Source organism: Oceanobacillus sp. CAU 1775, from assembly GCF_054482815.1.
The window spans coordinates 1-57,671 of record NZ_JBTLRO010000005.1 but is presented as its reverse complement, the minus strand read 5'-3'; the positions used below and the strand labels follow the sequence as shown (position 1 = coordinate 57,671).

The following is a 57,671-nucleotide window of genomic DNA, read 5'->3' as shown; positions in this document are numbered from 1 at the left end:
AGAGATAAGTTCCGGGCACATGAGCATAGTGTTGCACAATTATCCCAATCAAGTGTTAAGATAGTAACGCCATGGGTACCTCTACATTTAATTGGGGAAAACAATCTAGAGCATATTATCTTAGAGGAAACTAATGGAGAGAAAACCCTAGCAATCGAAACGGATGCATTATTAGTGAACTATGGTTTTGTATCATCACTTGGTCCAATTAGAGAATGGGGACTTGAACTAGAAAAAAACTCCATTAAAGTCGATACAAAAATGGAGACAAATATAAAAGGGATATATGCTGCAGGCGACATTAACACTTATCCTGGTAAGGTAAAATTGCTAGCAACTGGTTTTGGTGAAGCACCAACAGCAATCAATAATGCAAAAGCTAGTTTAGATCCTAAAATGAGAGTACAACCAATTCATAGTACAACAAATATGGAAAAGGTACTAAAAGAACAAGAAAATGAGCCAAATCGGATTGTTTAATTTTTTTCAAAAAGAGCATTCATATCATATTTAATAAGGAGTGTATATCATGTATTGTATTGTTGACAGAGAAACTTGTATTTCATGTGGTGCATGTGGCGCATCGGCTCCAGATGTTTTTGAATACTGTGATGAAGGACTTTCATTTGTTCACTTGGATGATAATGAAGGGACAGAAGAAATTCCAGACGAACTAATTGATGACGTGGAAGATGCAAGAGATGGCTGTCCAACCAATTCCATAAAAACTTCCGAGACCCCTTTTAACGGAAACCCTAATAAACTAGAAGAGTCTGTTTACTAACAAAGAACTACATTGAAAGTCGATTCATAAAACGAATTATCTTTAATCCAATATATTATAAAATTCATGTTTACCTCATGAAAATCATATGACGGAAAATTCTAATATCTAGTTGACACGCTAACACCCTGGTGATAAAATGACGTATAAATAACGTCATGTTTTTTTTAGTTATATCATGGGAAAGGTATTCTTTAAAAACATGAATGACATCTAGAGCGGTATACATTACGGTAAGGTTTTGAAGAGCAAAGAGCGCGCATTCGAAATCTTTTTTAGTAAAAGTTGGACAGGAATACAAGCAAAATTATCATCAAACATTTTGTAATAGGGATGTGATAAATGATAGGCAGAAGTGAGCTTGTGAGTAGACGAAAAAGGTATACCTGCGACTAAAATTATCGCAATATTTAAAACATAGTAAATGAGGGGGAATATTCATGAAAAGATGGCTACAGTTCGCTTTAATTATATTGATGAGCAGTATCGTACTAGCTGCTTGTGGTGATGGAGATGGTGAGGCAGAAGAGGCAGTTGCTTCGAGCGGGGAAACCTATATCGTAGGAGCGACACAAATTGTTGAGCACCCTTCACTTGACCAAGCTTATAAAGGGTTCCAGAAAGCACTTGAAGATGCTGGATTAAAGATTGAATATGATTTTCAAAGTGCACAGGGCGATCAGAATAATGTGAGTACGATTGCTCAAAAGTTTGTTGCTGATGATGTTGACTTAATTTTTGCAAACTCTACCCCGAGTGCAATGGGAGCTCTACAAGCGACAAGTGATATTCCAATTGTTTTCACCTCTGTAACCGATGCGGTAGAAGCAGGTCTTATCGAATCGATGGATGAAGGAGAAGACAATATAACTGGTGTAGTTGATTTACACCCAGATTCCATTGGATCAACCATTGACTTTATTGATACGTATTTTGAAGGAGCAACGATTGGTTTGATTTACAATGCAGGTGAAGCGAACTCTGTAGTTCAGATTGATGCAGTAGAAGAAGCTGTTCAAGGAACGAGTTTAAGTACGATTGAACGAACAGTAGCAAATTCATCTGAAGTTCAACAAGCAGCTACAACCCTTGTAGGAGAGGCAGATGTATTTTTCATTGTAACGGATAATACGGTTGTTTCTGCATTAGAAAGTGTTGTTGGCGTAGCTAGAGATCAGAGTATTCCTCTTATTGTTGGTGAACCAGATTCATTAGGAAAAGGCGGTTTTGCTACATTTGGAATTGATTACTTTTCTATAGGCTATCGTTCAGGAGAAATGGCCGCAGAAATTTTAATTGGGGATAAAACTACGAAAGATTTCCCAGCAGAATACCCGAAGGAAACTCAATTATTTATTAATAAACAAGCTGCAGAGGAACAAGCAATTGAGTGGAATGATGAATGGGATGACATTGCAGAATTTGTAGATCCATCATAATTAGAATAATGATTAAGTTAATCTGAATGAGATAAAAACTGTAGTTCAAGAAATGCAATTGCTTTTCTATCATATGCATAGAACAAGGCGGTCGTTAGGAAGGATTCGGTTCAGAAGAAAGAATTCGAATCCTTTTAACGAGTGTCGAATGATTTCATTCCAAACTTTCAATGGGAATAGGAGGGCATCATGTTTATTTCATTATTTGGCGCGTTTGAATCAGGAATTATTTATGCAATTATGGCATTGGGGGTTTACTTAAGTTTTCGTGTACTGGACTTTCCTGATTTAACAGTTGATGGAAGCTTTGTTACAGGAGCTGCTGTTGCCTCGATTTCAATAATTAGTGGGGTTCCACCAATACTGGCAACAATAATGGCCGCTGGAGCAGGTTTTCTCGCTGGTTGTATTACGGGAATTTTGCATACAAAAGGAAAGATCAATGCATTGCTCTCTGGAATTCTTATGATGATTGCTCTTTATTCTATAAATTTACGAATAATGGGACAGCCTACATTACCATTATTGAACGAATCAACGATTTTCAGGCAACTGGAAACGGTCTGGGCAAGTACCGGGATTAATACATTTTTAAATGGAATTTTAACATCTATTGGAATTGATAGAATGCCAGGAACATGGGCCATTCTTTTAATTATGATTATTGTAACCGTTATCATTAAGCTACTTACAGACTTCTTTTTAAAAACAGAAGTTGGACTCGCACTCCGAGCTACAGGTGATAACAAAAGAATGATTCGAAGTCTCTCAGCAAATACAGACTCCTTAATTATCTTGGGTGTAGGATTCTCTAATGCCCTTGTTGCATTTTCTGGTGCATTGATTGCTCAATATGGCGGATTTGCAGATGTAGGGATGGGGATTGGGTTAATTGTTATAGGACTTGCTTCAGTAATAATCGGAGAGGCATTATTCGGTACGAAGACGATTGCTAGAACCACGCTAGCAGTAATTGGTGGAGCGATAGTGTATCGTATTGTCGTTACAATGGCACTCCGTGTTGAATTTTTAGAAACAGGAGATATGAAAGTGATTACCGCAGTACTCGTAATTGCAGCTTTAGTAGCACCAAAAGTAATGCTTATGCAGAAGGACAGAAAGCGACGTATAAAAAAGCAGGAACTTCTTCATCAACAGAAAGTCAAGGAGGCGGCGTCTTAGTATGCTTCAATTACAAGATATTTCAGTAACCTTTAATGAAGGGACACCTGATGAAAAGCGAGCATTACAGTCGATTAATCTAACCTTGGAAAAAGGTGATTTTGTAACGGTAATTGGTAGTAATGGTGCGGGAAAATCAACCTTAATGAATGTTATTTCAGGTAATCAAATTCCAGACGTTGGGGAAGTAATGATTAATCATAAAGCCGTTACTCATCTTCCAGAGTATAAACGTTCAGCATATATTGGCAGGGTGTTTCAAGATCCAATGGCTGGAACGGCACCATCGATGACGATTGAAGAAAATCTAGCAATGGCATATGCTCGTGACAAAAAAAGAAAAATGCGATATGGAGTTACAGCAAAGCGTAAAAAGTTATTTAGAGACTATCTAGAAACGCTTAATTTAGGTTTAGAAGATCGTCTTACAGCCAAAGTTGGCCTCCTTTCAGGTGGAGAACGACAAGCGCTTTCGCTACTTATGGCAACTTTTACAGAACCAGATATTTTATTGTTAGATGAACATACTGCAGCACTTGATCCCGCAAGAGCGAAGTTAATTACAGAACTGACCTATGATGTAGTTGAGAAATTTGAACTGACAACACTTATGGTTACCCATAATATGCAGCAGGCACTCGATTTAGGGAACAGATTGTTTATGATGGATAAAGGTCAGGTTATTTTTGATGTAAAGGGAGAAGAAAAGCAATCTCTAACCATTGAAAAATTATTGCATGCGTTCCAAGAAATACGTGGAGAACAATTTGAAAGTGATCGAGCAGTATTAGGCTAATATTGTCACTCATTGGAGTGGTTATCGGAGTTAAGGCGGTTATTCTTGTATCTTTGTGTTAGTGGAAGCATATATATCAAAAGATGGCTTTGACATTCTAATCATCGGTGCCTAGGAGGGGATCGGATGAGCATTATAAAATCGGAATCGTTTCACCTGCAAGCTTATCATATTTTAAAAAAATCAATCATGGAAGGTGAGCGAAAGCCTTCGGAACGTATTGTTGAAGCGAAAGTAGCGAGTCAGCTAGGGATTAGTCGAGGTCCAGTGAGAGAGGCAATCCGAATGCTAATTCAGGACGGATTACTTATTTATAATAATGGCTTTGTTCGTGTCTATCAACCTACTGTCCAAGACATCATCGAGATATTTCAGTGCCGAGAAAGTTTAGAAACATTGGCTATCAAACTAGCTATTAAAAATATCACTGATAAAGAGCGCGAGCAATTAAGAAACAATATTAGTGAGACAAAAAATACGTTAGAGCATAGCATGCTTCTTGGGGAACTGGATCAACAATTTCATACGATTATTTTTCATGCATCAAAAAATAATCAATTAATCGAATTACTAGAAGTTATTAAAATGAAAGTTCATTATATGCGTAATAGCATGGTTGGTGGACAATTTTATCCCTCTTTCATTGAAGAGCATGAACGTCTCTACGAATTAATAATAAAGGGGGACGAAACGGAAGCGGTAAAAATGATCCGTATGCATATTAAAAATGGATTAGAAGGAGTCTTGCTACATATTGAAAACAACTAAAAAACTTCTTCGTCCATAAGTATTTAATTTTTTTTACTACAAGACGGTTAACCGTTAACAGATAACAAACTAGTAGCTTATTCAATACCAATTGAATAGTTTCCTAGGCTTTGCTAAAAACACCAAAATGAAAGCGCTGTCACTTAGAAAATAACGTTACGTTCTAATTATGGAGGGATTTATATTGAAACAGCTTGAAAAAGTAGAAACAACTGAACAGGATATGTTTCAAAAGATAGCTGGGCATGAACAAGTCGTGTTTTGTAACGACCCTGAAACAGGACTGCAAGCAATTATCGCAATCCACGATACGACACTTGGACCTGCCTTGGGTGGAACGAGAATGTATCCCTATGCCAGTGTGAATGATGCACTTGATGATGTACTCCGTTTGTCAGAAGGCATGACTTACAAATGTGCTGCCGCTGGAATTGATTTCGGCGGTGGAAAAGCAGTTATTATTGGAGATCCAAAGAAGGATAAAACACCTGCAATGTTTCGGGTTTTCGGTCAATATGTTGATTCCTTAAATGGTCGCTTTTACACAGGAACGGACATGGGAACAACCATGGATGATTTTGTTCAAGCTTTAAAAGAAACCAACTTCATTAACGGGGTTCCTGAAGAACATGGTGGTGGTGGAGATACCTCTATCCCTACAGCCCAAGGTGTTATTTATGCTTTAAAGGCAACAAATCAATATTTATTTGGAACGGACAGTCTAGCAGGTAAAAAATATGCAATCCAAGGATTAGGGAAAGTTGGCTTCAAAGTTGCGGAACATTTGCTACAAGAAGAAGCGATTTTATATGTCACAGATATTAATGAAGATAGCATAGAAAATATTTTAACCAGGGCTAAAGAGCTTGGGGGCACAGTCCAAGTAGTGAAAAGTGAAGAAATATATCGTACAGATGCAGATGTTTTCGTGCCATGTGCAATGGGTGCGGTCATCAACGATGAAACAATCGAGCATTTAAAAGTAAAAGCAATTGTTGGATCCGCGAATAATCAACTTCATAAGGAAAGTCATGGAAGAAGACTAGATGAGAAGGGGATTCTATTTGCACCAGATTATATCGTGAACGCAGGTGGTTTAATCCAAATTGCAGATGAGTTATACGGCCCGAATAAACAAAGAGTTCTTTTAAAGACGAAAGAAATCTATCATTCTCTTATAGAAATCTATGAGCGTGCCAAGCTGGATTGCATTCCAACAAGTGAAGCAGCAAAAATAAAATGTCAGCAGAAACTTACAGAACAACGCCACTTGAATAATTTCTATACCCGCACAAATAGACCGAAGTGGGTTTTTTCAAATAATAATCGTTAAGAAAGGAATGTGTGAGTAGAATGAAAAATAAGTACCCCCTTCTTCAAATCGTTGACCAGACAGGTAAAGTTGTCTCCAATGAACATGAAGCAGAAGTCACGGAAGAAAAGGCCAAACAATTTTATTACCATATGCTCAGGTTAAGAACCTATGATAAAAAAGGTAGGGCCTTACAACGACAAGGTAGAATCGGGACCTATGTTCCATTCGAAGGGCAAGAAGGTGCGCAAGTTGGAAGTTCACTCGCTTTAAGGGATGAGGACTGGTTATTTCCGACATACCGAGATCACGGAGCAACATTAACATTTGGGGCGGATATGGTAAAAAATTTACTTTATTGGAACGGACGTGTCGAAGGGAATGTGCCCTCTAAGGAAAAAAGAATCTTTCCTGCAGCAGTTCCGATTGCAACACAGCTTCCACATGCAACAGGAGCGGCGATGGCTGAACAATATAAAGGAACGGATAATGCTGTGATTGTTTACTTCGGGGATGGGGCTACTTCAGAAGGCGATTTTCATGAAGGGATAAATATAGCGAGTGTCTACCAAGCACCAGTAGTATTTTTTAACCAAAACAATGGATATGCAATATCCCTTCCAATAGAAAAACAAATGAATTCAGAAACCATTGCACAAAAAGCAGAAGCGTATGGCATTCCAGGTGTGCGTGTGGATGGAGCAGATGTTTTTGCTGTGCATTTTGCTGTGAAAGAAGCACTTGAAAGAGCAAGAAACGGAGAAGGACCAACATTGATTGAAGCAGTAACATGGCGATTCGGCGCACATACGACTGCTGACGATCCATCGAAATATCGCGACCAAGAAAAAAGTGATTCAATGCGTGACGCGCTTGATCCATTATTACGTCTGGAAAAAATGATGAAGAACAAAGACATGTGGGATGACGCGTGGTCGACTGATAAACAACAAGAGATTGATACTGAAATTGAAAATGCTGTTTCTGAAATGGAAACGTACGAGAAACCAAATGTATCGGATATGTTCGATTATGTTTTTGCCGAGCCAACATGGACAATTAGTGAGCAAAAGAAAATGCTGATGGGGGACTGAAAACGATGGTCATATCTATGAAAGAAAGTATCGAACAGCAAAAAGAAAAGACAAAATCATTGACGCTGATCCAAGCAATAAACGATGCCCTTCAGACAATGCTAGAAATGGATAAGAATACATTATTATTAGGGGAAGACATTGGGGTCAATGGCGGCGTATTCCGAGCGACGGATGGATTGCAAAAGCAATTCGGTGAAAAAAGGGTGATTGATACACCACTTAGTGAGGCAGGATTTGTCGGTACAGCTGTCGGAATGGCATTGAACGGATTAAAACCAATTGTTGAAATTCAGTTTCTTGGGTTTATTTACCCTGCATATGAACAAATCGCAACACATGTCACAAGAACTCGCGCCCGAACAATGGGACATTATCATTTACCAATTGTTATCCGTGCCCCGTATGGTGCAGGTGTAAGATCGCCGGAAATCCATTCAGATAGTGTCGAAGCATTGTTTACCCATTTACCAGGAATCAAAGTAGTTTGTCCTTCAAATGCTTACGATGCAAAAGGCTTACTAATCGCAGCTATCGAAGATCCGGATCCAGTTTTATTTTTAGAACCAATGCGACTATATCGTGGCGAACGAGGCGATGTGCCAACTGGAAAATATACAGTGAATCTCGGTGAGGGAAAACAGCTTGAAACAGGCGAAGATGTCACCGTGATTGGTTGGGGAGCGATGATGCCGATTATTCAGAAGGCAACGGAAAACCTAAAGAAAACGCAAGGTATCTCTTGCGATGTGATTGATATGAGAACCTTATACCCGCTTGATAAAGACATCATTGCGGAATCTGTTCAAAAAACAGGTCGAGTCGTCATTGTGCATGAAGCTCATTCTACAGGTGGTGTCAGTAGTGAAATCACCTCAATCATCAATGATACTTCCTTTCTTTATTTAAAAGCGCCAATTGAACGTGTCACTGGATTTGATGTTCCGGTTCCAATGTTCGCGCTTGAAAATGAATATTTACCAACGCCAGTACGAGTCGAAGCGGCAATTGAAAAAGTTGTGCATTTTTAGGAGGTGAATAATAAATGGAAGTAAAATTTCACGATATTGGTGAGGGAATGAGTGAAGGAGAAATTTTAAATTACTTTGTCAATGTGGGAGACGAAGTAAAGGTGGACCAACCATTAGTTGAGATGCAAACCGATAAAATGGTTGCTGAAATTCCTTCACCAACAGCTGGAACAATACAGGAAATTTATTTTAAAACAGGAGAAACGATTCATGTAGGAACAGTCATTATGAAAATTTCAAGTGGTAAGGAAGCCCCCATTGAAGAAGAGAAAGACGAAGAGGATGTTTTAAAAAAATCATCCATTCTTCAGCCTGGTGAAAAAACGGTGTCCGTTAACAGGTCTCAGCGTATTTTAGCTGCACCATATACTCGGAAAATCGCAAGGGAAAATGGAGTAGACATCGAACAAATTAAAGGGACAGGACCAACTAATAGAGTAACGGATGATGATGTATATCAGTTTATTAACAAAGGCTCCGCCGTGATAGAAGATGATAAAACTTCCAAAGAGTCGCATGTTGAGAGAGTTACAGAAGATATCGAGGAAGAGACGATTCCTTTTACAGGTATCCGAAGACAAATAGCTAAGAAAATGAGTCATTCCCTGCAAACAATTCCACATGTCACACATTTTGAAGAAGTGGACTTGACGAATATTATGGAATGGCGAAAAGAGCTTAAAGAAATGGGAGAAAACATCTCCGTTGTCGCATTTTTTATTAAAGCTGTCGCAATTGCATTAAAAGATTATCCTGTCTTTAATGCAAAGCTTGATGAAGAAAATGAAGTGATTCGTTTGTCAAAAGCATATAATATTGGCCTTGCTACAGACACCAAAGCAGGCTTATTGGTGCCGGTGATGCATCATGTTGAGAAAAAGTCTATACGAGAAGTGCACAATGAAATGAAGGCACTAACAAAGAAAGCGCAGGACGGGAAATTAGAAGCGCGAGATATGAAAAATGGAACCTTTACAATTAGTAACGTCGGTCCGCTTGGTGGAATGGCCGCGACACCGATTATCAATCACCCAGAAACAGGCATTATCTCCTTCCATAAAACCAAAAAGGTACCAGTTGTCATGGAAAACGACGAAATTGCGATTCGCTCGATGATGAATCTATCTTTCTCTTTCGACCACAGGGTTGCAGATGGTGTGTTATCCGTTAATTTCATCAATAGATTTGTCGCGTTAATCGAAGAACCGAAAAATCTATTATTGGAGTTGGTATAAATGGTTGTAGGAGAATTTGTGGAAACCCGTGATCTAGTGATTATTGGTGGAGGACCTGGCGGGTATACTGCTGCTATCCGAGCAGCACAGCTGGGCCTCCAAGTTACTTTAATAGAAAAAGAGAAACTTGGTGGCGTCTGTTTGAATAAAGGTTGTATTCCTTCCAAGGTTTTTGCTCATGCAGCGAAAGAGTTGGCATCGATTTCTAACCTAGCCAATTTAGGAATATCAACAAAAGAAGTGTCCTTTGACTATAAGGAATTGTTAAACTACAAAGAAAAAACCATCACCCAACTACGAAAAGGGATTGAGGCATTATGTGCAGCAAATAAAATTGAAATCATATACGGCGAAGCTAATTTCACTGCCGAAAACCGGATAGGTGTTGAAGTTGGGCATCAATTTGATATCTATGAATTCAATCATGCGATCATTGCGACAGGCAGTAAAGCTATATATCCAGAGTTTTTACCGGATGATAGAAAATATATTTATTTGAATGATGAGATTTATAATTTATCCACCATCCCAAAAGAGCTAATCGTTTACGGAAGTGATTACATTTCGCTTGAAGTTGCTTTTAGTTATCGCAATCTTGGTGCTGACGTAACAATACTTCTAGATGAGGGGAAAAATGACTTTCCATTTGATGCAACGATAAATCGTGAATTTAAACGAATCTTAAAGAAAGAAAAAATAAAAGTTCATCATGGTATTCAGATTGACGAAGTAACCTCAAGTGAAAATGAAGTAGCAGTAAAAATGTCAAAGGACGGTAACACGTTTACAGAAGTAGGAACCGAACTTTATGTATCTATGAAAAGTAGTGCGAATGTGGCGACTTTGGGTTTGGAGCGACTTCATCTCGAGATGACAAACAATAATTTCATTCAGACAGATAACCAAATGCGAACGACACTTCCAAATGTATTCGCAATTGGAGATGCGACAAGTGGACCTCTATCAGCTGTAAAAGCAATGAAACAAGGAAAAGTTGCTGCAGAAACAATCGCTGGAATAAATATTGAGGTTGATTTGACATTTCTACCGACGATTGTACATAGCATCCCACCAATTGCTTCTGTCGGTTTAACGGAAGAGGAAGCGATAGAACAAGGATATAAAGTAAAAACAAGTCAATTTGCATATAGTGGTAACGGCATGGCAATGATTACGAATGAAAAAAGTGGCGTCTCGAAAGTTATTAAAGATGAGGAAACAGACTTGCTTTTAGGTTTTCATACCATTGGTGCAGGAGCTATTGAATTGATTGGTACAGGGACAGTGGCGCTTGAAATGGTAGGAAGAGATGAGGATGTAGCATTTCCTTTATACCCACACCCAAGTTTTAACGAAACATTGTTGGAAGCAGTGGAAGGATTATCAGATAAGGCGGTGCATATGGCACCTACGAGACAAAAAGTGTGAAAATGGAATTTAGTAATAGAATATCGTATAAACATAAGAAAAAATAGATAGAAACAAATGTTCTGTTATGGTATAATTTAATATACAATAGAACGGCTTCACATGAGGGGTTAGGCACAGTTTCCTTTTTGATGTTTTTCTCAAGGAGGGAGGTGTAGCCTATGGATATGGATCAAGTATTAGCGCTGATGATTTCTTTCGGCATGTTAATAGCTTTTATCGCAGATTAACTGTCTGTAAGATCCCCGCTGCAAGAACTCGGAGGCTTTAAGAATTGTAAGTGGGGATCAACAGCCAGTAAAGGCCCGAATGGTTCAACTAACAATCAGTGGGGGTGAAGAACCCCCCCACTGATTGAAGTTTCACTTTTTCATGTCCAATTCCAATAAAAAATAATCCCTCCTGTGCTTAGCCAGGCCTGTGAGGGATTATTTTTTCCTTAACTGTGACTTCCCCTCTTGTTGGGGTTGGTCTATTGTAACCGTTCCATGTTAGAGCATGGGACGGTTTTTAATATTGTATGGACTTCTTTAATTATTATACCAAGATTTACTGTTATTTACACGTTTTCTATATGAAAACATGGTTGTGTGTCAAGCGTTAGCACTGCTAAGTCTATTTCTTCTCGCCCACATACTTCACAGCTGCCATATGTGTTTTCGATAACTTAATAATCTCATCAATAAACGCTTCTTGAGAAGTCTCAAAATTGGTATTAATCCAATGTGATAATAGACCATAAAAGCCATAAGCTGTATAACGCGTGAAGTAATCCATATTTACAGGTATATCATTAATTGTTTTAAATAAAAAATGCTCCTGATAAATTTCTAAAATCGTTTGTGGGAACATCGTATGTAGGTCGGGAATGGTATCTTTATATTTTATCAGTTCAAAAAAATTGCGATTATCATAGATATAGCCAATGAACTGAAAGGATCTTGCTTTTAGATTATCAGTATGAATTGTACGAACCAAATTATACTGCTTACTAATAGCTTGTTTTATCCCGTCAAGTTTACTATGAAGCAAATCCTCAGCTAAATCATATTTATCGTGGTAATGGGTGTAGAAAGTACTTCGATTGTATTGCGCTTGCTCAACAATGTCTAACACAGTGACAGCGTGAAAGCCTTTCTCTTTAATTAAATCAATCAATGCAAGTTGGAAATGTTCTTTTGTTCTGTTTCTTCTTGGAGTCGTCATCTTTTTCCCCCTAAAAACAATATTATCATTTAATCAACCAGACAAAGAGACACTATCTGTCTATTTAATCGTCAAAACGAAATATATTGTGGATTGGTTTGTGACAAATTAAGCACTATACTAAGAGTTGTAAGCCCTTCCAAACAGAAGGGTACATCAAAAATATTATACAGGGGGAATAAATAATGGGCAAATTACAAGATAAAGTAGCAGTCATTACAGGTGGGGTTTCTGGAATTGGTGCTGCAACAGCAAAACTATTTGGTACAGAAGGTGCTAAATTAGTTTTAGTAGATATGAACGAAGAAAAAGGCGCTGCATTTATAGAAGAATTGAAATCTGAGGGTACAGAAGCTATTTTCGTAAAAGCTGACGTAACAAATGAAGAAGAAGTAAAAAACATCTTCGATACAACAATAAAAACATTCGGTAAAGTTGATGTGTTATTCAATAACGCTGGAATTGGTGCAGTAAAACCAACAGAAGAATTAACGTACGCAGAGTGGAGAAGAACAGTGGAAGTTGACTTGGACGGCGTATTCCTAGTTGCACAAGCTGCAATTAGAGAATTCTTAAAAGCAGGTAGCGGGAATATCGTTAATACAGCTTCTATGTATGGTTGGGTAGGATCACCTGGAAGTGCAGCATATAACGCAGCAAAAGCTGGTGTAGTTAACTTAACTCGTTCACTAGCTTTAGAATATGCAGAACGTAATATTCGCGTTAACTCACTAAGTCCAGGGTTCATCGAAACACCAATCTTAGGTGAAACAGATCGTGAATTCCTAACAAACGCAACACCAATGAAACGCTTAGGTACACCAGAAGATATGGCAAAAGCAGTACTATTCATGGCAAGCGACGACTCTAGCTTCATGACTGGTAACTCATTGATTGTTGATGGTGGGTATACAGCTCAATAATAAAAGACATAAGGACAGATTCCATGTGAATCTGTCCTATTTTATCTAGACTTATTTAGGTGCCTAGCTTCCGCAGTAAAATATCAATCTTCCATCTTGCTTTTCTCCATTTAATTGTTTATAATTAACTTTAATATTCTGAACATACTATACGGTCAGTCTGTTTGAGGTTGAGGAGGGAAATAATGAATTTTGCATATTCGCCTAAAGTCATCAAATTACAGGAGAAATTGCTTCACTTTATGGAGGAGCATGTGTATCCCAATGAAGCATTGTATAACGAGCAATTAAACGCTCAAGAGAATCGTTGGACAAGTGTTCCACCGATTATGGAAGAATTAAAAGAAAAAGCAAAAGAGCAGGGGTTGTGGAATTTATTCCTACCAGATAGTGAAAATGGTGCAGGGCTTTCTAATTTAGAATATGCACCACTCTGTGAAATAATGGGTCGCTCACTAATTGGTCCAGAAGTATTCAATTGTAATGCACCAGATACAGGAAATATGGAAGTGCTTGATCGATATGGTTCAGAGGAACAGAAGGAAACGTGGCTAAAGCCGCTATTGGCAGGAGAGATTCGCTCTTGTTTTTCAATGACAGAACCAGATGTAGCGTCAAGTGATGCGACAAACATTCAAACGAGTATTTCCCGTGATGGCGATGAATACGTTATTAACGGTAGAAAATGGTGGTCCTCTGGTGCAGGTGATCCACGATGTAAGATAGGTATTGTGATGGGAAAAACAGACCCAAATGCCGCGAGACATGAACAACAATCGATGATTCTCGTTCCTTTAGATACACCGGGTGTGGAAGTGGTAAGAATGTTACCTGTCTTTGGTTACGATCATGCTCCACATGGACATGCGGAAATTACGTTTGAAAATGTGCGGGTTCCAGCATCCAATATAATTTGGGGTGAGGGGAAGGGATTTGCGATCGCACAAGGAAGGCTCGGACCAGGAAGAATCCATCATTGTATGCGATTAATTGGTGCAGCTGAACGCGCACTTGAGGATTTATGTAAGCGTTCTCAAAGTCGTGAAGCTTTTGGAAAAAGTCTTGCGAGTCAAGGTGTGGTGCAGGAGATGATTGCTGATTCACGGATTGAAATTGAGCAAGCGCGTCTTCTAACCTTAAAAGCAGCCTATATGATGGATACCGTTGGAAATAAAGCGGCAAAAGCAGAGATTGCCATGATTAAAGTTGTTGCACCAAATATGGCTTTACGCGTGATTGATCGTGCCATCCAAGTTCATGGAGGTGCTGGTGTTAGTGATGATTATTCACTTGCAGCACAGTGGGCAAATGCTAGAACACTTCGTTTAGCAGATGGTCCAGACGAAGTCCACCTGAGACAAATCGCTAAATATGAACTACAAAACTATAAAACTATTTAATAGACAAGGTACCTGTCCCCTTGTCCAATGGAGGATAAATACATGCATATATTCGATTTATTTAAGTTAGATGGGAAAACAGCAATTGTTACTGGTGGTGGGCGTGGCTTGGGTGCACAAATTGCTCGAGGATTTGCAGAAGCTGGTGCAAATGTAGTGATTTGCTCCAGAAATCTTGAAGCTTGTGAAGCAATGAGTGAGGAGATTCGTCAGATTGGCGTAGATTCACTGGCATTTAAATGTGATGTGACAAATCGTGAGGAGATAGATCATGTAGTCGAGAAAACGGTAGAACATTTTGGTAGAATAGATATTTTAGTTAATAATAGTGGCGCAACATGGGGAGCTCCTGTTGAAGAGATGCCTTATGATGCCTGGGAAAAAGTAATGAATGTTAACGTTACAGGTACTTTTCTCATGAGCCAAGCTGTTGGAAAAGTGATGATTAGAGAGCAGAGTGGCAAAATCATTAATATCGCTTCAACTGCTGGCTTTGGTGGAACACCGCCCTTTATGCAGACGATTGGCTATAACACGAGTAAGGGAGCTGTAATGGCATTTACGAAGGATTTAGCCGTAAAGTGGGGTAAGTATAATATTAATGTAAATGCGATTGCGCCAGGGTTCTTCCCAACGAAGATGTCGAAGGCACTAATTGAACACGGAAAAGACAAAATTTTAAGGGGTACGCCACTTCAACGGTTAGGAGACGATTCTGATTTGAAAGGTGCTGCACTCTTTTTAGCATCAAAGGCATCAGACTATGTGAGTGGCGATATCCTAACGGTTGATGGTGGTGCGCATGCCTATTAATCTATTATCGTTTCGTTGAATCTTTTTCTAATAACTACCTCATTACTTTGTCACTGTTTTATCCTTTTGTTAGTGACTTATTTATACGATGTGGTATGTTAAAAGAACAATACAGAATTTCACAAAAGCGGGGAATTTAAATGAAAGATAAATTAACACAGCACAGTATTTTACTATTTGAAAGAAAAGGATTCAGTCAAACATCGATCCAGGATATTGTAGATGAATTAGAGGTAACAAAGGGAACATTCTATTATTATTTTTCTAGTAAAGAGCAGCTTCTTATGAATATCCATTTGGATTATATTACAGATCTTTTGACGAGACAGAAAGCGATTCTTGATGATGAATATACGACACAAAGACAAAAACTTACCAAGATTATTCATATGTTGATTAGCGATATTACGGATAAAGGACCAAGTGGTAGGGTGTTTTTTCGAGAAATGCGTCATTTAGGGGAAAAACATATTACTGAAATAAGAGAAAAACGTCAGCAATTCAGGTTAAACATTGAAAAAATTGTCTCGGACGGGATTGAGGGTGGAGAATTTCGTGAAGACCTACGCCCTGATATTACAGCCTTTGGAATTTTAGGTATTACAAACTATAGCTATAATTGGTATAGGCCCGGTGGCGAAGTATCTACCGAGAACCTAGTGGAAATGTTTTCTACAATGTTATTAAAAGGAATTGAAAAAAACAAACAAATCTAGTCATCTAAGTAGAATATCCGGATTTTCTATTTTGGAGGGATGTTTGTGGAAATTAAGGTTCGATTAAATGAAACGGATTTATTAGGCCATATCAATAATGTTAGTTATTTCACTTATCTTGAGATGTCTCGAATTGAGTTTTTACAAGACGCAGGACTAGAAGTAGGGAATAAGGAGTTTGCCTTTCTTTTAGCTTCAACAAAATGTGATTTTATCCAACAAGGTTATTATGGCCAAATATTAAAAGTAGATACGATTGTTTCACGAATTGGCACAAAAAGCTTAACGGTAATTAGTAATATTTATAATAAAGCAACTGGAGAGTTGATTGCAAAGGGAGAAGCAACCCTCGTATACTTTGACATTACCAAACAGGAGTCTGTAGCAATAACAGATTCAATAAAGAATAAGTTACTACCCCTTACGCTCAAGTAGAGGAGGAGATGGGATGGAAGCTGCATTTCGTGACACGATCCAAGTACGAGAAGGAGAAGAGATTCGTACACAGACATTGATAGAATTTATTAAAAAACATCTACCGGAAACACCTGTTGGTCATTTAGAAATTGAACAGTTTAGTGCAGGGCATTCAAATTTAACCTATTTATTGCGTATTGGTTCTTGGGAGGCAGTGCTACGCAGACCACCGCTTGGGCCAGTCGCGAAGAAGGCACATGATATGGAAAGGGAGTACACCATTTTATCGCAATTACATCCCCATTTCCAAACTGCACCAAAGCCATTTGTTTTCTCAGATGACGAAGCAGTAATTGGAAGTCCCTTCTTTATTATGGAAAGACGGAAAGGGATTGTTCTAGATACAGAGTTTCCGAAAGGATATGTATACAAACCTTCAGATGGTAGGAAGATTTCGGAGTTGATGGTAGATAAGTTAGTTGATCTCCATCAAGTTGATTATAGAAAAACAGATTTGCTTCAGATTTCAAAGCCAGAAGGATTTATGGAGCGCCAAGTAGGTGGGTGGATCAAACGCTACGAACAAGCAAAAACAGACGAAATTAAAAATGTAGACCGCTTGACGGCTTGGCTTGGAAAGAATATCCCATCTGCAAAGGAATATACAATCATCCACTATGATTACAAATTGAATAATGCCATGTTCTCAACTGATTTCTCTGAAATGACAGGTCTCTTTGATTGGGAAATGACAACCATTGGTGATCCGCTCGCAGACCTTGGAGCAGCAATGAGTTATTGGATTCAAGCAGATGATCCAAAAATAATAAAATATGGATTGGGTGATCCGTTTGTAACGGTAATGGATGGTTTCTTTACACGTGATGAATTTTTGGAAAGTTATGCAAATAAAAGCGGACGTGATCTCACTAACATTCATTATTATATTACGTTTGCATACTTTAAGTTGGCTGTAATCTGTCAACAGATTTATTACCGCTATAAAAAGGGCCAAACAAATGACATACGATTCGCGCATTTTGACCGCTTTGTTCAAAATTTAATTCAGCATGCAGTAACTACTGCAAAGGATATTTAATTTATAGGCTATGTTAAAGCTTAATGTTGATATTTTATCCAATAAGAAATTAGAAGATTAAATTGAGCTTCGGAAATATACGTAGACTCCAGCGGGAGGAAAGGCATAGGTGAGATCCCGCAGTACGCTTGCGTGCGAGGAAGCTCACCAGCCGCCTAAGGATGCGCGTAGTATATTTCCGAAGCGGGTTTATCCTCATTACAACATTAAACTTTAACAGCGCCAATTAATATAGAAAGAGATATTTCTGGGAGGTAATGGAATGATGAAAGCAGTGCAACTAACAAAATTCGGTGGACCTGAAGTGTTAGATATGGTCGAAAAGGATATTCCGGAAATCGGGGAAAATGATGTCTTACTTGAAGTAAAAGCAATTGGAGTGAATTATGCGGATACTGCAAGGAGGGAGGGACAATACGTTGTCCCGACTGAATTACCCTTTATTCCAGGAGCAGAAGTTGCTGGTATTGTGGCAAAAGTTGGTTCAAACGTTAAGCATGTAAAAGAAGGAGACCATGTCGTATCCTTAATAGAGTCTGGTGGTTATACGGAATATGTTCGTATTCCTGCCAATGTACTTATTCCAATTCCTCATGGCTTGTCATTTGAAAAAGCTGTAGCTTTACCGCTTCAAGGTCTAACAGCTTATCATGTGTTGAAAACAATGGGGAGATTAGAAGAGGGAGAAACGGTTCTTGTCCATGCTGCAGCTGGTGGTGTCGGTTCATTAGCAGTCCAATTAGCAAAGAAATTCGGAGCGGGCAAAGTGATAGCAACTGCTAGCACAGAAGAAAAGCTGAATTTGGCAAAGGGATTGGGAGCGGATTATCTCGTTAACTACACAGAAGAAGGCTGGGAAGATAAGGTACGCGCTGCAGCTGGTGGCAAGGGAGTGGACGTTGCCCTTGAGATGGTAGGTGGCGATGTCTTTCATAAGACACTTCGAACATTAGCACCATTCGGTCGTTTAGTTGTTTATGGAGCGGCAAGTGGGGAACAAGCAGACTTTAATCCATCTGCTTTAATGCGTAGAAATCAATCGGTAATCGGCTTTTTCTTACCACAGATTATGATGAAACAAGAGCTATTTCAAACGAGTCTACGGGAACTTCTTGAGTTACTTGGAAATGGAGAATTAGAACTCACAATAGGTGGAACTTTTCCACTAGAAGAAGCAGCAGAAGTTCATCGACAATTGCAAGGAAGAAAAACAACAGGAAAATTAGTTCTAACCGTTTAAAAAATACTTCATTTAGTGAGGATAATCCTTTCTAAATGAAGTATTTTATTTCTATCGTGCCAGGCCTTATACTGTTCAAGCATTTCAACCTTCGTGGATGTACGAACCAGCAATCAAGCACCAATATAAGCTTTTCGTATCACATCATCTGCCAATAACGCTTCAGTAGTACCGTGTAAAGTTATCTTGCCATTTTCAATTACATAGCCACGATTGGCAATCTTTAGCGCTGCATTTGCGTTTTGTTCAGCTAGTAATACTGTTGTGCCGCTTTGATTTATCTCTTTAATAATAGAAAACATCTGATCAACAATTAAAGGAGCAAGCCCAATCGATGGTTCATCCATTAAGATTAGCTTTGGTTTTGCCATTAATGCTCTTCCGATTGCAAGCATTTGCTGTTGACCGCCACTTAATGATCCAGCTGGCTCCCGTTTCTTCTCTTCTAAAATGGGGAAGAGCGCATAGACTTCAGCCAATGATTGATTTAACTGTGACTTTTTTCGGCGGTGAATATAGCCACCCAATCGTAAGTTCTCATGAACGGTCATTTCATGAAATAGTTTCCTACCTTCCGCGCATTGTACTATACCTTTTTTCACAATTTTATCAGGTGAGGCACCTTTCAATTCCTTATTTTCAAAGGTAATACTGCCTTTTGATGGCTTGTGAAAGCCACTGATTGTATTGAAAATCGTACTTTTTCCAGCGCCGTTTGCACCAAGAAGAACAATTAGCTCACCTTCAGCTATTTCGATATTAATATCATTTAATATTTCAGATGAACCAAGCTTTACGTGGAGATCATTTAATTTCAGCAACAGCTTCACCTCCTAGATAAGCTTCAATTACCACAGGGTTATTTTTTATTTCATCCGTTGTGCCTTCCGCAATTTTCTTCCCGCGGTCGAGTACCATTATTTTATCAGCAAGGCCCATAATCATATGCATCTTATGTTCAATCGTACATACGGTGATGCCATGCTTCGTCATTTTCTTCATTAAAAGAGCAAGTCGATCGGTCTCATCAGAATTCGTTCCTGCTGCGAGTTCGTCAAGAAAAACAATACTTGGTTCTGTTGCTAGCGCAAGCGCACAAGCTGTACGTTTTTTGGCTTCTTGAGAGATGGAAGCAACAGGTAATTTAGCCAAATGTGTAATACCAACAAAATCTAGAACTTCCATTGCTTTCTCAAAGGCTGCTTTTTCTTCACGTTTCTCGCGTGGTGTACGAAATATTGCATCAAACAGATTTGATTTCGTGCGGAGCCGATACCCGACGATAACATTATCAATTACTGTAGATTGTTCAAAAAGATTTGTTGTTTGGAAGGTCCGAGCAATTCCTAGTCGAGCTATTTTATGTGGGGGAGTATCGGTAATTTCTTTCCCATTAAATATTATGGTTCCAGAAGTAGGTGGATGAAACCCACTAATTAAGTTGAAGAAAGTTGATTTCCCAGCACCATTTGGTCCGATGATTGCAGTAATTTCTCCTTTTTCAACGGTGAAATCAACCTGATCCACAGCGGTAAGTCCACCAAACTTTTTTGTTAAGTCTTTTGTCTCGATTAATGCCATGATTTCTCCTCCTTTCCTATCCCTTTATCCAGTTTTTTTATCTTGTTTTAAAGTAGTTGTCTTTTTAGACTTCTTAGGAGCACGCGTAAATCTTGCCTTGAGTGAGATAAACATACCAGTAATCCCAGCAGGATAGAATATAACGAGTAATGTAAGAATCGGTCCAAAAATTAACATCCGATATTCTTGGAGCTCTTGCATGAACTGGGTCAGCCAGACAATTAATAATGTCCCTACGATTGGTCCTGACAAAGTACCTAGCCCACCGATAATCAAATACATTAAGAAGTTAAATACCATGGGAAGATTAGCGATATCAGGACCTAAAAAGCGGTTGAAAGAAGCATAGAGCACACCGGCAAGCGCTGCAAAGGCAACTGAAATAATAAAAGAGATTAGTTTTTCTTTTGCTGTATTAATCCCAATCGTTTGTGCAAGTTCTTCACTATTTCGAATAGAGATAAATGTTCTTCCTGATAAAGAGTGGACAATTCGTTTGGCAATAAAGATCGAAACCAAAAGAAAGAAAAGAACTAAATAATACATTGACATTGGCGTCGTAAATTCGATCGGTCCAATAGGTTCTGGAATAGGAATCCCAATTAAACCACGTACACCACCAGTCATCTCATCCCATTTGCTAATAACTAAATAAATAAGAAATCCGACAATTAATGTATAAATCGCAAAGAAATGTTCTTTCGTACGCAAAGCAAAAATTCCAAGAACAAATCCAATCACAGTCGTAATGACGATTGCTAAAAAGAACGCAATCCAGTAAGATACGTCATATGTTGTCGTAAGTATTCCAAAGGCATAAGCACCAATCGCAAAAAAACCAGCATGTGCCAATGAAAGCTGTCCAGTATAACCGGCGAGTAAATTCAAACCATAAATTGCAATGATAAAAATGAATGCCGAGGTCATTACATGTAATACATATAAATTATCTGTAAAGCCAAGAGGGAAGAGCAAGGATAAAATAACCAAAAAGATAATTCCAGCTCGTTTTGTAAATTGTGCTTTCATTAATGACCCTCCTTGACAAAAAGACCTCGAGGACGCACGGTCATGATCGCGATTAACAATAGAAATGCAAGTAAATCTTTATAATCATTTGAAATATAAGTTGCGCCTAAGCTTTCGGTAATACCCAAGAGATACCCACCGAAAATAGCTCCAGGTATACTTCCCATTCCACCAATAATCACAATGATAAATGCTTTCATAATAACGAGATGCCCCATTGAAGGAAACACGAGATTAATTGGGGAAGAAATAGATGCGGCAATTGCTGCAAGCCCTCCAGATATCGCAAATGTCATCATTGCGACCATATTTGCGTTTATTCCTACTAAAAATGCACCATCACGGTTTTGTGCCATTGCTCGAATCGAAGCACCAATCATCGTTTTTCTTAAGAAAAGAAAAAGTAGAAGAACAACAATAATTGAAGTAATAATAACTAGAATCCGTTGTGAAGTAATCGTGATTGAACCAAGCGAAATGACCTCATCAAAAGGAGTAGCCATTCTCCGATACTCTGTTCCCCAAACAACAACTACTAGTGATTCTAAAAAGAGCATAATTCCTATAGCAGCTATTTTATCGTGAATGGGTGGAGCTTTTCGCAACTGGTGAAATACCGCACGTTCCATCAAAACGGCGAGGAGCGCAACGGCAAAGATGGAAACGATAATAGCAAGCAGATAAGGTATCCCGAGTCCCGTCATCACCATCAGTGTGACATAACCACCAACCATGTATAGAGCGCCATGGGCAAAATTAGGAATATGTAAGATTCCAAATACGAGGGTTAATCCTATACCTACAAGGATATAGACACTACCTAATGTAAGTCCGTTTATGAACTGTTGAATGAATAACTCCATCAATCACCCCTCCTTATACAAAGATAGAAGAGGGGACACAATAATATAGCCTTATCTGATTTGGATTTTTCCAAGAAGGTATAATTGTGTCCCATCTCTATAAGTCTAAAAGTTTATTCTAAACCTAAATCTTCTAATGTTATTTCTACTACTTCACCATTTTCAACAATCCCCATCATGAGATAGGTGAGGTTCGCCCCGTTTTCATCTACCCCCATAAATTCATACACTCGGTTTTCTTCAGGGAATGTCGTAGATGCTTCATCAAGGGCCGCGCGAATGGCAGCAGTATCGTCTACAGTTCCTGCTATTTTCATTGCTTCTACATAGATATACAAAGCGGCATAATGCAGACCAGATTCAGCTACAGGAACTTTATCATAAGTTTCTTGATAGTTTGTAAGGAATCTTTCTGTTCCTGGGAATTCTGCACTCATAAGTGGCAACGTACCAATCGAACCTTCTAGAAGACTAAGTTCACCTTCAAATACAGCAGCCATTTGTTCAATTTTTGCCTGGTCCATAATGAGGAATCCACCTTCAAACCCTAAGTCACGAGCTTGTTTTGCAACAAGTGCTGTAGGTTGGGATGCACCACCGATAAATAGGACATCTGGATCGCCTTGAAGTGCGTTTGTTACAATCGTGTAGTAATCGGTATCTGCAGTAAAGTCAATATACTCTTCAAAAACAACTTCCCCGCCAGCTTGTTCCCATTCTGGCTGTAAGAGATCGACCCAATCTACACCGTATTGACTATTTGGAGCGAGAAGGGCAATTTTATTACCGAATGTATCCATTTGATATTTTGTAAATGGTTCAATATAAATATCATATCCTGGTGGAATGCGCCATGTGAGAGAGTTACCTTGCTCAAGCACGCCAGGCTCACTCGTATATGCTCCAATTAAGAAGTCATCTACTTCATTGAAAACTTGCATGGCATAAATTCCACCACTATGTGGATTGAAAATAATTTTTGCATCATCTTCTTGAACAAGACGTTTTGCATTTGCAGCTGCCTCATTCGGGAGGTATTGATCATCTAAGGAAACAAGATTAAGTTCATAGTTTTGCCCATTAACCTCGAATCCACCAGCTTCGTTAATTTCATTTACAGCCATTTCTAAGCCGGTTAAAGTATCTTCCCCATAGAATGCAGCCGGCCCACTTAATGGTCCACTATATCCAATTGTTACGACCCCAGATTCCTCACTTACAGGATCTGCAGCAGTTTCTTCTGCTTCTTCATCCGCTTTTTCTTCTGTAGCGTCATCGTTTGTATTATCCTCAGCTGCCGTAGCTTCTTCATCTCCATCAGCACATGCAGCTAGAATAAGAAGAAATATCAACAATAAACCTATCAACCATTTTTTAGATTTGAACAATTTGTTTCCTCCTTTTAAGGTTGCATTTGATCTTACTAGTAGCCAGCAGAATAGAAGTATGTATCCCCCCTTATCAAATGGAAGCGTTTTCAAATCGTGAAAAGATGTGCTTACTAAACGGTCAGTATGTTGGAGTTCTATAAATTATCTTAAAGGAATTTAAATGATTTGTAAAGTGTTTTTTGATTTTTTAGTTAAATTTAAATTATTCGATAGGAATGGTGAGCGTTTTTAAGTTTTCTTTGACTTTATACATGAAAGTGATAATAGGCTTCTTGATTACAATATATATGAAAGGACGTAGGCAATTATTTTTTTAGTTACCACAAAGTCCATGGAAAAAATCCTTGCAATTCATCTTTTTAGAGTCTATAATAATTATTAATTATTCTGAACATACCAACTGGTCAGGTTGTGGGAGTTCTGCTTTTTCAAAGAATAATTATTAAAAGGTAAGAGACAAACTTATTTAAATACATCACAGATGAAAGCGCTAACAAATAATGAAAGGGGAAAAATGATGGAAAGAACATGGTTAGAAAAGTACCCAGAACATGTAGCGACGGAGGTAGAGATACCGAATATTTCTGTGCCAGATATGCTCATGCAGACCGTCCAGCAATATGGAGAGAACAAAGCAATTCATTTTTATGGAAGAGAGTTCTCCTATATCGAGCTTGCTGGACAAACTGCTGCATTTGCTTCGGTTCTTCAAGATGAAGGATTTGAAAAGTCTGATCGGGTAGCGCTCATGTTACCGAACTGTCCACAATATGTCATTAGTTATTTTGGAACACTTCAAGCTGGAGGTATTGTGACTCAAGTAAATCCAATGCTTGTTGGGAATGATCTTTCTCATATTTTAAGTGATTCGGGGGCAGAAACTATTGTTATCTATGAACCACTACTCCCTGTACTTAATCAAATTATCGATAACACCTCTATTAAAAAAGTGATTAAAGTGAATTTAGAAGGCCGCGATACAGAAGATGATTTGGCCGTGAGTTTCACAGGGTTCCTCAAGAGTGCGACAAAGCCTCCAACAACCGTTGAGATTGACCCGGCGGAAGATATAGCGATTCTTCAATATACAGGTGGAACAACGGGACGTTCCAAGGGAGCAATGCTTACACATCGCAATGTCGTTGCCAATGTTATTCAAGTTAATGAGTACTATAAAGATGTAATTGAACCTGGTAAAGATAGGTATCTAACGGTGATTCCTTTATTCCATGTGTTTGGGATGACGGCTTGTATGAATTTATCTATTTTAACAGGGGCGAAAAACATCATGCTCCCACGCTTTGATTTAGAAGAAGTATTAGAAACGATAAAAGCACAGCAACCAACATCTTTTCCGGGTGTTCCAACAATGTATGTCGCACTAACCAATCATCCGAATGTAGAAAACTATGGACTCGATAGTATTAGAATTTGTAACAGTGGAAGTGCCCCAATGCCAAAAGAACTCATGCGATCTTTTGAAGAAAAAACGGGTGCAAAAATTCTTGAAGGATATGGTCTATCGGAGAGTTCACCTGTAACGCATTGTAATCCATATTTCTCCACTCGAAAACCAGGAAGTATTGGAATTGGCATCCCATCAACTGAATATAAAATTGTTGATCTTGCTGAGGGAACAGAAGAAGTTCCCATTGGTGAACTAGGCGAAATTATTATTAAAGGACCACAAGTGATGAAGGGGTATTGGAATATGCCTGAGGAAACAGAAATCGCGCTCCGTGATGGCTGGCTTTATACAGGAGATATTGCCCGCATGGATGATGAGGGCTATGTCTACATCGTGGACCGTAAGAAAGATTTAATTATCGCAAGTGGTTACAATATTTATCCGCGTGATGTTGAAGAAATTCTCTATGAACATCCAAAAGTATTAGAAGCAGTTGTGGTAGGAGTGCCTGATTCATATCGCGGAGAAACAGTAAAAGCAGTCCTTGTGTTAAAAGACGGACAAACCAGTACGGCGGAAGAAATCATCGCTTATTGTAAAGAAAATTTAGCGGCATACAAAGTACCCCATATCGTTGAATTTAGAGAGGAACTACCTAAAACAAATGTAGGGAAAATCCTGCGAAGAGTAATTAGAGATGAAGAGGTTCATAGTAACTAGCTTAATAGCGAATATCTAGCAATCAGTGAGCGCTTTTTACTCACTGATTGAAATTTTATAGAAAAATAATAGGAGGTTTTTTTATGTCGAGTGAATCAGTAGAAAAAATTGCAGTTATTGGTGCAGGTTCCATGGGGCATCAAATTGCGATGCTCTGTGCACTTGGTGGGTATGAGACATACTTACAGGATATCGAATCGAGCTCGCTTACAAATGCGAAGGAACAATTAGATAAACATATGGAACGTTGGGTAGACAAAGGAAAGCTTTCTGAGGATGAAAAGCGTGCTGCCTTCGGGAGACTTCATATGACAACAAGTATCGTAGAAGCTGCAGGGGATGCAGATTTTGTTATTGAAGCAGTAGTAGAAAAATTGGATGTGAAGCGTGAAGTCTTTGCAAAGCTAGATAAGATAGCACCTGCACATACTATCTTAGCGTCAAATAGCTCAACCATTGTGAATTCCAAGATTGCGGAAGCTACTTCCAGACCAGATAAGGTGTTAAATATGCATTTCTTTTTTCCACCACTTGTTATGGATTTAGTTGAAGTAGTGAAAAGTGACGAAACATCAAATGAATCAGCACAAATTGCCATGGATGTCTGCAAGCAAATTGGGAAAACCGGTGTCCTTTTAGAAAAAGAAATCTATGGATTTGTTGCCAATCGCTTGTTATTCGCACTTTCAAACGAAGCAATGTTCCTATATGAAAATGGCTATGCTGATTTTGAAGTGATCGACACCATTGCAAAAAAAGCATTAGGACATCCACTAGGACCATTTGAAATTGCCGATTTATCTGGAATCGACGTTGGATATTATGCAAACATGCAATTATATGAAGAAACTGGAGATCCGAAAGATAAGCCAGCAAAAGTAGTAGAGGAAAAAGTAAAAGCAGGTCACCTTGGACGGAAGACAGGTCAAGGCTGGTATAACTATACGAAGGAGAAAACAGTATGACACAATATGTAACTTTAGAAAAAACAGATGGTATCGCAGTCATTACAATTGATAACCCTCCGCTTAATGTTCTAAGTCGACATGTACAAATACCGCTTGCAGAAATAATCGAAGAAGTGAAGATGGATGATGAAGTCATTTGTATTGTACTAAAGACGGCGGGCGAAAAAGCCTTTGTTGCTGGAGCAGACATAAAGGAATTTCCATCACTCATTGGTGATGAGAATATGCGATCAAAAATAATGGTAATGCATGAATTGCTTCATAACATTGAGCAGCTACCAAAACCAACGATTGCAGTACTAGACGGTCTAACATTCGGTGGTGGAGGAGAGCTTGCGTTAGCTTTTGATATAAGAATTGCAGAAGAACATGCAACACTAGGATTTCCTGAGGTGAAGTTAGGTATTTTCCCTGGTGGAGGTGGCACACAGCGCCTGCCAAGACTTGTCGGAAAAGCCAAAGCAAAGGAAATGATGTATACAGGTGAGCCAATTACTGCATCAGAAGCAGAGAAAATTGGGCTAGTTAACAGTGTCGTCCCAACAGGAGAGGGATTCAATCATGCAATGAAACTAGCAAGTCAAATTGCGAATAAATCCATACAATCACTAGCTCGAATTAAGGCAGCAGTGGACCGCGGAATGGGAAAAGACTTAACAGAAGGAATTGAATTAGAAGCAACCCTTTTCGAAGAAGTATTTCAAACAAAAGATGTGAGAGAAGGCGTCGACGCTTTTATTAACAAAAGAGAACCTGTTTTTACACACAAATAGAATTGGAGGAGAGATATTTTGCATAAAATAGAGCAAGAAATTAGTGGAGGCTCATTTCTCGTAAATAAAACAGATACAGCACATACTTTTTTTCCGGAGGATCTAACAGAAGAACATCGTATGATTCAAAAAACGGCAATTCAATTTATGGCAAAAGAAGTAGATCCACTGAATAATGAAATTGAAGCACAAGACCATTCAATCGTTGTTGATTTATTAAAAAAAGCAGGAAGTTTGGGTCTGCTCGGCCATAGCATTCCAGAAGCATTTGGTGGACTCGGCTTAGATAAAATTAGTAAGGGAGTAGTTGGAGAGACTTTAGGCGGCGGTGGATCTTATAGTGTGGCACACTCTAATCACACGGGTATCGCCTCACTGCCGATTACTTACTATGGTAATCAAGATCAAAAGGGAAAATATCTCCCCAAGTTAGCAAGTGGTGAATATTTAGGGGCTTACTGCCTAACAGAACCAGAAGCGGGATCTGATGCAATGGGAGGAAAAACAACAGCCAAACTAAATGAGGAAAAAACGCATTATATCTTAAACGGCACGAAAATTTATATTACAAACGCACAGTTTTCGGATACATTCATTGTATATGCAAAAGTAGATGGCGAGCATTTCACTGCATTTATTTTAGAAAAAGATTTTCCAGGATTGTCTCTTGGACCAGAAGAAGAGAAAATGGGTATCAAGGGTTCTTCCACAAGATCCGTAATCTTAGAGAATTGTGAAGTACCTGTAGAAAATCTATTAGGTGAAATTGGTAGAGGACATATTATAGCTTTCACCGTATTAAATTTAGGGCGTTCTAATCTAGGTTTTGCTACTACTGGAGGTGCAAAGCACGCACTTAAGCATACAATCGCTCACGTGCTAGAACGAAAACAATTCGGCCAACCAATCGCTAATTTTGGTGGAACTAAAGAAAAAATAGCCAAGATTGCCGCTCGAATTTTCGCCTCTGAATCTTTGCAATATCGCACATCATCTTTACTAGAGAGTGCATTAGCAGGACTCGATGAAGAAGAAAATAAACAAAAAGTTGCTGCCGGCTTAGCAGAGTATGCACTTGAATGTGCGATATGTAAGGTTTACGGCTCCGAACTATTGGATCATGCCGTTGATGAAGGGGTGCAACTTCATGGTGGTGCGGGCTTTATTAGTGAGTATCGCATCGAGCAAATGTATCGTGACTCACGAATAAATCGCATTTTTGAAGGTACGAATGAGGTCAATCGACTATTGGTAACAGGTCAATTTTTGAAAAAATCCTTAAAGGGAGAGCTTCCATATAAAGAAGCAGTTGAAGCAGCAGTTTCACATATTAATAACCGAAAAAACTTAACAGATGATACAGGAATAGTTGATGATATTCGAGCTGCATTTCTAATTTTGGTGAACTTTGCTCTTGAAAAATACGGAAAAAAACTCGATTCGAAACAAGAAATTGTTATGAAATTAGCTGATTTAGCAATCCATTTATATGCTGCAGAGTCAGTAGTGTTGCGTGTTGAGAAAAGAAAAGCAGATGATACATTCATGTCGCAGCTAAAAGAGACTGCATTAGAAGAGACACTAAATGAAGTATTACTTATTGTTAGACAACTTGAACAGGAACTACTGCAAGACGCAGAAGTGAAGGATAAGCTATATTCCATGATAGTGGCGCATACTTTCTCTAACTCAATCGAACGCAACAGAGCAATAGCCGAGCAAGTTTATGATAAGAAAATGTATGTTTGCTAGTATTTAATTCTATCAAACTCTAGCGGAAAAGAGCTTTCGCATAATGGGGTGAATACGTATGTATAAAACAATCATTGAACCACGTGTTTCAGAAACAGATGGAATCGGTCATATTAATAATACAACAGTTCCGGTTTGGTTTGAAGCTGGTCGAAATGAGATTTTCAATTTATTCACACCTGACAAGTCTTTCGAAAACTGGAAGATGATTATAATAAATATGAACATCGACTATGTAAACCAAATATATTTTGGTGAATCCGTAATCGTAAAAAACTGGGTGAAACGAATTGGTAACTCGAGCTTGGAACTCTATGAAGAAATCTGGCAGAATGATAGACTTTGTGCCAAAGGAACGGTAACTTATGTAAATTTCAACTTGAAAAGTCAGAAGTCCGAGCCCATTCCAGAGTCGATTAGAAAAGAACTAGAAAAGCATTTTTATACAGAGGAAAACTAGCAAAATAAAAGTTGATGTACAAAGGGAGAGGTGTTAGTGAGTATTTCAAAAATCACATTCGCTCCGATTAGTTATACAGGCTGGGGTGCCATGGAAAAGTTAAAGTCTGAACTAGAAAAATTTAGTCCTGAAAAAATCTTAATTGTGACGGATCCAGTGCTGCTCGAAATCGGAATCATTTCACGAGTTAGAGACAGTTTAGAAGCGGCTGGGTTTAATTACGGTATATATTCAGAAGTGGCACCTGAACCTTCCCTAGAAAGTGGGGAAAAGCTTGTTGCTTATACGAGAAATCACTCCTTTGATTTAGTCATCGGAATTGGTGGTGGAAGTGCACTAGACTTAGCAAAACTTGCAGCAGTGATTGCTCCACAAAACGGGATGGTCGCTGATTATTTGAATTTAACTGGAACGAAGCAGATTGAAAATAAAGGCTTACCTAAAATACTTATCCCGACAACCTCAGGTACTGGTTCAGAGGTGACTAATATTGCAGTGCTATCTTTAGAAACGACTAAAGACGTTGTCACACATGATTATTTACTAGCAGACATAGCCATTATCGATCCAGAACTCACCCTGACCGTACCAAAAAGAGTTACTGCAGCTACAGGAATTGATGCACTGACACACGCTATTGAAGCCTATGTTTCAAATCATGCAAGCCGAGTGACAGACGGACTAGCTCTTCAAGCTATTCGCTTAATTAGTCAATCACTTAGAACCGCTGTTTATAATGGGAAAAATAAACAGGCAAGAACAGATATGAGTTATGGCAGTTATATTGCTGGATTAGCATTTTTCAATGCCGGTGTCGCAGGCGTCCATGCCCTCGCATATCCACTCGGTGGACAATTCCAAATTTCCCATGGAGAATCGAACGCTGTCCTACTTCCTTACGTCATGAGCTATATTCGTAGTAGTTGTAAAGAAAAAATGGCAACTATTTATGAAGCATTAGGCGGAGATATGAGCGGGATGACGATTGATGAAGCATCGGTAAAATGTGTAGAAGAATTAGAGAAACTAATTAGTGATGTTGGTATACCTCGTACATTGAAGGAATTCGGAATACCAGAAGAAGCTATCGAAAAGTTAGCAGTGGATGGGAGTAAGCAGAAGCGATTATTGGAGCGGAGTCCTAGGCGTTTGGAGATGGATGATATTCGGAAAATATTTCAGGCTGCGAATGAGGGGGAAGTTGTGTATGTGGATTAATTTTAATAAAGCCCCACTGATTAAAGTTTCACATTATCATGTCAGATTCCAATAAAAAATAATCCCTCCTATGCTTAGCTGGCGCTTTGAGGGATTATTCCTATAAGAGCGCCTTCCTCTTTTGATGGGGGTTGGTCTATTGGAACCGTTCCATGTTAGAGCATGGGACGGTTTTTAGTATTGTATGAACTTCTATTATTAATATTACACGCTTTGTTGGTAGATACACCTTTTCTATACTAAAATGGACTATTTAAATACCAAATATAAATTATCTTGAACTTTCTCGATGAATATTTATTTAACAACTTAGATTACAAATCAAATGATCTATCTTGATATAGAGTTTCGTGGACACATTTAAGAACTATTTTAAGAAGTAAGGCTGAGAGTTTAATCTGTTTTTATATACTAATCTATTTAAATAATGATACTATTATACTAATGATTGAAAATTCAAAGCGGAAGAATCTAAGGTTATGAAAGAGAAGTATCCTGAGATTATTGACGTGGAATTAGAGGAAGTTTAGATATCAGAGTAATTATGTAAAATTGAATTTAAAATAATTGGCAATAATTTTAAGTGTGTCGGAAATGTTAATCGACAATCAACAATTTACAAAAGGAGAATATAAATGCTTGGTAAAACAATTCAAATATACATGCCAGATGGTTCACCGACGAGTATAAAGATAGCCGAGGTGACCACAAGAATTGTGCAATTAATATTATTTCCTAGAAATAAATTAAAAGAAATTAGTTTACGAGAAGAAATAAATAATGTAGGTATATATTATTTATTTGGAAAATCTGATTCAGATGGAAAATCTCAAGTCTATATCGGTGAAGCAGAAAATTGCTTAGAACGTTTGAAGCAACATAATAAAGATCTGAAAAAAGATTTTTGGAACGTCGCTGTTGTGGCTGTTTCTAAAACTAGTAGTTTTACAAAATCACATATTAAATTTTTAGAGTCATTATCATATAAAGAAGCGCATCGTATTGGAAGGTATACGTTAGAAAATGGCAACGTTCCAACACAACCTTCACTACCAGAGCCAATGATTGCTGATCTTATGGATAATTTCGATACAATAAAAACACTATTATCAACTCTAGGATATCCTGTGTTTGAAGAGGTAGTCGATAAAGAGAAGAAAGAGGTATTTTATTGTAAAGGTAAGGATGCAATAGCTCAAGGAGAATATACAAATGAAGGATTTGTTGTATTAAAAGATTCTATTTGCAACCTGTATGAAGCTAAATCTGCAGGGCCATGGTTAATAAATGTTCGGGAAGATTTAGTAGAAAAGAAGATATTAGTAAGGGTTGGTGAGACACTTAGATTTACAGAGAACTATATTTTCAACTCACCTAGTACAGCAGCTGGAGTAGTATTGGCTAGACGTGCAAATGGATGGACAGAGTGGAAAGATGAAAAAGGAATAACGTTGGATGTGTTGAAGAGGTAAACTAGAACTTATATTTTTATGAAGGGGAGTATGATCTTTTGCTAAAACAAGGTATCTACGATGAAATAATAACAACAGCTTTAAAAGAAGAACTAGCTTCCTTAAGTGATACAGAATTTGACATAGAAACAGGGAGTATAGACGTTGAGGAAGCACGAAAATTTTTAGCTACATACATATTTACAGTAACAAGAAAAGCGTTGAATTTTGTCCATGATGAAGGAAAAGATGACGCGGACAAATTATTTAAGCAAATCTCAACTTGCAATCAAATCATAAAAACTTTGAGTGAATCAGTAGATCAAAATGAATTTGCTAAATTAGAGATTGATGAAGCTGGTCAAGTACTCCAGTCAATTTATAGTAAGATAAATTCGGTGAGGAGCATCAAGAAAGAGAAAACAGTTCGACCAGTCACATCAATTTCAGAGAGTTCTCTTTTCACAGGTGCGATTAATGAACCCAATATGTTAAGTGAATTAAAGAAAGAGATTCTTTCATCAGATCATATTGACTTCTTAGTATCATTCATAAAATGGAGCGGTATTCGTGGGTTGATGGAGGAATTGAAAACGTTCACTGACCGTGGTGGAAAGCTCAGGATTATTACAACTTCTTACATGGAAGCGACTGATTACAAGGCTATAGACGAGCTAAGTAAACTGCAGAATACCGAAATCAAAATTTCTTATGATATCGAACGAACGAGGTTGCATGCTAAGGCTTATATGTTTAAACGTAGTACAGGCTTTACAACAGCATATATTGGTTCATCAAACTTATCTAATCCAGCACTTACCTCTGGACTCGAATGGAATCTAAAGGTCACGGAAAAGGATTCCTTTGATATCGTAAAGAAATTCGAAGCAACTTTTGAAAGTTATTGGAATGATAGGGAATTTTACTTTTTCAATCTTGAAAGTGAAGAGTCAAAAGAACAGTTGAGACAAGCGTTGAAGAAGAAAGCGTATCAAGATGATGAGCCTATTGCTTTTCGTTTTGATATAAGGCCTTATTATTATCAGAAAGAAATGCTGGAAAACTTATGGGCTGAAAGAGAAGTTTATGGTAGGTATAAAAACTTACTTGTAGCTGCAACAGGTGTTGGGAAAACAGTAATTTCGGCTTTTGATTTTAAAAACTATTTTAGCAAAAATAAGCAAGCAAAGTTGTTGTTTGTTGCACACCGCGAAGAAATTCTTAAGCAAAGCAGAGACACCTTCCGGGTTATTTTAAAAGATGCAAACTTTGGAGATATGTTAGTTGGTGGACACCAGCCAGAATCAATTGAACACCTTTTTGTGAGTATCCAGAGTTTAAATAGTACAAAATTGCATGAAAAATTGTCTGCTGACTTTTATGATTTTATTATAATTGATGAATTTCATCATGCAGCTGCTAAGTCTTATCAAGACATCTTAACTATTTTTGAACCACGAATTTTGTTAGGGCTGACTGCTACACCAGAAAGAATGGATGGGCAAGATGTAACGAAATACTTCGACGGAAAAATTGCATCTGAAATGCGTTTAACTGAAGCGATTAATCAAAAACTGTTAAGTCCGTTTCATTATTTTGGAGTAAGTGACACGGTCGATTTGTCTACCGTAAAATGGAGCAGAAAAGGTTATGACATTAGAGAGTTAGAAAATGTCTACACGAATAATAAGATTCGTAGTAACCAAATCGTGAGAAGTCTCAATAAATATGTCACCGATATTGATGAAGTGAAAGGTCTAGGATTCTGTGTAAGTGTAGAGCATGCTATTTACATGGCAAATCATTTTAATGAGAGTGGAATTCCTTCAATTGCCCTGCACGGAAATTCAAAAAAAGATATTCGTAGAAAAGCCCAAGCGCAACTTCAACAAGGAAAGATTAAGTTTATTTTTGTAGTTGATCTATATAATGAAGGTGTCGACATCCCAGATGTAAATACGATCCTATTCTTACGTCCAACAGAAAGTTTGACTGTCTTTCTACAACAACTAGGTAGGGGATTACGACTCGCAGAAAACAAGGAGTGCCTTACTGTATTAGACTTTGTAGGACAAGCACACAAGAGTTATAACTTTGAAGAGAAGTTTCGTGCTTTAATTGGTCGAGCAAAGAATTCGGTCGGTCATTATATTGATAAGGGCTTCTCAAATTTACCAAGAGGAAGTTTTATTCAATTAGAAAAGCAAGCAAAAGAATACATTTTACGTAATATTAAAGATGCAAGTAATACAAAAGCTCATCTGCTTAATAAAATGAAATTCTTTGAGCGAGATACTGGATTTGTTTTGTCATTTGAGAATTTCTTATCGCATTATCAATTATCCATATATGATTTTTATGGAAGAAGTGGTAATCGAACATTCCAGAGAATGCTTGTAGAAGCAGATATAGCTCCGGAATTCTCATTTGATCAAGAAGAGCTTGTTACGAAAAGGCTCTCACGATTCTTCCATTTAAATTCTAAGAAATTACTAGAGTTCTTTACTCGTTATGTTGAAGAATGTGGAAATCTAGAAATTTTGAATGAAGAAGAGAGACTCATGCGAAATATGTTGTACTATAGTTTCTTTCAAAAAGAACCTTCCAAAGAAGGATACGATTCTGTAAACGTTGCTTTAAAGTCTATTTTAGCTAATGAGCAGATGCAACAAGAAATATTAAATGTATTAAATTATAAATCTCGTTCGATTAAGACGCTTGAAATAGATCCTGATTTTGAATTTACTACGCCTTTAACTGTGCATTCTACTTATTCAGCAGATCAAATTCTCGCTGCATTAGGTTATTATAATGAGGATAAAAAGCCAGCATTTAGAGAAGGTGTTAAACACTTCAAGGAGAAGAATCTGGATATCTTCTTTACGACTCTGAATAAATCAGAGAAGGATTTTTCACCATCAACATTGTATGAGGATTATGCGATTAATGAAAAACTATTCCACTGGCAATCGCAGAGTGTATTAACGGAAGGAAGTCCAACTGCACAGCGCTATATAAACCATAAAAAAAACGGACATCAAATTGCTATATTTGTTAGAGAGTACAAGCGTGAACATGGTTATACTGGTGCATTTACTTTCCTTGGTACATGTGAATATGTGAGACATTCTGGTGAGAAGCCCATTAGTTTTATTTGGAATCTTAAGCATGAGATGCCGCCAGCGTTGGTTCCGGTGGCGAATAAGAGTATTATTTGATCGCAATTCCGATGATGCAGGCATAACGTAATATGTTAATACTCGTTATTGTTCGGCTAGTGCCAGGCCTCATATGTGGAGACAAGGGGCAAACGAACTATAGAAATTGAAACATCTAATTTAAATGAGAAAGTTCAGTTAGGATTGTTTTTAAGCTGGTACATTGTGTACTGGCTTTTTTGTTGGTAGGATTTCTTAGGTTCTTTTATAATCTATGGTAAACAACTTATTATCTTTAAAGTTTATACGGCTTATTAATTATTAAGTGCTGAATTTGCTTTAGAGACCAACAATGCGCTTATTTATAACTAAGTCGTATATAAGAATTGATGATGCTACTATTTAGATAAACAATCAAATTTTATAAAAAAATGATTGGGAGATTAAAAACATTTAAAACAATTAAGCTCTCAATTTTGTTTTTCAAGCGCTTTCAATAAAATAGGCTACCTGTATAATAGAATTAATAGATTAGATTTTCACACCAATATTTATATAACAACTAATGTGAGGGTGAATATTGATGAATGAGCAGATTATTGAAGAAAGGCTAGAACGCATTTCAAAGATGTTGGAGAGTACTTCAGATTTCACAACTAACTTTTTAGAGAATCTTGATATTGTTATACCTGATAAAGCTCAAAAAGCAATTATTAATATTATCGAATCGAAAGAGATAAAAGGAATTGTTGAAGACATCAAAACTAGAAGACCTCCAAGAATCGTTTTAATGGGGCGATCAGGTGTCGGTAAGAGTAGTCTCATAAATGCTATGTTTGGCTCTTATTTAGCAGAAACGAGTGCCGTTGAAGTAGGTACTATGAAGCACGAATTCTTTCAATATAAGAAAAACGAAAAAATTATCTTTGAAATAATTGATACGAGAGGTATAAAAGAAAATATAAGTTCAACGTCTAATTCAGCAGAAGAAGATTTGAATACTGTTATAGAAGATTTTCAACCAGATGCTTTTCTCTTCTTAACAAGTGGCGCTGACCGCTCTACATTAAAAAAAGATGCAGAAGATCTTAAAATGATATTTAAAAATATGGCTTCTAAGCCACCGTTAATTACTGTAATCACGAGAATGGATGAATTAGAACCATCAAGAATTAAAGATCCTTCAGAATACACTGTTCCAAAGAAAAAGAACTTCAAAGTTAAAGAAGAACAAGTTAGAAATGTACTTAATAATGTTGGCGTATCTGAATCGTTTGTGATACCAGTTTCGGCATACATAGAATGGAGTCATGAGGATCCAGAAAGTTTAACGGAAGAAGAAAGAGAAGAACTAAAGATTGAATTTGATGGTAGGTATAACATAGATGAAATTTTTGATGTATTAGAAGATAATATTGATTTTAACGTTGCGATGGACCTTATGTTTAATCACAGAATGGATTCTGCAGTAGAAAAGATTGCTGAAACATTTGTAAAAAGATTTTCGGCAGCTAGTTCAGCAATAGGAGCGACACCGATTCCAGTAGCAGATATCCTAATACTTTTACCAATACAAATTGTAGAAGTTGTGTTAATAGGATATATGAGTGGAAATAAAATAGACGCTAAATCCGCAAGAGAGTTTATTGTCAGTTTAGGAGCAGTCTTTTTATTTGGTTATGGACTACGATTTGTTGCTCAACAGGGATCTAAATTATTAAATATAGCACCTGGAGCAGGTTCTGCTATAAGTGCGGGAGTTGCTTATTCCGGAACATATTCAATAGGGAAAGCGGCAATTGCTTACTACATTAAAGGGAAATCATTAGAAGAGGCAAAAAGAGAGGCTGAAGAAGCTAAGCAAGAAATAGAAGGAAATAGTACACAAGAAACCGAAAGTGATTTAGTTGTAGAATCTGATAAAGTGGAAGCAGAAAGTACAGGCGAAGAAGATATTAAAGAGGAAAAAAAGAAAAAAGGTTGGCAGAGAATAAGATTGAATAAATCTGTGGCAAAAAATACGTGGAATAAAATCAGAATACTAAAAAAGAAAAAATAGCTATGGAGAAACACTTCATTTCTATGGATAAAATAGTATTTGCAATTGAAGTTAACTCAATATAAAAATGACTTAAATCATAATGTAAAAAACTAAGTGTGAATTTTTGTATTTAATAGAGAAGGATCTACTGACGATGTCGGAATTTCTAATGAAGAGGTGAAAAAATGGAGGATTTATCTATCCTAAATAACAGAAAAGCCCTTGAAGAGTTTCTTATGGATATTGAAGTTTTAGATCAGATAGAGAAAAGGATATCTAATTTTAATGCTTTTGAAACTATGGGTATTATTCATGCTGAAATTCGCCACAGCAATGTTTTGAGCTGGTTACTTACTCCATTAGAGAATCATGGGTTAGGAGATTATGTAGTTAGGAAAATTATTCAATCAGTAACTTATAACAGTGTTAATGAACATACGAGAAAGAACTATGATCCACTCAAAATATCATTGATAGATTACTATGACTTTGAGGTTAGAAGGGAATGGAAGAATATAGATATTCTTTTAGTTTCTGAGGTTAACAAGTTTGTTATTGCTGTAGAAAATAAAGTATGGAGTAATGAGTCCGATCATCAGCTAAAAAAGTATTACAACATTGTTCATGATGAATATAAAAATTATGAAAAATTGTTTATCTACCTAACACCACTTGGAGAGGATTCTTCTGACCCAGAGACTTGGCAAAGTTTGAATTATAGTACAGTGAATCAGATAATTGAAAAAGCAGTTGACTTTAATAATGAATCAATAAGTGAACCTGTTCGACTATTTATCAATCAGTATATTGAAACTGTTAGGAGGTATATTGTGGGTGATAACGAATTAGAAAAAGTCTGTCGACAAATTTATTATAAACATAAGAAAGCACTAGATCTTATCTTTGAATATAAGCCTGATATCTACTCAGACATATCCAATGATCTTCAAGAGCTTATTAAAAGCACTCCTAGTTTGATATTAGATACATCTGGAAAGACATACATTCGGTTCACAACTGAACAATTAGAGCGGAGATTTGAGAGAAACGGTAATGGTTGGACAGCTTCCAAAAGATTACTATTATTTGAATTCCAAAATAAAGGAAATAAATTAGATTTGAAATTGATTATAGGCCCCGGTGATGATGAATCAAGAAAAGAAATTTATGAAATAGCTAGTAACAATAAGGATGTTTTTAGAGGTAGGACAAGAAAACTAAGTACACAGTATGCTCAAGTTTTCTCTAGAGAATTTTTACCTAAATTTTTTGATGATGAACTTGATTATGAAAAAATTCAGAATCAGATTAACTTAAGATTCAAGAGGTTCATGGAAAATGATTTAGTGAAAATCCATGAAGCATTGATGAAGTCTAATGATACGTAAATAGAAATATGACTGTGATTACTTCTTATTCCAACTTTTAAGGAAACTAAAGAAACTGTTGAAATGACTGATGATAGTATGATCTTTCAGTAGAAAAAAGGTGTTACTACTCGATAAATTGCAATTGCCCTTTACGTAATTATCTTTGGTTTGTCAATTTTTTTATTTAACGTGGGATTGCAAAGAACGCCTAATATAATAAAATGAGAATATTCAGCTAAGAGTAATAGAATAGATAGGAGAATTACAATGAACACTTGGATTTTTCAAGGAAACCCAAAATCATTCAATGTGAATGATTATTTATTAGAAAATGAATCTATTATTTGGTCTATTAGACAGAATCATTATGCTGATAGGATTGAAGTTGGTGATATAGTCTACATTTGGCGTTCGGATGGAAATAATCGTGGTAGTGGAGGTATAGTTGCTAGAACAGAAGTTATCTCAATGCCGAAACCTTATTTAAAAAGTAATGTTAATGCAAATTCATATTGGTTAGTCGATATGGTAGAAGATAATTATTTAGGTGTTGAATTAAAAGTCCACGATGTCTTAGTAGATAATGGGATTTATCGCTCAGAACTTGAAGCTAATGTTGAGCTTTCAGATTTGATGATTTTACGACTTAGACAAAATACGAACTACTTAGTGGAAGAGAAAGATGTTAATGAATTAGCGAAATTGTGGAGTAATAAAATCAAAAGAGATGAAAATATTAGGTTAGATCTTGAGGCAGAAAGAGCTGAAGAAGGTAAGGGAATAGAGGGCAACTCGAAATTTTATTATGAAAAAAGGTACGAGCGGGATTACAAGAATAGAATGTTAGCTATAGAAATTCATGGCCTTAACTGTTTTGGCTGTGACTTCAACTTTGAAGCAGTTTATGGAGAACGTGGAAGAGATTTCATTGAAATTCATCATATTAAGCCATTAAGTGAATTGGATAAAGCAACAGAAGTAAATCCGGAAACAGATTTAGTTCCTTTGTGCGCAAATTGTCATCGCATGGTACATAGAAGGCAGAATGATGTGCTGAGTGTAGAAGCGTTAAAAGGAATCGTAAAAAGATAGACAGGATTATAAAACTTATGGACAGTGGGGATCACATTGAGTGTATTGAATAGATGAAGGCATAAAGAAAAACTAATCAGACTAGGAGAATCAAAGTGACAGCTCGGCCCCCTATTTACCAGAAGTTAAAACTATCTATCTAACTAATGAATCATATTCCCGAAAGGAGCACAAACCCATGCCCCACCAATCAATAACCCAAAATATTACCAAAGACAACTACATAACTTTCGCATACAATCGCTATCAATCTTTCAAAGAATCACCACAATACGACGAGCAGTATAAATTTGATATTTTAGAAGAGTTGAATGGCTATTTCCGTGAAACACAAATAACAGAGGAAACGGTGCTGGAACATGCTATAAAAATTCAAAAGACCAACCCTAGTGCAGGTAGTTTTGTGCATTGGAATAATACGGATTCACTTGTTAAATTTTCAGAAGCACGGCCTCAAGAGGCGGCTGCTGTGTGGAATAATTTATATGATAAATCGCAGGATATAAAAGAGCGTATCGCAACTTTCCGTGAAGCGATAAAAACGTATGATAGCACAATGGCTGTTGGTGCACCGTTATTCGGATACTTGCTTGCAGCATATGATTATACAGCTTATCCGCTGTATAAAGGGGAGTTATATCAAGATGTGAAAGCAAATTACGAAATAGATTATAAGATGGGATCTGTAGAGGAAAATTATTCTTTTTACTATTCTATTTGTCGAACGATTTTTGACCACTTAAGTAAAGAGAATGAAGACTTAACGATGTTGGATGTTCAGGACTTCTTATTTTGTCACAGTCACTATAACAAAGTAAAAGTAGAAACAGCAGCGGATTATCTTTATGATATGGCAGGAACACTTCATGCATTTAAGGAAGATCCTTCTATGTTTATTAAACATTTACTAGCTTACGATAAAACACTTTTAAGTGAACTCAGGGAAATTTACAAAGGTCAGGAAAAAGTAAAGAAAATTCGTTTTCTAGTTTTGGATAAAATTATTGAAGAAGGTTCCATGGAGATAGCAGATTTAGAAACAATAAAATCTGAAGTGAGTAATGAATACGACACAGAGATCTTGAAAGCGTGGAATGATTTTACGATATTATTCCACTTATATTACCATGACAAAAAAGACAGAGTGCGTCGTGAGTTAGGGAAGATTCATAAAGCAATTCGTGAGATGGAAGGATTACAGGAACTTGATTTAGTAGAAAATAAAATACTGAATGGCTTCAACTGGAATCAGAGTTTCGGAGGTTCGAGATGTTGGTTAGCTGTGTATGAAAATAAGTATGTAAATCACCAGTCAGCACCACAGTTCTTCTTTTCATTAGATCAAAATGGAATTGAGTATGGTTTAATGTATGGCGTATCTCATGAAGATCATGGGGTAGAAGCCATCGTTAGAGAAACGGACGTTACCGACTTCAGTTATGAACAGTTGGAAGAACAAATGAGTATCGTAGTTGATGAATTTAACAAGATAGAATCTCCTGTTCATCAGGAACAAACGGATATAATTTTTTCTGAAGATGTGTTTAGTATAGAAGAATGGCTGGAAGTATTGAATAATCCAGATGTTTTTAAAGAAGATAATCTATTAATGTTGAAGAAAATGTATGAATTGGACGGCGAGGCATCGGGTACGCAGCTTGCAGAAGTTTTTGATAAACACTTTTCATCCTTCAATCAGCCAGTTGTCGCCTTAGCTAGAAGAATTTATGAAGCTACTGGAATTGAACCTATTCTAGGAGAGGATGGGAAAGTCTCTAATTGGCGTGTTCTCTTTAATGGAACGTACATAAAGAGAAATGAATTCAAGTGGATAATGAAAGAGAATTTGAAAGAAGCATTTTCTATCTATTTGGCAGAGACGAATAAAGAAATCGAATTAGAATCTTATACAAAAGAAGATTTCCTGAAAGAAGTATTTATGACGGAAGAGCAATTTAACGATATGGAGGAACTGCTTGCTTATAAAAGTAATATCATTCTACAAGGGCCACCAGGAGTTGGTAAAACGTTTGTAGCGAAGCGGTTTGCTCATGCATTGATTGGTGCAAAAGATCCTGACAGAGTGGAAATTACACAGTTTCACCAAAGCTATGCTTATGAAGATTTCGTAATGGGCTTTCGACCGGAAGAAGGGGGAGGCTTTTCCCTACAACCTGGTATTTTCCATGATTTTTGTCTAAAAGCGATGGAGAATCCTGAACATAAGTATTATTTTATTATCGATGAAATCAATCGTGGGAATTTATCAAAGATATTCGGGGAATTGTTCATGCTAATTGAAGGTGATAAACGCGATGAATTTGTAACGATGGGCTATTCGAAAGAGAAGTTTACGGTGCCGAGTAATGTTTATCTTATTGGAACAATGAATACAGCAGACCGTTCACTTGCTCAATTGGAAATTGCATTGCGCAGACGATTTGCGTTCATCACACTGCGTCCAAGCTTTAATGAGAAATGGCGAGCCCATCTACAAAGTCAGGGTGTTTCAGAAGCGTTGATAGAGCGAATTTTGTATAGTGTTAAAAAGATTAATGATGAAATTCAGAGTGATTTTCAGTTAGGAGCAGGTTACGAAATCGGACATTCTTTCTTTACGAATATTTCTAAAGGGATGGACGAGCAGCGCTGGTTTGAACAAGTGATTAAATTTGAGCTACAGCCATTGCTAGAGGAATATTTCTTTGATCGCCCGGATATGGTTCACACCTTATTGGAAGGTTTATAAAATGGAACAAACTTTTAAAGTCCCGATTCGTAATATATTTTGCATGCTAAGTTATGTAAATGATTATCCTGAATTTGTTGACCAGCTAAGTGATGTCGATGAAGAGATTATTACGTATGATTTCTTGGCCAAGCGATTTATTTTAGAAGGCAAAAAGTTGTTACGACGTGGTGTAGTAAAGAATTATATTACGCAGCAGGAAGAAACGAGCACGATATCTGGGAAGATGCTTATGAATGAGTCACTGCCATTTATTGTGGAACGTAGACCAATTGTTGTTTGTGAGAAGGATTTTTACTCAGCTGATATTATCTATAATCAGGTGATGAAAACTACTTTAAAAGGTTTATATCAGAATAAGTATGTTGAAGAGCACACACGTAGAGAATGTTATTTACTTTGGGAGCAGCTTCCAGAAGTGAATGATATTGAGCTAAGAAGAGAAATATTTCTGCGCATACGTTTTTCTAGACAAAATGCACATTATAAACCAATAATCCAATTGGCGAGATTACTGCATGAGTTACGGTTGCTTTCTCATAAAAAAGGGGAGTGGAGTTTATTTTCTGTAGAGCTGTCTGAAGCAGAAATGAATGGTTTATTTGAAAACTTCTTATTTCATTTTTACCGTATTGAGAAGAAAGAATACAGTGTTCGTTCAGAGAGAATGACTTGGAATTTAGAAGGTAATAAGAAGTTGCTGCCAACAATGCTGACGGATATAACACTGTCTCATCGGAAAGAGAATAAAAGAATTGTGATGGATGCAAAGTTTTATAAAAATATGTTCCAGAGATTTCATGACAAAAATAGTTTTCATAGCGGGAATTTGTATCAGTTATTTACTTACTTGATGCACCAACCAGAAGATTGTGATTTACGAGGAATATTGATTTATCCAGCAAATGACCAACCTGAAATATCGGAGAGTTATGAGTGGAATGAACGTATTCAGATGGAGATTTATAGCTTGGATTTAGATGCTTCGTGGAATGGAATTAGAAGTAGATTGTTGGAGATTCTTGTGGAATGAGTTTATAGAAATGTTATGGGTTCAGGAACACCGTCGTGTGCTAATAATTCTAGTTTTGTTGCTAGTGCCATTCCCGTCTGTCTAAAGTATTTTATTAATAAGTAGAAACGTATGTTCTGGTATGGTATTATAAAAATACAATAGACCGGCTTCGCATGAGGGGTTAGGTACACTTGCCTTCTGGGGGAATCTTCCCGAGGAGGGAGGTGAAGCCTATGGATATTGAACAAGTACTCACATTGCTGTTTTCATTCGGCATCTTGATTGTGATGATTATGTCCAATAACAATAAAAAATAACCCCTTATGTGCTTTGCCGGCATGCTAGGGGTCATTTTTTACTCTAAAGTGTGCCACCCCTCTTGTTGGGGTTGGTCTATTGGAACCGTTCCATGTTCGCGCATGGGACGGTTTTTAATATTGTATGAATTTATAGTTTTATTATACCACATTTTATATGTTGTTACACATAGGAATGTTGAGATGGGTTCAAGCCCACCTTATTATCATAGAACTTTTAATTGTATGCCAGCTTATGTTATAGTTAAAATCTCATTTATAAGGACGGATGCGAAATTATTGCCTCCAAATCATGAAAATATGGAGGTGTAAGAGAATGGGTAAACGCTGGACGATTGATAAAATCAAAGAATTTGTCGAGGGGAACTCGGAAAGTACGTTATTATCGACGGAATATCGCGGGTTTTCTCAAAAGCTATTATTTAAATGTGCATGTGGAACTAATTTTGAAAAAACATTTACAAAATTTAAAGACAAACATCAACGTAAATGTGATGTTTGTCAGCCACCAAAGCCATCACGCTAAAATTTAGAGCCGGTTTCTTCTAAGGAGAAGTTGGCTCTATTTTTGATTTTGCGTATAACGCGATGATTTCTGGATGCTTTAGATATGCTTCTTTTATTAACTTGTCTCTGCCTTTCTTACTTTGTTGCGCACTTCTTTTACGATTGAAAGGGCTTGGTTCATGTACAATGTTGATGCTGGGAATTTTCCTTCAAAATCGACTAAGATTAATCCGATTTCCAAGCGGCGCACAAGGTGGACGAGATCCAGCCATTTGCGTATGCTTATCTCCGGCTTAGGAATTGCTATGTATTCATTAGGGGTATAACGTTGCCGCTTCACAGCTTGCGTAAGTAAACTGATGTTTAAATTCAATTTAAGTTCAATAATGATAAGAGCATCATTTTTAAACGCAACGACATCACAATCATTCACTTCCGCTTGAACGTTATAACCTTGTCCTTGAAAGAAGTATTGAATAGGTTCATATAAATCTGTTTCATAAATTTTTCCTTTACTCTTTTTGTCATCTTTCTTGTGTTTTTCTTATTTGCATTATTGTATCAAAAGCATAAAAATAATCCCCCATTTTATATTCTTGCTGAGGGATTTACTTAAAAATATATTACCCTCTCGTTAGAAATTGAATTTTCGCCTTGTTCGTATACTAGAGGGTTTTAATTATGTGATTATAGCTTTTTTGTTATCTATTTGGATTGAAAAGTTGTTGAAGATTACAACGGATAGGGGAGTTTATTTCACCTTTTCTTCTAATATTAACATATCTGTGCGCACATCGAAGACGTCTTTCGTGAGAATGGATATTTTCTTTTCAAGCTTTCTGAAGTTAAGGTTAGTTTCATTTCGAAAAGTACTAATTTCCTGTTTCATTTCTTCTTGCTCTTGAATAACAGTATTTACTTTTTCACCTAGTTCTTTTATAGCGAGCATTAAATCGTTCATTCCAATTTCACTCATTTTTTGCACCTCATTGAAAATATTAATCTCAGTTTAACATCCTTTTCTTTATTAAACAAACAGCCTAATATTCAATTCTTCTATATATCAGCTGTTATTAAACTCTTACAACTTCAACACCCAGGACAAAGCTATTTGTTCTCCAACAAAAATTTCACTCTAACTTTTTTAAAAAGGGCAGGTGCACCGCAACATAAAAGTAATTTTTATCTTATAGCAAACGAGAAGAATTACCTGTCTATTTCATTTTCGATTTCGCATAAAGCTCAATAATCTCCGGATACTCTTTATAAGTTTCCCTTCCTACTTCTGTCAATCCATAAACCCCTCTACCCACACGTTCGAACCACTTATAATAATTATCATATAAAATCCCATACGTGCGGTCACCAGTATTTAACTTACGTAGTGCGCTTGCTGACATTGGCCCCAGATGATCGAGGTAAAAGGCTATTTGAATACATTTTTCCTTATATGCCGTCATCGTTGTCACGCGAGTACTGCCACCGATATTATTATTACTTCTTCTAGCGTTCGCTTCTTTTATTAGCTTGTCGCGGCCTTTCTTACTTTGTTGCGCACTTCTTTTACGATCGAAAGGGCTTGGTTCATGTACAATCTTGATGCTTGGAATTTTTCCTTCAAAGTCGACTAAGATTAATCCGAGTTCTAAGCGGCGCACAAGATGGACTAAGTCGCGCCATTTTCGTCTGCGCAAGCTTGTCTTTGGTTTTGGTATAGCTATGTACACATCCGGCGTGTATCTTTGGCGCTTCACGGCTTGTGTTAGCAAACTGATATTTAAGTTTAATTTTAGTTCCACAATAATTAATGTGTCGTCTTTAAAAGCAACAACGTCACAATCATTCACTTCAGCTTGTACTTTATAGCCCAGTGCGTGAAAGTATTGTTGAATGGGTCCGTATAAATCTGTTTCATAAATTTTTTCTTCGCTCATGGAGCACCAACCTATATATCTATATTAACAACTCGAAAGAAATGCAGCGATATAGCATCTACAGCCGAACGGGAAAGGACTATTCATGTTATCTTCATTGTTGCATTATTTCCGGGTGTTTATAGAATAATCATATCTGAATTATATGTGTCTGTCACGACTTGAATTACTGAGGTACCAATATGTAGAAATTCTTTAATATGTTACAATTACCAAAAAGTAACTCACAACAACTAACATAACAAAAGGATGACACCAATGAAAACACCACTAACATACGAACTACGCAAACCCCAATCACAACAACCAGAAAAAACCTATCCCGCTATATTCTTAATGCACGGAATGGGCAGCAATGAACAGGATATTATTACTTTGGTAAATGGGCTAGAGGTAGATGCTTATATATTTGGCATTAGAGGTTCACTCGAGCACCCACCAGGATTTGCATACTTCACGATTGAAGGATTTGGCAAACCGCAACGTGCTATTTTTGATGAAACGATTCAGCAGTTAGAAGCATTTGTGGATGAAGCGCTAACCACGTATCCGATTAATCCAGAGAAGGTATTTCTTGGCGGATTCAGCCAAGGGGCAATTCTTTCTATGGCTCTAGGATTGACCATGGGGAATAAGGTCAAGGGTGTAATGGCCTTTAGTGGCTACATTCCTGAATTTGTGAAGGAAGATTATGCCGTTCAAACAGATAGTAATCTAGAAGTATTTATATCTCATGGTGAAGCCGATCCGATATTTCCTCTTTATTGGGGAGAAGCGAACCGCGACTTTTTTAGTGAGTTAGGGGTTGCTGTAGAATTCCATGCTTATCCAGATAGCCATACGATTTCTGCAAATAATTACCGTGATTTCCGAATGTGGTTAGATAAGCAGCTCGCAACAAATTAAATAAAAGAGGGGCATGAGTACATGACAGAATACGGTACACTTCATGAATCCGACGGTCGTTACATTTTAAAATTTCAACGCAATACCTCAAAAAAGCCTGAAGAAGTTTTTTCTATCCTTACCAATCCAAGTGATTTTTGCAAATGGTATCCGTTCGCAACAGGCGAGATGGATATTAGACTTGGTGGTGAGATTGCTTTCGATGATGGGGAAGGGTCGACATATAGTGCTACGATTACAGAGTTAGAAAAACCATTTGTATTTGGTTTCCGTGAAGTAGATGATTTAGTAAACATCTCATTGAAGGAAGATAATGGGTGCAGCATAATTTTTACCCATACCTTTGCCAATCATTCATGGGCGGTCCCGACTGCAGCGGGGTGGCATCGTTGTCTAGATGTATTTATTCAAATTGTTAATGGAAAGCCAATCGAATGGAAAGACAATGCCGAAGCGCTTCGGAAACGCTATAGAGAAGCATTTAATATGCAGGAATAGAAATTGCTTCATTAAAGGAGTTGGATAGAATGACTGACATGAAAGCAACAGAAATAAAACACGCTTCAAAAGCAGAAAACATCCTATCGCAAATTGATAGTAAGACGAAGTTAGGTGACTTACGCAAAATCGCGAAGGAAATTAAGAAAGATCATGAACTTGCTATGGAACTTTGGGAAAGTGGAGAGTTTTTACCTAGGCAATTAGCAATTCTTATTATGGATAAAAATCAGCTTTCAGAAGATTTGCTAAATCAGCTTGATAAAGACATGCAGACGCATTCTTATGTGGAGCGGAATAATTTGATGGACTGGTTAATGGCTAACCAGCTCACGAAAGATAAGAAGAAAATTGCATTGATTGAGTCGTGGAAAAATAGCTCGTCACCTCTTCAAAGGCGCACCTTTTGGTATTACCAAGGTCGATTGAGATGGACCGGTAAAACGCCACCTGATAACACAGCCGAACTACTTTCTACTATAGAAGCTAAGATTGCAGAAGAAGAACCAGAAGTTCAATGGGCAATGAATTTCACTGCCGGTTGGATAGGTGTCTATGATAAAGATTACCGTGAACGATGTATGGACGTTGGTGAAAAAACGGGTCTTTACAAAGATGAAATCGTATCCAAAGGTTGTACGCCAAGCTATTTGCCTGAATTTATTACGATTGAAGCGAATAAGCGGCAATTATAATTAGTTATTTTAAAACGAAAAATGGACGCAACCAACTGAGTGCGTCCATTTTTGTATGCAAATTTTATAGTAAAAAATCTAATTAAAACAAAATCAATTCCACCACAAATACGGACAAACAAGTAACCAAAGCAACACCTACAAGACTTGATCCTCTCAACGAGAAAATAATAGCTACTATAAATCCAATCAATGCGGACCAAATGGATGCAGTCGCTGTTAAAATTGCTGGAAATACCATTACTGCGAGTGTCACAAAGGGAACATAGTATAAAAACGACCTTACATATATGTTTTTAATATCTTTTCTAATGATAGTGAGCGGCAACACACGAATGAGATAGGTCACGATCGCCATGACGATAATTACATACATCGCATTACTCATATGTATTCTCCTTTATTGGGAAAAGAAAAGCAGCAACGCCAGCAATTAGAATCGTTAAGATAATAATTTTTACCCCAGATGAAATTCCTGCGAATACTGGTAATACAGCAAATATAAGGCTCAAAGCCATTGATACAATAATTAGTCCTGTGACAATTTTATCCCTTTTAGCTGGTGGGATAATAACGGCGAGTAGCATCCCATATAGTGCGATACTTAATGCGCTGATTAATCTCGGCGGAAGAATATCCCCAGAAATAACTCCAAATAATGTGCCCAAAGCCCAACCAGGTATGGCGGCACTCATGATGCCATAAAAAAAATAAGGACTAATTCTACCAGCGCGTGCAACCGATACTCCGAAGACTTCGTCAGTAATCCCGTGTGCCATGATTAATCGGTGGACGAGGGGAGTAGTCGGTTCAATTTTCTGGGACAAAGCGAACGACATTAGAAAATACCTGGAATTAATAATTAGCTGTGTCGCGGCAATTTCGGCAATTGTTGCGACACTGGCAATCAGTGTCAGACCTGCAAACTGGCCAGCTGATGTTAAATTCGTAGCTGACATAAATACCGCTTCAAACGGATTTAGTCCCGCTTGTTTAGCAAGGATGCCAAACGTAAAAGAGACTGCAAAATAACCCATGAAAATCGGGATACCATTTTTAAATCCATTTTTCCACTCTGAAACCCGCGTGCTCATTTTACCCCTCCTTTAATCTATCTAGATACCGACTTTATATTGAATTATCCGTTTAATTGTTTTAGATGATATTAGCATAAGGTTTTATTTTAGTAAATACCATTAAAATACCAATCAAGGTTTCAAGGTATAATTACGATAAATAAAAAATTTGGATAGAATAGAGGTTCTCTAGATGTATTCATTTCTATTTTTTGACATGGTGAACGGAGATGTATATTAAAAGTAATAGTAGAACCTCAACTGAACGGTGATAGCAGAACAAAATATAGAGATTATTCAAGATTCGGATAAGAAAAAACTAAAAATAAATACTTATCTATCCAAACTAGATAACAAAAGATTAAAAGTTTAGGTAGATTAGTAGGTGTAATAAATCAGTAATATTATATAATAAGATTGTGAAGTAAATCACAAACTTTAAAAGGAGTGTTTAATTATGAATAACCTTAATGAAAAAGTAGCAATTATTACTGGTGGAGCTTCAGGTATTGGATTGGCAACAGTTGAAGCATTTTTAAATAAAGGATCAAAAGTAGTTTTAAGTGATTATAATGAAGAGTTGGGTCAGAAAGAAGCAGAACGCTTAGCGAAGAAAGGCGATGTAATCTTTATTAAAGCCGATGTTTCCAAAGAAGAAGAAGTTAAATCTCTTATCGATAAAACGGTTGAAAAATTTGGTACTGTCGATGTTATTTTTAACAACGCAGGAATTGGTGCTCAAAGTGAAACGCATGACCTATCCTATGAAGATTATCAAAGGGTAATCAAAATTAATCAGGATGGTGTATTCTTTGGGGCGAAACATGCACTGAACGTTATGCGAGAAAATGGTGGAGGAGTTATTATCAATTGTGCCTCTATCTTAGGAATTGTCGGCGAACCGTCAGCATTTGCGTATAATGCTGCTAAAGGTGCGGTTGTACTTATGACGAAATCGCTAGCACTTCAATATGCAAAAGACAATGTCCGTTGTGTAGGAATAGCACCAGGATATGTTGAGTCTGGAATGGTAAGCAAAGAGGCGTTAGGTGAATATTATGACGGCCTCGTAGCAAAACATCCAATTGGTCGTCTAGGAATTGCAGACGAAATTGCCCATGCAGTCATCTTCGCTGCAGAAAACACTTTCCTCACAGGTTTAACAATCCCGGTAGACGGTGGTTATACAGCTCAATAATTGATATGAATTAACGTCAATCCTTTATAAAACAAAAGGGTTGGCGTTTTTAATTTCATAAGAGGAGAAGGAGAAGTAGATAGGATGGGAAATTGAATAGAGTTGGTAAAAAGAATGTCGCCAAAGAGATGTAGAAAAGGGAGTTAATTGGTAGTCACCCATGAAAATAGGAATGCTATTTCTAAATCCATTTTCCATTCAAAAATGATTGTGTTCAACTTTCTCTTCCGCAAATTCTAGTCATTGACCAATTAATATTGAGTTATCAGTTAAATTGTTGTAAATGAAATGAGCGCAAGGCTTTATTTTAGTAAAATAATTTATAATTTATTAAAACCCTAATTCTGATTCAGTGAGACAGTTTGATGGAAACAAATAGAAAAAAGAGCGCTCCCATTGGAGAGCGCTCTAGCTACTTTGTATTTTACTTATTTAACTCTTGTAACCTTGTCATACTCCTCTTTCATTTCCTCTGTAGCTCCAGTGCCTATCATACTGAAGATAATAATAGCGATACTTGAAAGTAGGAAGCCAGGTACCATTTCATATAACTCAGAACCTGTCATAGGCCAAAGGAAAATCGTAACTCCTCCAACGATAATACCTGCTAATACTCCATTTCGAGATGTTTTTCTCCAAAATAATGAGAATAGAATTGCAGGTCCAAATGTTGCACCGAGTCCTGCCCAGGCGTAAGAAACGAGTTCAAGCACAGAGCTATCATCGTTCCAGGCTAGTGCAATTGCGATGAGGGATATGAGTAGAACGGCGAACCTGCCAACCCAAACTAATTCTTTATTGCTGGCATTTTTCCGTAAATATCTTCGGTAGAAATCTTCAGATAACGCGCTCGATGAAACGAGTAGTTGTGAGTCTACTGTACTCATAATGGCTGCTAAAACTGCAGCTAGTAAAAATCCAGCGATCCACGGATTATAAACCAATTGTACAAGCTGAATGAAGACTTGTTCGGGATCTGCTAGAGGTTGGTCGAACGTGATAATTCCAAGCATCCCTACGATTAACGCACCATATAAAGGAAGCACGAGACCAAGCGTCACACTGATGAGGCGAGCTTTACGAACTTGTTTATGTGATTTAATTGCCATAAACCGTGCCAGAATATGTGGCTGGCCAAAATAACCAAGTCCCCAAGCTAATGCGGAAATGATTCCGACAAATCCAATGGATCCAGCTGCTTCCCAGAGGACTCCTTCTTGCGCGTTATAATCTGTTGCTGCAAATGCATCAACTAGACTTGTACTTACTCCACTGAGTTGCTCGAACAACCCTCCTAAACCGCCTACTTGTATCAATCCATAAACCGTTGTGACAACTAAAGCGGCTGCCATGAGTGCTCCTTGGATAAAATCAGTATAGCTGACAGCAAGAAAACCACCTAAAAATGTATAGACAACGATAATTCCAGCTCCAATAATAAGGGAAGTATGATAATCCATGCCAAATGTTCCTTCAAACAATTTCGCACCAGCTACAAGTCCAGACGCAGTGTAAAATAAGAAAAATACGAGGATAAATAATGCAGAAATAATACGTAATAAATGTGTTTTATCCCTAAATCGATTTTCAAAAAACTGCGGCAATGTAATCGAATCATTCGCTGATTCAGTATAAATTCTTAATCTCTTTGCTACATATTGCCAGTTTACCATCGCACCGATTGCTAAACCGACTGCAAGCCATAAGCTCCATTGTCCGAGACCAGATGCATAAGCGGCACCAGGGAGTCCAATTAATAGCCAACCACTGAAATCACTTGCAGAAGCAGAGAATGCAGTCACCCAACTATTCAATCTTCGACCACCTAGTATGTAATCGGACAACGTGTTTGTCATACGGTATGTCCAGAAGCCAATTACAATAAGAAGGACCATATAGGCTATAAAAGTAATTAAAATTGGATCCACTACTGATCATTCCCTTCTTTAAAATAAGTCACTGTTGCCCAAACAACCATTAGTGGCATTGGAACTGCAAACCAAAAAAGCGTCCAACCACTTAAAGAAAATAGCTCCATTTACAACGCCTCCATTTTTTTAGTGTTGATAAATTACAGAAAGCCCCTTCCTTTAAATAGGTATGTGAAGTGAAGAGAGTTATGAGGTTAAATTAATTTTAAGAAAAGGAAAATGTAATCTACCAAATAAAATAGATAAAATTCTTTTGAGTTCGTATTTTTAGAATTATCTATTTAATTTTTGATTACCACAGATACTTGGGGAATAAACATAATTTTTTGGTGTTTTAATGGAATCCTAATTTAAGGAGTAATTGATAAAAGGGGGCAATTGTATTTGGACGAACAAGTCAAATATGAAGTGCATAATATAAATGAAATATGAAATTAGTGTACGTTTGATAAACGTTTCATAATGAGTATAAAGCTAGATGAATTTGGCTATTCTTGACAATACACGCGGGATTCATTATAATTCTGTATAATTAAACAACTAAAAAACAATGCGTAGGATTAGTAGGCAGTACATTCATTTATAGAGAGGCAGCGGGTGGTGGAAGCTGTTTATGGATGCTAGTCGAACTCACCTACAACGTTACAGGAGTGAAGTCAGTAACTTCTGTCGCAAATCTGCGTTAAAGATACGAAGTGAACGTGATTTTGCGTTAAACTGGGTGGTACCGCGGGAAATATAGCTTCTCGTCCCTAATTTTATTTAGGGATGAGTGGCTTTTTTATTTTTTCTATAAATTGGGAGGTTAATCAAATGAGCTTTAATCATCAAGAAATTGAGAAGAAATGGCAGAAGTATTGGGATGAAAACAAAACATTTAAAACAGATACGTATTCTGACAAAGAAAAGTTTTATGCATTAGATATGTTTCCATATCCATCTGGGGCTGGTCTACATGTAGGACATCCGGAGGGTTACACGGCAACAGATATTATTTCGAGAATGAAACGTATGCAAGGATATGAAGTTTTACATCCAATGGGTTGGGATGCATTCGGTCTTCCTGCTGAGCAATATGCAATTGATACAGGAAACAGTCCAGCAGCATTCACAGAAAAAAACATCGCTACATTTAAACGTCAGATTCAAGAGCTTGGTTTTTCTTATGATTGGGATCGCGAAATTAATACAACAGACCCCGATTACTATAAATGGACGCAATGGATTTTCATCAAGCTATATGAAAAAGGACTTGCATATATTGATGAGGTTCCAGTGAACTGGTGCCCAGCACTAGGAACGGTACTTGCGAATGAAGAAGTCATTGATGGAAAGAGTGAACGTGGCGGACATCCGGTTATTCGTAAACCAATGCGCCAGTGGATGCTTCGGATAACTGCATATGCCGATCGTCTACTTGAGGATTTAGATGATCTAGATTGGCCAGAAAGCTTGAAAGAAATGCAGCGTAATTGGATTGGTCGTTCTGAAGGTGCTGAAGTAACCTTCGAAATTGATGGTCACGATAAAGATTTCAAAGTCTTCACGACACGTCCAGACACTCTTTTTGGTGCAACATACGCAGTGCTTTCTCCAGAACATCCATTTGTAAAAACAATTACAACAGATGAACAAAAAGAAGCTGTAGACGCGTATATTCATGAAGTAGAAACGAAATCAGATCTTGAAAGAACAGATTTAGCGAAAGATAAAACGGGTGTGTTCACTGGTGCATACGCAATTAACCCAGCAAACAACGAAAAGATTCCAATTTGGGTTGCAGACTACGTATTAATGTCATACGGAACAGGTGCAATCATGGCCGTGCCTGCACATGACGAGCGTGACTATGAATTCGCTACGAAATTTGGTCTACCGATTACTGAAGTAGTAAGTGGTGGAGATATTTCAAAAGAAGCTTATGTAGGCGACGGTGAACTTGTAAACTCCGAGTTCCTGAATGGACTTAATACTAATGAAGCAATTACAAAAATGATTGATTGGCTTGTTGAAAATAATAAAGGTGAGAAAAAAATCACGTATCGCCTAAGAGACTGGTTATTTGCGAGACAACGTTATTGGGGAGAGCCGATCCCAATTATTCATTGGGAAGATGGCACAATGACAACTGTTCCCGAAGAAGAACTTCCTTTAGTACTACCAGTTATTTCTGAAATCAAACCATCTGGGACAGGCGAATCTCCACTTGCGAATTCTGAAGACTGGATCAATGTTGTAGATGAAAAGACTGGATTAAAAGGACGCAGAGAAACAAACACAATGCCTCAATGGGCAGGTAGTAGCTGGTATTTCTTACGTTTTATTGATCCGAAAAATACAGAACAACTTGCTGATCCGAAAGCACTTGAAAAATGGCTGCCAGTTGACTTGTATATTGGTGGAGCAGAGCATGCAGTCCTTCATTTACTATACGCTAGATTCTGGCATAAAGTTTTATATGATATCGGTGTTGTTCCGACAAAAGAGCCGTTCCAGAAGTTATTCAACCAAGGAATGATTCTAGGAGAAGGTAACGAGAAGATGAGTAAATCTCTAGGGAATGTAGTAAACCCTGACGATATCGTTGCATCTCACGGAGCAGATACATTAAGACTTTATGAAATGTTCATGGGACCACTTGATGCTTCTGTAACTTGGTCAACAAATGGACTTGATGGAGCAAGACGCTTCCTTGATCGTATTTGGAGACTATTCATCAATGAAGACGGGACATTAACAAACAAAATAACCGATGCTGAAAATGAAAATCTGAATAAGGTTTATCATGAAACAGTGAAAAAAGTAACAATAGATTATAACAATCTTCATTTCAACACAGCAATCTCACAAATGATGGTATTCATCAATGAAGCTTATAAGCAAGATACAATTCCAAAAGCTTTTGCTCAAGGATTTGTTAAAATGCTAAACCCAATTGCTCCACATCTGGGGGAAGAGCTTTGGGAAAAGTTAGGCAACACATCAACGCTAACTTATGAAGAATGGCCATCATATGATGAAGCAATGCTTGTAGAAGATGAGATTGAAGTTGTTCTTCAAGTGATGGGTAAAGTTCGCTCGAAAATTAATGTACCAAAAGACATTACAAAGGAAGAATTAGAAAAAGTAGCATTAGAAGATGAGAAGCTACAAGAATGGTTAGAAGGAAAAACAATTCGAAAAGTAATTGTAGTTCCAGGAAAACTTGTTAACGTAGTTGCTAATTAATAGAATAAAAAACTCCAGTTGGACAATTGGACTTCTTATTTAAAGAAGTTCAACTGTCCAATTTTTTTATGCATAGCTTTACAATTATAGAACATTCTATAGGAAAGATTAAAAATTCATTGTAGAGGACTGAGTGCAAATTGAAGTATTTCTTCTATATAATAAGCACCGTATTACTTTTCATCCCTTCCTATATATTAGCGAAAGAAATAGAAGCGGAATTAATTAATGAATATCATATAGATGTTACTGGTGATGGAGAGAAAGAAAACATAAAATTGTATGGTGAACGCTTTTCTGAGGACACTGCATTTTATAGAGACATCTATGCAGTTATTACTTCTGAAGAAGAGGAATGGAAAATAAACTATCAAGGTGGCTATGAACCAGTTCTAGAATTCATCGATTTGAATCACGATGGAATTGATGATCTTTTTTATCAAAGTCCGACTGGTGGAAGTGGTGGCTTATATATTTCACAGTTAGATACCCTAGCGCAAGGTGAGCTCGTTAACATCCCATTACCAAAACAGGAATATGTAAAAGGTTATTTTGAACAAGGATTTAATGTTATATTAGAAATCTTTCCCAATGACAAACCTATAGTTATTGATGTAGAATTACGCAAAGAGGATTACATTCGCTTAGGAATTTATGATGAGCGGGGTAATTTACTTCAAGCAACTCAAATCATGGTCGACCCAATCGCATTCTATGAACCAGTATTATTAAGCGAGAAGCAAGGGTACGGTTTAAAGAGTTTCAAACAAGTTAGTGGTGCCTACCATGCAGACGGTTTAGGCGTAATAGAAACAGTTTGGTATTATGAAAATGGCAAGTGGATGATCGTTCAATTGAATTGGAAAGAAAAGGATTAATATTAATGAATAAAAATACAAAACTATGATTGACATTAAAAAAAACGCATGCTATACTGTTAGTCCAAGGTTAAGTTATTGTTAAGAAAGATTCACAAACAACTTACAAAATAGTTGTTGACAAGAAACTACCTTGTGTGCTATAGTTAAGAAGTTGCCTATTTAACAGCAACAAAATATTTGCTCTTTGAAAACTGAACAAAACAACCAGTATGTTAAGCAGAATCACAATTGTGAGGACGCGAAAACGTTTTAATAAGAGAACCCCGTTTTCTTATCTAAAACAACTCTGTAGGAATGCGAATTTCTAGTGGAGTATAAACAGCTAAGAACTTTCATAGAATCGACGGTGTCGAATCTATTCAAACACTTTAATGGAGAGTTTGATCTTGGCTCAGGACGAACGCTGGCGGCGTGCCTAATACATGCAAGTCGAGCGCGTGAAATTAATTGATCTCCTTCGGGAGTGACGTTAATGGATCGAGCGGCGGACGGGTGAGTAACACGTGGGCAACCTGCCTGTAAGATCGGGATAACTTGCGGAAACGTGAGCTAATACCGGATAAAGTCTCTCTTCACCT

Annotated in this window: 50 protein-coding genes, 1 rRNA gene and 1 other annotated feature (1 of these 52 running past the window's edge); of the genes, 39 read left to right on the top strand and 12 right to left on the bottom strand. The window is 37.3% G+C overall.

The genetic code is table 11. The features are described from left to right. From ACXYMZ_RS09840 to lpdA, 11 genes are all read left to right on the top strand, one after another. Positions 1–480, top strand: partial view of an NAD(P)/FAD-dependent oxidoreductase gene (locus tag ACXYMZ_RS09840; protein WP_458948230.1) — the end only. It extends 555 nt beyond the left edge of the window; only the last 480 of its 1,035 coding nucleotides appear in the window; its start codon lies beyond the left edge, outside the window; the stop codon is at positions 478–480. A gap of 49 nt (positions 481–529) precedes the next feature. After that, the gene (locus ACXYMZ_RS09835; protein ID WP_458948229.1) at positions 530–784 is read left to right on the top strand and encodes a ferredoxin; all 255 of its coding nucleotides are present in this window, start codon (positions 530–532) and stop codon (positions 782–784) included. Between the two features lie 440 nt (positions 785–1,224). Further along, positions 1,225–2,223, top strand: coding sequence for an ABC transporter substrate-binding protein (locus ACXYMZ_RS09830; protein ID WP_458948228.1), 999 nt, complete (start codon positions 1,225–1,227; stop codon positions 2,221–2,223). Between the two features lie 189 nt (positions 2,224–2,412). Further along, a complete protein-coding gene (locus ACXYMZ_RS09825; protein WP_458948227.1) occupies positions 2,413–3,405 on the top strand; it encodes an ABC transporter permease in 993 nt (330 codons plus the stop codon). A gap of 1 nt (position 3,406) precedes the next feature. Continuing rightward, positions 3,407–4,201, top strand: coding sequence for an ABC transporter ATP-binding protein (locus ACXYMZ_RS09820; RefSeq protein ID WP_458948226.1), 795 nt, complete (start codon positions 3,407–3,409; stop codon positions 4,199–4,201). A gap of 126 nt (positions 4,202–4,327) precedes the next feature. Then, positions 4,328–4,969, top strand: a complete 642-nt coding sequence (locus ACXYMZ_RS09815) for a GntR family transcriptional regulator (RefSeq protein WP_458948225.1) — start codon at positions 4,328–4,330, stop codon at positions 4,967–4,969. A 169-nt stretch (positions 4,970–5,138) separates the two neighbouring features. Then, on the top strand, positions 5,139–6,302 hold the full coding sequence (locus ACXYMZ_RS09810; RefSeq protein WP_458948224.1) for a Leu/Phe/Val dehydrogenase: 1,164 nt from the start codon (positions 5,139–5,141) through the stop codon (positions 6,300–6,302). Positions 6,303–6,322: 20 nt separating this feature from the next. Beyond that, positions 6,323–7,375: a pyruvate dehydrogenase (acetyl-transferring) E1 component subunit alpha gene (gene pdhA / locus ACXYMZ_RS09805; RefSeq protein ID WP_458948223.1), complete on the top strand. Its 1,053-nt coding sequence runs from the start codon at positions 6,323–6,325 to the stop codon at positions 7,373–7,375. 17 nt (positions 7,376–7,392) lie between these two features. Continuing rightward, positions 7,393–8,406 carry an alpha-ketoacid dehydrogenase subunit beta gene (locus ACXYMZ_RS09800; RefSeq protein ID WP_458948222.1) on the top strand — a complete coding sequence of 338 codons (1,014 nt, stop codon included), beginning with the start codon at positions 7,393–7,395 and terminating at the stop codon, positions 8,404–8,406. Positions 8,407–8,420: 14 nt separating this feature from the next. Further along, the gene (locus ACXYMZ_RS09795) at positions 8,421–9,641 is read left to right on the top strand and encodes a dihydrolipoamide acetyltransferase family protein (RefSeq protein WP_458948221.1); all 1,221 of its coding nucleotides are present in this window, start codon (positions 8,421–8,423) and stop codon (positions 9,639–9,641) included. Then, complete coding sequence (gene lpdA, locus ACXYMZ_RS09790; RefSeq protein WP_458948220.1) at positions 9,642–11,069, top strand: dihydrolipoyl dehydrogenase; 1,428 nt, start codon at positions 9,642–9,644, stop codon at positions 11,067–11,069. A 615-nt stretch (positions 11,070–11,684) separates the two neighbouring features. On the opposite strand, the gene ACXYMZ_RS09785 is transcribed toward lpdA, so the two are convergent. Further along, positions 11,685–12,275, bottom strand: a complete 591-nt coding sequence (locus ACXYMZ_RS09785; RefSeq protein WP_458948219.1) for a TetR/AcrR family transcriptional regulator — start codon at positions 12,273–12,275, stop codon at positions 11,685–11,687. A 185-nt stretch (positions 12,276–12,460) separates the two neighbouring features. Between ACXYMZ_RS09785 and ACXYMZ_RS09780 the strand changes: the two genes are divergently transcribed. The 7 genes from ACXYMZ_RS09780 (at position 12,461) to ACXYMZ_RS09750 (ending at position 18,883) form a co-directional block, all read left to right on the top strand. Continuing rightward, positions 12,461–13,198 carry an SDR family NAD(P)-dependent oxidoreductase gene (locus ACXYMZ_RS09780; RefSeq protein ID WP_458948218.1) on the top strand — a complete coding sequence of 246 codons (738 nt, stop codon included), beginning with the start codon at positions 12,461–12,463 and terminating at the stop codon, positions 13,196–13,198. Positions 13,199–13,383: 185 nt separating this feature from the next. Further along, the gene (locus tag ACXYMZ_RS09775) at positions 13,384–14,598 is read left to right on the top strand and encodes an acyl-CoA dehydrogenase (protein WP_458948217.1); all 1,215 of its coding nucleotides are present in this window, start codon (positions 13,384–13,386) and stop codon (positions 14,596–14,598) included. Positions 14,599–14,640: 42 nt separating this feature from the next. Further along, positions 14,641–15,411: an SDR family oxidoreductase gene (locus ACXYMZ_RS09770; RefSeq protein ID WP_458948216.1), complete on the top strand. Its 771-nt coding sequence runs from the start codon at positions 14,641–14,643 to the stop codon at positions 15,409–15,411. A gap of 140 nt (positions 15,412–15,551) precedes the next feature. After that, on the top strand, positions 15,552–16,127 hold the full coding sequence (locus tag ACXYMZ_RS09765) for a TetR/AcrR family transcriptional regulator (protein WP_458948215.1): 576 nt from the start codon (positions 15,552–15,554) through the stop codon (positions 16,125–16,127). 45 nt (positions 16,128–16,172) lie between these two features. Then, complete coding sequence (locus tag ACXYMZ_RS09760; RefSeq protein ID WP_458948214.1) at positions 16,173–16,562, top strand: acyl-CoA thioesterase; 390 nt, start codon at positions 16,173–16,175, stop codon at positions 16,560–16,562. A gap of 13 nt (positions 16,563–16,575) precedes the next feature. Beyond that, positions 16,576–17,643, top strand: a complete 1,068-nt coding sequence (locus tag ACXYMZ_RS09755) for a phosphotransferase family protein (RefSeq protein WP_458948213.1) — start codon at positions 16,576–16,578, stop codon at positions 17,641–17,643. 265 nt (positions 17,644–17,908) lie between these two features. Beyond that, a complete protein-coding gene (locus ACXYMZ_RS09750; RefSeq protein ID WP_458948487.1) occupies positions 17,909–18,883 on the top strand; it encodes a quinone oxidoreductase family protein in 975 nt (324 codons plus the stop codon). Positions 18,884–18,996: 113 nt separating this feature from the next. Here the strand turns inward: ACXYMZ_RS09750 and ACXYMZ_RS09745 are convergent, their stop codons facing one another. The 5 genes from ACXYMZ_RS09745 to ACXYMZ_RS09725 form a co-directional block, all read right to left on the bottom strand. Continuing rightward, positions 18,997–19,704, bottom strand: a complete 708-nt coding sequence (locus tag ACXYMZ_RS09745) for an ABC transporter ATP-binding protein (RefSeq protein ID WP_458948212.1) — start codon at positions 19,702–19,704, stop codon at positions 18,997–18,999. Beyond that, positions 19,688–20,464, bottom strand: coding sequence for an ABC transporter ATP-binding protein (locus tag ACXYMZ_RS09740; protein WP_458948211.1), 777 nt, complete (start codon positions 20,462–20,464; stop codon positions 19,688–19,690). The genes ACXYMZ_RS09745 and ACXYMZ_RS09740 overlap by 17 nt, the downstream gene beginning before the upstream one ends. 24 nt (positions 20,465–20,488) lie before the next feature. Continuing rightward, entirely contained in the window at positions 20,489–21,493 is a 1,005-nt protein-coding gene (locus tag ACXYMZ_RS09735; RefSeq protein WP_458948210.1) for a branched-chain amino acid ABC transporter permease, read from the bottom strand. After that, complete coding sequence (locus tag ACXYMZ_RS09730; protein ID WP_458948209.1) at positions 21,493–22,356, bottom strand: branched-chain amino acid ABC transporter permease; 864 nt, start codon at positions 22,354–22,356, stop codon at positions 21,493–21,495. The genes ACXYMZ_RS09735 and ACXYMZ_RS09730 overlap by 1 nt, the downstream gene beginning before the upstream one ends. A gap of 113 nt (positions 22,357–22,469) precedes the next feature. Beyond that, the gene (locus ACXYMZ_RS09725; RefSeq protein WP_458948208.1) at positions 22,470–23,744 is read right to left on the bottom strand and encodes an ABC transporter substrate-binding protein; all 1,275 of its coding nucleotides are present in this window, start codon (positions 23,742–23,744) and stop codon (positions 22,470–22,472) included. A gap of 517 nt (positions 23,745–24,261) precedes the next feature. On the opposite strand from ACXYMZ_RS09725, the gene ACXYMZ_RS09720 reads away from it, so the two are divergent. From ACXYMZ_RS09720 to ACXYMZ_RS09655, 14 genes are all read left to right on the top strand, one after another. Continuing rightward, positions 24,262–25,875, top strand: coding sequence for a long-chain-fatty-acid--CoA ligase (locus ACXYMZ_RS09720; protein ID WP_458948486.1), 1,614 nt, complete (start codon positions 24,262–24,264; stop codon positions 25,873–25,875). An 83-nt stretch (positions 25,876–25,958) separates the two neighbouring features. Further along, positions 25,959–26,840: a 3-hydroxyacyl-CoA dehydrogenase family protein gene (locus ACXYMZ_RS09715; protein ID WP_458948207.1), complete on the top strand. Its 882-nt coding sequence runs from the start codon at positions 25,959–25,961 to the stop codon at positions 26,838–26,840. Further along, the gene (locus ACXYMZ_RS09710; RefSeq protein WP_458948206.1) at positions 26,837–27,616 is read left to right on the top strand and encodes an enoyl-CoA hydratase; all 780 of its coding nucleotides are present in this window, start codon (positions 26,837–26,839) and stop codon (positions 27,614–27,616) included. The genes ACXYMZ_RS09715 and ACXYMZ_RS09710 overlap by 4 nt, the downstream gene beginning before the upstream one ends. 18 nt (positions 27,617–27,634) lie before the next feature. Then, a complete protein-coding gene (locus tag ACXYMZ_RS09705; RefSeq protein ID WP_458948205.1) occupies positions 27,635–29,368 on the top strand; it encodes an acyl-CoA dehydrogenase family protein in 1,734 nt (577 codons plus the stop codon). A 58-nt stretch (positions 29,369–29,426) separates the two neighbouring features. Next, positions 29,427–29,828: an acyl-CoA thioesterase gene (locus ACXYMZ_RS09700; RefSeq protein ID WP_458948204.1), complete on the top strand. Its 402-nt coding sequence runs from the start codon at positions 29,427–29,429 to the stop codon at positions 29,826–29,828. Positions 29,829–29,864: 36 nt separating this feature from the next. Beyond that, positions 29,865–31,046, top strand: a complete 1,182-nt coding sequence (locus ACXYMZ_RS09695; protein WP_458948203.1) for an iron-containing alcohol dehydrogenase — start codon at positions 29,865–29,867, stop codon at positions 31,044–31,046. A 635-nt stretch (positions 31,047–31,681) separates the two neighbouring features. Next, positions 31,682–32,518, top strand: coding sequence for a GIY-YIG nuclease family protein (locus tag ACXYMZ_RS09690; protein ID WP_458948202.1), 837 nt, complete (start codon positions 31,682–31,684; stop codon positions 32,516–32,518). Positions 32,519–32,556: 38 nt separating this feature from the next. Beyond that, positions 32,557–35,715: a DEAD/DEAH box helicase gene (locus ACXYMZ_RS09685; RefSeq protein WP_458948201.1), complete on the top strand. Its 3,159-nt coding sequence runs from the start codon at positions 32,557–32,559 to the stop codon at positions 35,713–35,715. A 523-nt stretch (positions 35,716–36,238) separates the two neighbouring features. Beyond that, the gene (locus tag ACXYMZ_RS09680) at positions 36,239–37,714 is read left to right on the top strand and encodes a GTPase family protein (protein WP_458948200.1); all 1,476 of its coding nucleotides are present in this window, start codon (positions 36,239–36,241) and stop codon (positions 37,712–37,714) included. 167 nt (positions 37,715–37,881) lie between these two features. Next, positions 37,882–39,084: a PDDEXK-like family protein gene (locus tag ACXYMZ_RS09675; RefSeq protein WP_458948199.1), complete on the top strand. Its 1,203-nt coding sequence runs from the start codon at positions 37,882–37,884 to the stop codon at positions 39,082–39,084. A gap of 249 nt (positions 39,085–39,333) precedes the next feature. Then, the gene (locus ACXYMZ_RS09670; RefSeq protein ID WP_458948198.1) at positions 39,334–40,158 is read left to right on the top strand and encodes an EVE domain-containing protein; all 825 of its coding nucleotides are present in this window, start codon (positions 39,334–39,336) and stop codon (positions 40,156–40,158) included. Between the two features lie 178 nt (positions 40,159–40,336). Continuing rightward, positions 40,337–42,907 (top strand): AAA family ATPase, encoded by a 2,571-nt coding sequence (locus ACXYMZ_RS09665; RefSeq protein ID WP_458948197.1) that lies wholly within the window; start codon positions 40,337–40,339, stop codon positions 42,905–42,907. Between the two features lies 1 nt (position 42,908). Beyond that, positions 42,909–43,940: an McrC family protein gene (locus ACXYMZ_RS09660; RefSeq protein WP_458948196.1), complete on the top strand. Its 1,032-nt coding sequence runs from the start codon at positions 42,909–42,911 to the stop codon at positions 43,938–43,940. A 615-nt stretch (positions 43,941–44,555) separates the two neighbouring features. Then, entirely contained in the window at positions 44,556–44,765 is a 210-nt protein-coding gene (locus tag ACXYMZ_RS09655; protein WP_458948195.1) for a hypothetical protein, read from the top strand. A gap of 96 nt (positions 44,766–44,861) precedes the next feature. Here the strand turns inward: ACXYMZ_RS09655 and ACXYMZ_RS09650 are convergent, their stop codons facing one another. The 3 genes from ACXYMZ_RS09650 to ACXYMZ_RS09640 all read right to left on the bottom strand — a co-directional run bounded on the left by ACXYMZ_RS09650 (position 44,862) and on the right by ACXYMZ_RS09640 (position 46,680). Further along, positions 44,862–45,179, bottom strand: coding sequence for a hypothetical protein (locus tag ACXYMZ_RS09650; RefSeq protein WP_458948194.1), 318 nt, complete (start codon positions 45,177–45,179; stop codon positions 44,862–44,864). A 318-nt stretch (positions 45,180–45,497) separates the two neighbouring features. Further along, positions 45,498–45,722 carry a hypothetical protein gene (locus tag ACXYMZ_RS09645; protein WP_458948193.1) on the bottom strand — a complete coding sequence of 75 codons (225 nt, stop codon included), beginning with the start codon at positions 45,720–45,722 and terminating at the stop codon, positions 45,498–45,500. A gap of 238 nt (positions 45,723–45,960) precedes the next feature. Beyond that, positions 45,961–46,680 (bottom strand): DUF2161 family putative PD-(D/E)XK-type phosphodiesterase, encoded by a 720-nt coding sequence (locus tag ACXYMZ_RS09640; protein WP_458948192.1) that lies wholly within the window; start codon positions 46,678–46,680, stop codon positions 45,961–45,963. A 258-nt stretch (positions 46,681–46,938) separates the two neighbouring features. Here ACXYMZ_RS09640 and ACXYMZ_RS09635 point away from each other — a divergent pair, with 258 nt between their 5' ends. The 3 genes from ACXYMZ_RS09635 to ACXYMZ_RS09625 are packed head-to-tail and all read left to right on the top strand — an operon-like array spanning position 46,939 to position 48,779. After that, on the top strand, positions 46,939–47,586 hold the full coding sequence (locus ACXYMZ_RS09635; RefSeq protein ID WP_458948191.1) for an alpha/beta hydrolase: 648 nt from the start codon (positions 46,939–46,941) through the stop codon (positions 47,584–47,586). A 21-nt stretch (positions 47,587–47,607) separates the two neighbouring features. Beyond that, positions 47,608–48,084 carry an SRPBCC domain-containing protein gene (locus ACXYMZ_RS09630; RefSeq protein ID WP_458948190.1) on the top strand — a complete coding sequence of 159 codons (477 nt, stop codon included), beginning with the start codon at positions 47,608–47,610 and terminating at the stop codon, positions 48,082–48,084. 29 nt (positions 48,085–48,113) lie between these two features. Next, positions 48,114–48,779 (top strand): DNA alkylation repair protein, encoded by a 666-nt coding sequence (locus tag ACXYMZ_RS09625; protein WP_458948189.1) that lies wholly within the window; start codon positions 48,114–48,116, stop codon positions 48,777–48,779. 82 nt (positions 48,780–48,861) lie between these two features. Here the strand turns inward: ACXYMZ_RS09625 and ACXYMZ_RS09620 are convergent, their stop codons facing one another. Next, complete coding sequence (locus tag ACXYMZ_RS09620) at positions 48,862–49,167, bottom strand: AzlD domain-containing protein (RefSeq protein WP_458948188.1); 306 nt, start codon at positions 49,165–49,167, stop codon at positions 48,862–48,864. After that, entirely contained in the window at positions 49,160–49,873 is a 714-nt protein-coding gene (locus ACXYMZ_RS09615; protein ID WP_458948187.1) for an AzlC family ABC transporter permease, read from the bottom strand. Before ACXYMZ_RS09615 ends, ACXYMZ_RS09620 begins: the two co-directional genes overlap by 8 nt. Positions 49,874–50,312: 439 nt before the next feature. Here ACXYMZ_RS09615 and ACXYMZ_RS09610 point away from each other — a divergent pair, with 439 nt between their 5' ends. After that, the gene (locus ACXYMZ_RS09610) at positions 50,313–51,053 is read left to right on the top strand and encodes an SDR family NAD(P)-dependent oxidoreductase (protein ID WP_458948186.1); all 741 of its coding nucleotides are present in this window, start codon (positions 50,313–50,315) and stop codon (positions 51,051–51,053) included. A 428-nt stretch (positions 51,054–51,481) separates the two neighbouring features. On the opposite strand, the gene putP is transcribed toward ACXYMZ_RS09610, so the two are convergent. After that, a complete protein-coding gene (gene putP, locus ACXYMZ_RS09605; RefSeq protein ID WP_458948185.1) occupies positions 51,482–52,981 on the bottom strand; it encodes a sodium/proline symporter PutP in 1,500 nt (499 codons plus the stop codon). A gap of 544 nt (positions 52,982–53,525) precedes the next feature. Then, positions 53,526–53,741 (top strand) — a binding site (T-box leader). A gap of 56 nt (positions 53,742–53,797) precedes the next feature. Between putP and leuS the strand changes: the two genes are divergently transcribed. From leuS to ACXYMZ_RS09590, 3 genes are all read left to right on the top strand, one after another. Continuing rightward, on the top strand, positions 53,798–56,212 hold the full coding sequence (leuS, locus tag ACXYMZ_RS09600) for a leucine--tRNA ligase (RefSeq protein WP_458948184.1): 2,415 nt from the start codon (positions 53,798–53,800) through the stop codon (positions 56,210–56,212). Between the two features lie 140 nt (positions 56,213–56,352). After that, positions 56,353–57,090: a hypothetical protein gene (locus ACXYMZ_RS09595; protein WP_458948183.1), complete on the top strand. Its 738-nt coding sequence runs from the start codon at positions 56,353–56,355 to the stop codon at positions 57,088–57,090. 371 nt (positions 57,091–57,461) lie between these two features. After that, positions 57,462–57,671 (top strand): 16S ribosomal RNA (locus tag ACXYMZ_RS09590); the annotation flags it as partial.

Excerpts from the sequence above, each read along its gene's own strand:
- ACXYMZ_RS09780 (WP_458948218.1), top strand. The coding sequence starts at position 12,461 with ATGGGCAAATTACAAGATAAAGTAGCAGTCATTACAGGTGGGGTTTCT.
- ACXYMZ_RS09720 (WP_458948486.1), top strand. The coding sequence starts at position 24,262 with ATGATGGAAAGAACATGGTTAGAAAAGTACCCAGAACATGTAGCGACG.
- ACXYMZ_RS09660 (WP_458948196.1), top strand. The coding sequence starts at position 42,909 with ATGGAACAAACTTTTAAAGTCCCGATTCGTAATATATTTTGCATGCTA.
- ACXYMZ_RS09630 (WP_458948190.1), top strand. The coding sequence starts at position 47,608 with ATGACAGAATACGGTACACTTCATGAATCCGACGGTCGTTACATTTTA.
- ACXYMZ_RS09740 (WP_458948211.1), bottom strand. The coding sequence starts at position 20,464 with ATGGCATTAATCGAGACAAAAGACTTAACAAAAAAGTTTGGTGGACTT.
- ACXYMZ_RS09680 (WP_458948200.1), top strand. The coding sequence starts at position 36,239 with ATGAATGAGCAGATTATTGAAGAAAGGCTAGAACGCATTTCAAAGATG.
- ACXYMZ_RS09615 (WP_458948187.1), bottom strand. The coding sequence starts at position 49,873 with ATGAGCACGCGGGTTTCAGAGTGGAAAAATGGATTTAAAAATGGTATC.
- leuS (WP_458948184.1), top strand. The coding sequence starts at position 53,798 with ATGAGCTTTAATCATCAAGAAATTGAGAAGAAATGGCAGAAGTATTGG.
- ACXYMZ_RS09620 (WP_458948188.1), bottom strand. The coding sequence starts at position 49,167 with ATGAGTAATGCGATGTATGTAATTATCGTCATGGCGATCGTGACCTAT.
- ACXYMZ_RS09670 (WP_458948198.1), top strand. The coding sequence starts at position 39,334 with ATGAACACTTGGATTTTTCAAGGAAACCCAAAATCATTCAATGTGAAT.
- pdhA (WP_458948223.1), top strand. The coding sequence starts at position 6,323 with ATGAAAAATAAGTACCCCCTTCTTCAAATCGTTGACCAGACAGGTAAA.
- ACXYMZ_RS09755 (WP_458948213.1), top strand. The coding sequence starts at position 16,576 with ATGGAAGCTGCATTTCGTGACACGATCCAAGTACGAGAAGGAGAAGAG.
- ACXYMZ_RS09785 (WP_458948219.1), bottom strand. The coding sequence starts at position 12,275 with ATGACGACTCCAAGAAGAAACAGAACAAAAGAACATTTCCAACTTGCA.
- lpdA (WP_458948220.1), top strand. The coding sequence starts at position 9,642 with ATGGTTGTAGGAGAATTTGTGGAAACCCGTGATCTAGTGATTATTGGT.
- ACXYMZ_RS09800 (WP_458948222.1), top strand. The coding sequence starts at position 7,393 with ATGAAAGAAAGTATCGAACAGCAAAAAGAAAAGACAAAATCATTGACG.
- ACXYMZ_RS09665 (WP_458948197.1), top strand. The coding sequence starts at position 40,337 with ATGCCCCACCAATCAATAACCCAAAATATTACCAAAGACAACTACATA.
- ACXYMZ_RS09655 (WP_458948195.1), top strand. The coding sequence starts at position 44,556 with ATGGGTAAACGCTGGACGATTGATAAAATCAAAGAATTTGTCGAGGGG.
- ACXYMZ_RS09810 (WP_458948224.1), top strand. The coding sequence starts at position 5,139 with ATGGAGGGATTTATATTGAAACAGCTTGAAAAAGTAGAAACAACTGAA.
- ACXYMZ_RS09610 (WP_458948186.1), top strand. The coding sequence starts at position 50,313 with ATGAATAACCTTAATGAAAAAGTAGCAATTATTACTGGTGGAGCTTCA.
- ACXYMZ_RS09730 (WP_458948209.1), bottom strand. The coding sequence starts at position 22,356 with ATGGAGTTATTCATTCAACAGTTCATAAACGGACTTACATTAGGTAGT.
- ACXYMZ_RS09770 (WP_458948216.1), top strand. The coding sequence starts at position 14,641 with ATGCATATATTCGATTTATTTAAGTTAGATGGGAAAACAGCAATTGTT.
- ACXYMZ_RS09690 (WP_458948202.1), top strand. The coding sequence starts at position 31,682 with ATGCTTGGTAAAACAATTCAAATATACATGCCAGATGGTTCACCGACG.
- ACXYMZ_RS09765 (WP_458948215.1), top strand. The coding sequence starts at position 15,552 with ATGAAAGATAAATTAACACAGCACAGTATTTTACTATTTGAAAGAAAA.
- ACXYMZ_RS09750 (WP_458948487.1), top strand. The coding sequence starts at position 17,909 with ATGAAAGCAGTGCAACTAACAAAATTCGGTGGACCTGAAGTGTTAGAT.
- ACXYMZ_RS09835 (WP_458948229.1), top strand. The coding sequence starts at position 530 with ATGTATTGTATTGTTGACAGAGAAACTTGTATTTCATGTGGTGCATGT.
- ACXYMZ_RS09795 (WP_458948221.1), top strand. The coding sequence starts at position 8,421 with ATGGAAGTAAAATTTCACGATATTGGTGAGGGAATGAGTGAAGGAGAA.
- ACXYMZ_RS09820 (WP_458948226.1), top strand. The coding sequence starts at position 3,407 with ATGCTTCAATTACAAGATATTTCAGTAACCTTTAATGAAGGGACACCT.
- ACXYMZ_RS09710 (WP_458948206.1), top strand. The coding sequence starts at position 26,837 with ATGACACAATATGTAACTTTAGAAAAAACAGATGGTATCGCAGTCATT.
- ACXYMZ_RS09815 (WP_458948225.1), top strand. The coding sequence starts at position 4,328 with ATGAGCATTATAAAATCGGAATCGTTTCACCTGCAAGCTTATCATATT.
- ACXYMZ_RS09775 (WP_458948217.1), top strand. The coding sequence starts at position 13,384 with ATGAATTTTGCATATTCGCCTAAAGTCATCAAATTACAGGAGAAATTG.
- ACXYMZ_RS09640 (WP_458948192.1), bottom strand. The coding sequence starts at position 46,680 with ATGAGCGAAGAAAAAATTTATGAAACAGATTTATACGGACCCATTCAA.
- ACXYMZ_RS09825 (WP_458948227.1), top strand. The coding sequence starts at position 2,413 with ATGTTTATTTCATTATTTGGCGCGTTTGAATCAGGAATTATTTATGCA.
- ACXYMZ_RS09635 (WP_458948191.1), top strand. The coding sequence starts at position 46,939 with ATGAAAACACCACTAACATACGAACTACGCAAACCCCAATCACAACAA.
- ACXYMZ_RS09715 (WP_458948207.1), top strand. The coding sequence starts at position 25,959 with ATGTCGAGTGAATCAGTAGAAAAAATTGCAGTTATTGGTGCAGGTTCC.
- ACXYMZ_RS09735 (WP_458948210.1), bottom strand. The coding sequence starts at position 21,493 with ATGAAAGCACAATTTACAAAACGAGCTGGAATTATCTTTTTGGTTATT.
- ACXYMZ_RS09675 (WP_458948199.1), top strand. The coding sequence starts at position 37,882 with ATGGAGGATTTATCTATCCTAAATAACAGAAAAGCCCTTGAAGAGTTT.
- ACXYMZ_RS09645 (WP_458948193.1), bottom strand. The coding sequence starts at position 45,722 with ATGAGTGAAATTGGAATGAACGATTTAATGCTCGCTATAAAAGAACTA.
- ACXYMZ_RS09625 (WP_458948189.1), top strand. The coding sequence starts at position 48,114 with ATGACTGACATGAAAGCAACAGAAATAAAACACGCTTCAAAAGCAGAA.
- ACXYMZ_RS09700 (WP_458948204.1), top strand. The coding sequence starts at position 29,427 with ATGTATAAAACAATCATTGAACCACGTGTTTCAGAAACAGATGGAATC.
- ACXYMZ_RS09830 (WP_458948228.1), top strand. The coding sequence starts at position 1,225 with ATGAAAAGATGGCTACAGTTCGCTTTAATTATATTGATGAGCAGTATC.